The sequence below is a fragment of the Listeria costaricensis genome (genome assembly GCF_900183385.1).
GTDB lineage: Bacteria > Bacillota > Bacilli > Lactobacillales > Listeriaceae > Listeria > Listeria costaricensis.
The window spans coordinates 1-57,671 of the sequence record NZ_FXUT01000027.1; the positions used below are offsets into that span (position 1 = coordinate 1).

47 protein-coding genes, 1 tRNA gene, 1 pseudogene and 1 riboswitch (1 of these 50 running past the window's edge) are annotated in these 57,671 nt (G+C 41.7%); of the genes and pseudogenes, 34 read left to right on the plus strand and 15 right to left on the minus strand.

The genetic code is table 11. The features are described 5' to 3' along the window. Positions 1–56: 56 nt before the first annotated feature. From CS921_RS14455 to CS921_RS14480, 6 genes are all read right to left on the minus strand, one after another. On the minus strand, positions 57–5,489 hold the full coding sequence (locus tag CS921_RS14455) for a LapB repeat-containing protein (RefSeq protein ID WP_099225112.1): 5,433 nt from the start codon (positions 5,487–5,489) through the stop codon (positions 57–59). A 183-nt stretch (positions 5,490–5,672) separates the two neighbouring features. Beyond that, positions 5,673–6,635 carry a hypothetical protein gene (locus CS921_RS14460; RefSeq protein WP_099225114.1) on the minus strand — a complete coding sequence of 321 codons (963 nt, stop codon included), beginning with the start codon at positions 6,633–6,635 and terminating at the stop codon, positions 5,673–5,675. 14 nt (positions 6,636–6,649) lie between these two features. Beyond that, positions 6,650–7,624, minus strand: a complete 975-nt coding sequence (locus tag CS921_RS14465; protein ID WP_099225116.1) for a hypothetical protein — start codon at positions 7,622–7,624, stop codon at positions 6,650–6,652. Next, the gene (locus CS921_RS14470; protein WP_276108462.1) at positions 7,621–9,426 is read right to left on the minus strand and encodes an HSP90 family protein; all 1,806 of its coding nucleotides are present in this window, start codon (positions 9,424–9,426) and stop codon (positions 7,621–7,623) included. The genes CS921_RS14465 and CS921_RS14470 overlap by 4 nt, the downstream gene beginning before the upstream one ends. A gap of 26 nt (positions 9,427–9,452) precedes the next feature. Next, positions 9,453–10,271: an HAD family hydrolase gene (locus CS921_RS14475; RefSeq protein ID WP_099225118.1), complete on the minus strand. Its 819-nt coding sequence runs from the start codon at positions 10,269–10,271 to the stop codon at positions 9,453–9,455. A gap of 15 nt (positions 10,272–10,286) precedes the next feature. Beyond that, positions 10,287–10,865 carry a PadR family transcriptional regulator gene (locus CS921_RS14480; RefSeq protein WP_099225120.1) on the minus strand — a complete coding sequence of 193 codons (579 nt, stop codon included), beginning with the start codon at positions 10,863–10,865 and terminating at the stop codon, positions 10,287–10,289. A gap of 168 nt (positions 10,866–11,033) precedes the next feature. Here CS921_RS14480 and CS921_RS14485 point away from each other — a divergent pair, with 168 nt between their 5' ends. After that, positions 11,034–12,002: a Gfo/Idh/MocA family protein gene (locus CS921_RS14485; protein ID WP_099225122.1), complete on the plus strand. Its 969-nt coding sequence runs from the start codon at positions 11,034–11,036 to the stop codon at positions 12,000–12,002. A 113-nt stretch (positions 12,003–12,115) separates the two neighbouring features. On the opposite strand, the gene CS921_RS14490 is transcribed toward CS921_RS14485, so the two are convergent. Then, positions 12,116–13,216 carry an ABC transporter ATP-binding protein gene (locus CS921_RS14490; protein WP_099225124.1) on the minus strand — a complete coding sequence of 367 codons (1,101 nt, stop codon included), beginning with the start codon at positions 13,214–13,216 and terminating at the stop codon, positions 12,116–12,118. A gap of 393 nt (positions 13,217–13,609) precedes the next feature. On the opposite strand from CS921_RS14490, the gene nrdD reads away from it, so the two are divergent. Together nrdD and nrdG are read left to right on the plus strand one after the other, a co-directional pair. Then, complete coding sequence (gene nrdD / locus CS921_RS14495) at positions 13,610–15,760, plus strand: anaerobic ribonucleoside-triphosphate reductase (RefSeq protein WP_099225126.1); 2,151 nt, start codon at positions 13,610–13,612, stop codon at positions 15,758–15,760. Further along, a complete protein-coding gene (gene nrdG / locus CS921_RS14500; protein ID WP_099225128.1) occupies positions 15,753–16,304 on the plus strand; it encodes an anaerobic ribonucleoside-triphosphate reductase activating protein in 552 nt (183 codons plus the stop codon). The genes nrdD and nrdG overlap by 8 nt, the downstream gene beginning before the upstream one ends. Positions 16,305–16,568: 264 nt before the next feature. Here nrdG and CS921_RS14505 read toward each other — a convergent pair whose 3' ends face one another. The 5 genes from CS921_RS14505 to CS921_RS14525 all read right to left on the minus strand — a co-directional run bounded on the left by CS921_RS14505 (position 16,569) and on the right by CS921_RS14525 (position 20,642). Then, positions 16,569–17,348, minus strand: coding sequence for a carbon-nitrogen family hydrolase (locus CS921_RS14505; RefSeq protein WP_099225130.1), 780 nt, complete (start codon positions 17,346–17,348; stop codon positions 16,569–16,571). A gap of 22 nt (positions 17,349–17,370) precedes the next feature. Beyond that, entirely contained in the window at positions 17,371–18,033 is a 663-nt protein-coding gene (locus CS921_RS14510; protein WP_099225132.1) for a methionine ABC transporter permease, read from the minus strand. Beyond that, a complete protein-coding gene (locus tag CS921_RS14515; protein WP_099225134.1) occupies positions 18,030–19,046 on the minus strand; it encodes a methionine ABC transporter ATP-binding protein in 1,017 nt (338 codons plus the stop codon). The genes CS921_RS14510 and CS921_RS14515 overlap by 4 nt, the downstream gene beginning before the upstream one ends. Before the next feature lie 12 nt (positions 19,047–19,058). After that, complete coding sequence (locus CS921_RS14520; protein ID WP_099225136.1) at positions 19,059–19,877, minus strand: MetQ/NlpA family ABC transporter substrate-binding protein; 819 nt, start codon at positions 19,875–19,877, stop codon at positions 19,059–19,061. 94 nt (positions 19,878–19,971) lie between these two features. Continuing rightward, a riboswitch (SAM riboswitch) is annotated at positions 19,972–20,090 on the minus strand. An 87-nt stretch (positions 20,091–20,177) separates the two neighbouring features. Continuing rightward, positions 20,178–20,642, minus strand: coding sequence for a hypothetical protein (locus tag CS921_RS14525; RefSeq protein WP_099225138.1), 465 nt, complete (start codon positions 20,640–20,642; stop codon positions 20,178–20,180). A gap of 164 nt (positions 20,643–20,806) precedes the next feature. On the opposite strand from CS921_RS14525, the gene CS921_RS14530 reads away from it, so the two are divergent. The 25 genes and pseudogenes from CS921_RS14530 to CS921_RS14645 all read left to right on the plus strand — a co-directional run bounded on the left by CS921_RS14530 (position 20,807) and on the right by CS921_RS14645 (position 44,880). Next, entirely contained in the window at positions 20,807–21,991 is a 1,185-nt protein-coding gene (locus CS921_RS14530; protein ID WP_099225224.1) for a pyridoxal phosphate-dependent aminotransferase, read from the plus strand. A gap of 114 nt (positions 21,992–22,105) precedes the next feature. Continuing rightward, positions 22,106–22,178 (plus strand) — tRNA-Asp (locus CS921_RS14535). A 160-nt stretch (positions 22,179–22,338) separates the two neighbouring features. Further along, the gene (locus CS921_RS14540; RefSeq protein ID WP_099225140.1) at positions 22,339–23,313 is read left to right on the plus strand and encodes a LacI family DNA-binding transcriptional regulator; all 975 of its coding nucleotides are present in this window, start codon (positions 22,339–22,341) and stop codon (positions 23,311–23,313) included. A 97-nt stretch (positions 23,314–23,410) separates the two neighbouring features. Next, a complete protein-coding gene (locus tag CS921_RS14545) occupies positions 23,411–24,898 on the plus strand; it encodes a glycoside hydrolase family 32 protein (RefSeq protein ID WP_162921791.1) in 1,488 nt (495 codons plus the stop codon). Beyond that, positions 24,888–26,666, plus strand: coding sequence for a beta-glucoside-specific PTS transporter subunit IIABC (locus CS921_RS14550; RefSeq protein WP_099225145.1), 1,779 nt, complete (start codon positions 24,888–24,890; stop codon positions 26,664–26,666). Before CS921_RS14545 ends, CS921_RS14550 begins: the two co-directional genes overlap by 11 nt. Positions 26,667–26,684: 18 nt before the next feature. Continuing rightward, the gene (locus CS921_RS14555; RefSeq protein ID WP_099225147.1) at positions 26,685–27,524 is read left to right on the plus strand and encodes a Nif3-like dinuclear metal center hexameric protein; all 840 of its coding nucleotides are present in this window, start codon (positions 26,685–26,687) and stop codon (positions 27,522–27,524) included. A 552-nt stretch (positions 27,525–28,076) separates the two neighbouring features. Beyond that, positions 28,077–28,790 carry a response regulator YycF gene (gene yycF, locus CS921_RS14560; RefSeq protein ID WP_099225149.1) on the plus strand — a complete coding sequence of 238 codons (714 nt, stop codon included), beginning with the start codon at positions 28,077–28,079 and terminating at the stop codon, positions 28,788–28,790. Between the two features lie 9 nt (positions 28,791–28,799). Next, complete coding sequence (walK, locus tag CS921_RS14565) at positions 28,800–30,635, plus strand: cell wall metabolism sensor histidine kinase WalK (RefSeq protein ID WP_099225151.1); 1,836 nt, start codon at positions 28,800–28,802, stop codon at positions 30,633–30,635. Then, complete coding sequence (locus CS921_RS14570) at positions 30,632–31,945, plus strand: YycH family regulatory protein (protein WP_099225153.1); 1,314 nt, start codon at positions 30,632–30,634, stop codon at positions 31,943–31,945. The genes walK and CS921_RS14570 overlap by 4 nt, the downstream gene beginning before the upstream one ends. A 1-nt stretch (position 31,946) precedes the next feature. Then, the gene (locus CS921_RS14575; protein WP_099225155.1) at positions 31,947–32,759 is read left to right on the plus strand and encodes a two-component system regulatory protein YycI; all 813 of its coding nucleotides are present in this window, start codon (positions 31,947–31,949) and stop codon (positions 32,757–32,759) included. Between the two features lie 156 nt (positions 32,760–32,915). Then, on the plus strand, positions 32,916–33,746 hold the full coding sequence (locus CS921_RS14580; protein WP_099225158.1) for an MBL fold metallo-hydrolase: 831 nt from the start codon (positions 32,916–32,918) through the stop codon (positions 33,744–33,746). A 126-nt stretch (positions 33,747–33,872) separates the two neighbouring features. Next, positions 33,873–35,423, plus strand: coding sequence for a S1C family serine protease (locus tag CS921_RS14585; protein ID WP_099225160.1), 1,551 nt, complete (start codon positions 33,873–33,875; stop codon positions 35,421–35,423). A 115-nt stretch (positions 35,424–35,538) separates the two neighbouring features. Next, positions 35,539–36,051, plus strand: a complete 513-nt coding sequence (locus tag CS921_RS14590; RefSeq protein ID WP_099225162.1) for a type 1 glutamine amidotransferase domain-containing protein — start codon at positions 35,539–35,541, stop codon at positions 36,049–36,051. Positions 36,052–36,874: 823 nt separating this feature from the next. Beyond that, positions 36,875–37,354, plus strand: coding sequence for a 23S rRNA (pseudouridine(1915)-N(3))-methyltransferase RlmH (gene rlmH / locus CS921_RS14595; RefSeq protein ID WP_099225164.1), 480 nt, complete (start codon positions 36,875–36,877; stop codon positions 37,352–37,354). Between the two features lie 57 nt (positions 37,355–37,411). Beyond that, positions 37,412–38,371 carry a restriction endonuclease gene (locus CS921_RS14600; RefSeq protein WP_099225166.1) on the plus strand — a complete coding sequence of 320 codons (960 nt, stop codon included), beginning with the start codon at positions 37,412–37,414 and terminating at the stop codon, positions 38,369–38,371. Between the two features lie 74 nt (positions 38,372–38,445). Then, positions 38,446–38,739 carry a hypothetical protein gene (locus tag CS921_RS14605; RefSeq protein WP_099225168.1) on the plus strand — a complete coding sequence of 98 codons (294 nt, stop codon included), beginning with the start codon at positions 38,446–38,448 and terminating at the stop codon, positions 38,737–38,739. Positions 38,740–38,769: 30 nt separating this feature from the next. Beyond that, positions 38,770–39,213 (plus strand): hypothetical protein, encoded by a 444-nt coding sequence (locus CS921_RS14610; protein WP_099225170.1) that lies wholly within the window; start codon positions 38,770–38,772, stop codon positions 39,211–39,213. Next, positions 39,210–39,893, plus strand: a complete 684-nt coding sequence (locus tag CS921_RS14615; protein ID WP_162921792.1) for a hypothetical protein — start codon at positions 39,210–39,212, stop codon at positions 39,891–39,893. Before CS921_RS14610 ends, CS921_RS14615 begins: the two co-directional genes overlap by 4 nt. Before the next feature lie 37 nt (positions 39,894–39,930). Next, positions 39,931–40,071 carry a zinc-ribbon domain-containing protein gene (locus CS921_RS15895; RefSeq protein WP_099225174.1) on the plus strand — a complete coding sequence of 47 codons (141 nt, stop codon included), beginning with the start codon at positions 39,931–39,933 and terminating at the stop codon, positions 40,069–40,071. Then, positions 40,068–41,525 (plus strand): TcaA NTF2-like domain-containing protein, encoded by a 1,458-nt coding sequence (locus CS921_RS14625; protein WP_099225176.1) that lies wholly within the window; start codon positions 40,068–40,070, stop codon positions 41,523–41,525. The genes CS921_RS15895 and CS921_RS14625 overlap by 4 nt, the downstream gene beginning before the upstream one ends. Before the next feature lie 131 nt (positions 41,526–41,656). Beyond that, positions 41,657–42,007 (plus strand): annotated as a pseudogene (locus CS921_RS15900) (PAS domain S-box protein); the annotation flags it as partial. A 195-nt stretch (positions 42,008–42,202) separates the two neighbouring features. Further along, complete coding sequence (locus CS921_RS15905; RefSeq protein WP_420843761.1) at positions 42,203–42,544, plus strand: methyl-accepting chemotaxis protein; 342 nt, start codon at positions 42,203–42,205, stop codon at positions 42,542–42,544. Positions 42,545–42,765: 221 nt separating this feature from the next. Continuing rightward, positions 42,766–43,923: an MrcB family domain-containing protein gene (locus CS921_RS14635; protein ID WP_099225180.1), complete on the plus strand. Its 1,158-nt coding sequence runs from the start codon at positions 42,766–42,768 to the stop codon at positions 43,921–43,923. 229 nt (positions 43,924–44,152) lie between these two features. Continuing rightward, entirely contained in the window at positions 44,153–44,485 is a 333-nt protein-coding gene (locus tag CS921_RS14640) for a carboxymuconolactone decarboxylase family protein (protein WP_099225182.1), read from the plus strand. Further along, on the plus strand, positions 44,482–44,880 hold the full coding sequence (locus CS921_RS14645; protein WP_099225184.1) for a cupin domain-containing protein: 399 nt from the start codon (positions 44,482–44,484) through the stop codon (positions 44,878–44,880). Before CS921_RS14640 ends, CS921_RS14645 begins: the two co-directional genes overlap by 4 nt. A gap of 481 nt (positions 44,881–45,361) precedes the next feature. Here CS921_RS14645 and CS921_RS14650 read toward each other — a convergent pair whose 3' ends face one another. Further along, positions 45,362–46,909 (minus strand): polysaccharide pyruvyl transferase family protein, encoded by a 1,548-nt coding sequence (locus CS921_RS14650; protein ID WP_240422380.1) that lies wholly within the window; start codon positions 46,907–46,909, stop codon positions 45,362–45,364. A gap of 277 nt (positions 46,910–47,186) precedes the next feature. On the opposite strand from CS921_RS14650, the gene CS921_RS14655 reads away from it, so the two are divergent. From CS921_RS14655 to CS921_RS14670, 4 genes are all read left to right on the plus strand, one after another. Next, on the plus strand, positions 47,187–50,330 hold the full coding sequence (locus tag CS921_RS14655) for a CDP-glycerol glycerophosphotransferase family protein (RefSeq protein WP_240422381.1): 3,144 nt from the start codon (positions 47,187–47,189) through the stop codon (positions 50,328–50,330). 126 nt (positions 50,331–50,456) lie between these two features. Beyond that, complete coding sequence (locus tag CS921_RS14660) at positions 50,457–51,005, plus strand: DUF2975 domain-containing protein (RefSeq protein WP_162921793.1); 549 nt, start codon at positions 50,457–50,459, stop codon at positions 51,003–51,005. A gap of 11 nt (positions 51,006–51,016) precedes the next feature. Continuing rightward, a complete protein-coding gene (locus CS921_RS14665; protein WP_099225188.1) occupies positions 51,017–51,226 on the plus strand; it encodes a helix-turn-helix domain-containing protein in 210 nt (69 codons plus the stop codon). 178 nt (positions 51,227–51,404) lie between these two features. Then, positions 51,405–52,352, plus strand: coding sequence for a magnesium transporter CorA family protein (locus tag CS921_RS14670; protein ID WP_099225190.1), 948 nt, complete (start codon positions 51,405–51,407; stop codon positions 52,350–52,352). 96 nt (positions 52,353–52,448) lie between these two features. On the opposite strand, the gene CS921_RS14675 is transcribed toward CS921_RS14670, so the two are convergent. Both CS921_RS14675 and CS921_RS14680 read right to left on the minus strand, forming a co-directional pair. Beyond that, positions 52,449–53,255 (minus strand): Cof-type HAD-IIB family hydrolase, encoded by an 807-nt coding sequence (locus CS921_RS14675; protein ID WP_099225230.1) that lies wholly within the window; start codon positions 53,253–53,255, stop codon positions 52,449–52,451. Next, on the minus strand, positions 53,255–54,289 hold the full coding sequence (locus CS921_RS14680) for an AraC family transcriptional regulator (RefSeq protein ID WP_099225192.1): 1,035 nt from the start codon (positions 54,287–54,289) through the stop codon (positions 53,255–53,257). Before CS921_RS14680 ends, CS921_RS14675 begins: the two co-directional genes overlap by 1 nt. 223 nt (positions 54,290–54,512) lie before the next feature. Between CS921_RS14680 and CS921_RS14685 the strand changes: the two genes are divergently transcribed. Continuing rightward, positions 54,513–55,889, plus strand: coding sequence for a PTS transporter subunit EIIC (locus tag CS921_RS14685; RefSeq protein ID WP_099225194.1), 1,377 nt, complete (start codon positions 54,513–54,515; stop codon positions 55,887–55,889). Positions 55,890–56,001: 112 nt separating this feature from the next. Then, a protein-coding gene (locus tag CS921_RS14690; protein WP_240422382.1) for a glycosylhydrolase-like jelly roll fold domain-containing protein crosses the window boundary here: on the plus strand, positions 56,002–57,671 show its 5' portion. 841 nt of this gene lie beyond the right edge of the window; 1,670 of the gene's 2,511 nt are visible here — the first part of the coding sequence; the start codon lies at positions 56,002–56,004; its stop codon lies beyond the right edge, outside the window.

Genomic DNA, 57,671 nt, shown 5'->3' on the forward strand with positions numbered 1-57,671 from the left:
AAACAGCCCTTGTGAGAAGCTGAAAAAAATGCTTCTCACAAGGGCTGTTTTTTTGCTTATTTCTTTCTGCGATACAGATAAGCGGCTGCCAGTGTCAAGCTGGTTCCGCCTAGTAATGCGGCAAGATCATCACTTGAGTCGCCAGTTGCTGGTAGTTTCTGTGAAGCTGAAACTGTGCTGGCAGATGTCGAGGCTTGCTGGCTGCTTGTTGTATCCGGAGGGGTTGCTGCGCTAGGTGTTACAGTAGCACCGCTTGGCTTACTATCGCTGTTTGAATCGGTTGTTTCATCTGATCCATCTGATCCAGCGCTATCAGAGGCAGCCGTTTGATCCGGCGTATAGACAAAGGTAACAGATTGAGTTTCGGCTGTATAGGTGCCGGCTTTTTCTGTATCTCCCACAACGTCATAGCCATTGATTGCTTTGGCCTCGGCTAAATACTCACTTTCAACAGTGCCTTCAAGTGTTCTGCTGTCAGCAAGTGCCTTCCCTGATTCGTCCACGTAATGAACGATGACTTGACCAGTTGATGTTTCCGATTTAACAGAATAGGTGAAAACGATGGTTTGTGGTTCTTCAATGATTTTGCTATTAACGATGGCAGAACATTCATAGCCTTGGATTTCCTTGGCAGAAACCGTGTAAGTGTCACCGATTTCGCCAGAGATCGTATCATCTAAAGCAATCGGCAAGCCATCCGCGTTCACATATTTAATCGTGATTGGGCCAGGGGCTGCTTCTTCATAGGTCAGAGTAATAGTTTGAGCCGCTTCAGTAAAGACACCCTCAATAGAGGCGTTACAACAATACCCGCTGATATCCGCTGGCACAACACTGAAAGAGTCGTCTGTGTTGCCGCTAAGTGTTTTATCAGGAGCAATCGTGTTACCATTTTCATCGACATATTTCACGGTCACGTCCCCAGCAGTCGCATCGTCCACATAAACTGCCACTTCAACAGGTTCCGCCTCGAAACCATCTTCACTGACAGCCGTTAGAGAAACCGTATAGCGACCAATTTGATCCATGTCTACCTGTGCGTCAAAATCTGTCTGAATCGCGACGTCCTGATCAATACCCGCATGAACATCATATATGAAGCGCTTCTCATCCACATCGGCATGTTTCTTATAGTGAATCTCTTGATCTGCCGTAATGACTGGCGCTGGAACTTCAGCAACATGAATCGTCACGTCGATCGGTTGCGAGACATTTCCGTCTTCATTGACCGCATCAATTGTGACCGTGTAATCACCTGCCTGATCAAAGTCGACCACATCCGCAAAGTTACTGCTTGCCACCGCTGAACTTGGTTTTTCCAAGCCAGTCAAGTGAACATCTTCAAAAAATTGTTTTTCAGTTACAACTTGGTGCTTGCCATAAGTGATTTCGTTGTCAGCCGATAGTACAGCTGCAGGTTCTTTGCTGATATGCACAATGACCAGATAAGGGTCTGCCGAAATCTGATCCGCATTTGTTGCGTTCAGGGTCACCGCATAGTCACCGGCTGTTGTGAAATTGACGGCAACCTTGAAGTTAGAAGTGACGGCCGTGTCACCTTGTGATTGAGTAAGATGGGCATCAATATCTTCTAAAAATTGTTCTTCCGTGACGTGTTCATATTTGTTATAGGTAATTTCTGTGTCCGCTTGAATCACTGGTTTGGCTGCTTTGTTAATATGGACCGTTACCTGTTCAACGTTTGATTTTACACCATCTTCATTTGTCGCAACAATATCTACCTTATAGTCGCCGTTTTTTTCAAAATCCACCGCTTCACTAAAATCAGTTGATAAAGTGGCTTCCGAGTCTGTTTCCGCATGTACATCTTCTAGAAACTGCTGCTCGGAAATGCTGGCGAATTTGGCATAGGTGATTTCGTCATCAGCCGTAAGCACTGGGGCCGGTATTTTATTGATTACAACGGTCACTTTGATAGGTTCCGACTGTCCGCCGTCTTCATTGACCGCATTCACCGTTACTTCATAATTACCAGGTGTTTCAGGATCAACCACCTCTTGATAGTTACTGGAAATAACCGCCGTTGTTGGCGAAGCAGTCATTCGCGCATTGATATCTTCTAAGAACTGCTCTTCTGAAACGATTTGATACTTATTGTATTCTTGATGCGTATTGGCTAAAATCTGTGCCGTTTTTTCCTGATTGATTATAACTTTGACCGGGAAAGGAGTGGCGGCTACATCATCCACATTTCTCGCTTGCAAGGTGACAGTGTATTCGCCAGCCTTGTCTAAACTTACCACAAGATCAAAATTGGACTGGATAGTGGAACCATCATCCGTTGCCGCATCAATATCATCTAGAAAATCCGCTTCGGTCAGATCACTGAATTTATCATAGCTAATGGTTTCCTTAGCAGTAATAACCGGAGCTGGATCTGTATTTACTGTAACCGTTACTTTAACTGGTTGGGCTTTTTGATTAGTTTCATTGGTAGAATTCAATGTAACCACATAGTCGCCAGCTTTGGAAAAATTAACCACTTCTGCAAAGTCACTGGTAATCGCTGTTCCCTGATCTGTTTTTGCGTGAATAGCTGCCAAAAAGTCCGCTTCTGTTACAGACGCATTTTTTTCATAGCTGATCGCTGAATCTGCTGTAATAACTGGCGCTATTTTTACAACGTGGACAGTCACGGTTTTGGTATCAGAAGGAACGCCGTCTTTTTCAGATTGAAGTGTTACGGTATAATCATCAATCTGTGACAGATCTACAACTGTTTCAAAATCAGAAGTCACAGTTTGACCATCTGGAGACAGGGCATGAATATCTGTCAAAAATTGCGCTTCCGTTACGCTGGAATTGACTGTATAGGTGATTTCACTATCCGCTGAGATTTTAACTGATTGGATATATGGAACAGTGATAGTGCCGTTTAGTTTGTAATTATTTTCACTTTCTGAATAGCTATAGGTGCAATTCCCTTTGGTACTTGTCAATTTGGTCCAAGTGATCAGGTTTGTTGACGTATCATAAGGCGTACTGGAACTGCTCGGTTTTATCGTCTTTCCAGATTTGCCAACCGCTATATCTGGAACCGTTAGTGAATTTTGATAAACGAGCTGTTGTGCCATTGAATAGGTTTGGTTGACCATTTGTACCGAAGCACCTCGATCCAATAAACCAGCAATACCTGAAATATCATAAATCGAATTATATCTTAAGTCTGCCATCTCCAAAGCTAAGAGATTATTGAGTGGTGCCGGGTTTTGAATAGTATTGTGAGATGCATCAAGATTGCTTAGTTTTTTCATACCTGATAAGGCAGAAATATCTTTGATGGTATTATAAGAAATATCCAGTGTCTGCATGTTTGGCAGAGTAGCCAAACTGTCGATCGATTTGATACCCGTATGATCCATATCTAAATAGGTGAGATTCGTCAAAGTGGCTAAGCCGGAAACATCCTTAATACTAGAGTTGGAATGAATATCCAATGTTTTTAAAGTAGTTAAATCGCTTAAAGCACTCAGTCCATTTTGATCATTGCTGCTATTAATCGAATTATTGTTGAGATAAAGTATCTCTAAAGCTGGTAAATGATCCATCTGCCCCAAATTCTTGATGGCATTAGTGCTAAGATACAAATCATGCAGCTTAGGCAAGTCACCAATTTCTTCAATGCTCGTAAGTGAATTATTATTTAAACTTAAAGTTATCAATTCAGGCAAATTATCAAGTGTTCCAAAAGTAGAGAGCCGATTTGAGTCCGCTTTGAAGATTTTCAGTTTCGGCAGATCATGAACCACACTAATATTGGAAAGACTGTTTTGGTTCAAATAGACTTCTTCCAATTTTGGCATATTGTTGAATGTACCCATCTTTGAAATGGTGTTATTGGTAGCGCTCAGTACAATCAAACTTGGGAGATCATGGATAACACTGATACTTGAAAGGGAATTGTAGTCTAAATGTAGTTCCTTCAGTGAAACCAGTTCATCCAGCGAACCAATCGTTTTAATTTTATTATTCGATGCTTCCACATAAGTCAGACTTGGTAAATCACTGATTGTACTGATGTCCGTCAGGGAATTGCCCTTTAGATTCAACGTCTGCAGCATGGGCAGATAATCTAGTTCCCCAAGGTTTGTCAGTGTGTTGTTGGAAAGATCCAAATAGTTCAGCTTTGGCATATGGTTAATCTCACTGGCATCCGAAATCTTATTGTTGGCAAGTTTGATAATCTCTAAATTTGGCAGGTTATCTAGTGTACCAATGTAGGAAATCGCGCAGTCTTCTGCAACTAGTGAAAGTAAGCTTGGAAGGCTTTCAATTGCACTGATATCCGTCAATTCAGCATTTTTCGAAAGATCAATCTCAATCAGATTGTCCAAGTTGCTGAATGTACCAAGGTTCTTGATATTACAATTGTCAACAGCAAGCTTTGTTAAATTTTGACAATCGTGTATGCCGTTTAGGTCTTCCAATTTTTCGCAGTAAGAAAGCTTTAGCATTTCAAGACTGTCTAGACTACTGAGATCGCCAATTTCTGTTAGACTCCGGCAATAGGTGGCATCAATCGTTTCAAGACTTGTTGACTGATTGAGCCCCGTCAGATTTTTTACCGATGAATTGCCTTTCATAAAAACATTTTTTAAACTGGGACAATTGGATAATGGCGTTAAATCTTCAATTCCGTCATCCTGTATGTAAATCGTTTCCAGCTTAGGTGTATTGGAAAAATTCAATTCTTCTACAGAACTGACTTGAATATTTAATTCTTGCAAATTCTGTAAACCGGAAATCGGTGAAATATCTGTTAATTCTGTACACATAGAGCATTCTAGAATTTTCAGCATTGGCATGGTGCTTACCGCGCCAATATCCGTTAAATGCGAGTTGGTTGATAGATAAAGATTTTCAAGTTTATCAAGCCCCGCTAGTGGAGCAATTGTCGTTAAATTATTATCATTCAGGTTCAAATTAACGAGATTTTCAAGATATTCAAGTCCTTCTACATCTGTGATATCTGTGGAAGAGCTCCCCGTTTCTCCCGTTAAATCAAGAGAAGTAATGGCGGCAAGGTCAGCTGCTACGACTTCCTCGTCACCAGTAGCATCCACATTTCCTGTTACGATGCGTGCCATTTTAAGCGCTAAATTATTGTCAGGGAAAAGGGAATGGAAGGTACTGCCTTCCGGGATCGCTGTTGCTTGTAACTCAGTTTGCTTAAGGGGTGTTTGTGTGTCGCTGTCAGATGTGCTTGTTGTTTCTTCTTCTTCTGTACTAGCATCAGTTTCCTTCTGCTCAGATGGGACAGTCGCGGTATCTTCGGAAGTTTGTTCATTCGTTGCAGAGTCATCCGCCACTTCTGTTGAAGAATCACTAGGACTAGTCTGTTCTGTTGTTGTCTGGTTGTCTGTTTGGGTTTGCGGATTAGTTTGAATTTCTTCCGCAAGTGCCGAGAATGGTAGTGAGTAGTTCAATACAAGCATAATAATCAGCACAAAACTTATCTGTTTTTTCATTTGCTCCTCCTTGATGTTTCATCATGCTCATTACATTATACATGCTGGCTATTAGTTATATTTTTGCACTAAGACTTATTTAGCTGTTTAATGTGTATAATTTGTGTCTATTATCGGTGGATCCGTAATAAATAAAAAAAAGTTTGATTTACTATAGTAAATCAAACTTTTTCATACTAAAAATCAAGAATTCTTTAACTGCGCAGTATAATAATCATTTCCATTCCGACGGTCGAATTTTGCCGCCAATTCACGTGTTTTTTCTTTCAAATCCTCGTCTGTCACGATCGGATAGATGGCACTCAAGAGGTGGAGACCCACAAGACTGCCTTCCGTATTCAGTGCCATTTCACGATGGCTTTCAAAAATTTCCAAGGCCTGTTCGTGTCGATCTGTGCGAATCATATATTCAATCAGCTGTGCCAGCCCCTCAAGCAAGTCCAAGCTTTGTTGAACAAGCGGCAGGCCCTTGTCGAGACACACCTCAGCTTTTTCAATCTCGCCAAGTTCCAAATAAGTGAGCGCCATCAGCCCATAAGTCAAATGAGGAATCTCAGCGCAGCCCATATGGCCGTTTAAAATCGGTTTGGCCGCCTTTACAGCATTTTCATAATCGCCAACAAACCAATAATAATGGGCCACTTCATGTGCTTCACAAGCAACGCAGTCATTCATAAAGTCAGTCGGAGTCGTTTGCCATTTTTTGAAATACCGTAGTGTTTCTTCTCGGTCTCCCATATACATAGCCGTTAAAGTTTTCACCTTATAATAAGGGGCAAGAGAGTAGCCGCTCGCCAAATATTTGGCTTTCATATCTTCCTGCAGCGCCTGAATCTGGTCTTTTGAAACCTCTTCAAAAGAGGCAAGCGATTCTGAGATCCATTTATATTGCCAAAGCAGATTATATTCATCCACACTGCTTTCGTCTTCTTCATACTTTTTGATTACCCAGCTGAAAGCCTGCAATTGTTTGCGCGGGTATCCCTGAAAGCAAGCCGCTTCGATCATCAAATCGCGCGCCTCAACGCCAGTTTCGACATCATGACTGACATCAGCTCCGGCAATTGCCCGCTCTAATACAGGGAAAATTTCCTTGTTTTCCACGCCAATCTCATAGGCTGATTCTAAATCGTCCAAATAATTCATTTTAAAAGTCCTCCTTAGTTGTTGTGTTGTAATTTTGTAAGAAAATAGTGGTTTCCGTTTCGCTGATCAAACCGATTCACCAGATCTTTTGTCAAATTTTGCAGCTCCGGCTCGTCGTCTAAAAAAGGAGAGCAGGCGAGTAAAAAAAACAGCTGATCATAGGGCAATCCCACGGTCAAGACATTGTCGAGATTTTCCTTCATTATACTTTTCGCAAGCTCGATTCTTTCCGTTTTGACGAGATAATCGATTAGTTGTGCGACAGATTCAATATTTTTCGTGTGCTTCACAGCTTTATAGCCGAGTTCAAAATTTTTCCAGGCATTTTGATGATCGTCCAGCGCTTCATAAGCATTAGCCAAAATGGAATAAGTCGTATCAGGAACATCCCGACATGACATGCGGCGGTCAAAAATCACTTGTGCCGCCTGAATCGATTTTTCCGGATCCTTTTCGATGCGCAAGTAATATCCTGCCCGCAGATGCTGTTCACAGGCACGGCAATCCGTTAGAATATCATCCGCTGAGTGGTTCCACTGATCAAAAAAGTACGATGCCCGTTCTGGTTTGCCAAGCTCAATGCTCGCCCACATCTTTGTCACATAGTAGGGGCGCAGGGAAAAGTTTCCAGCAAGCAGTTTTTGCTTCATATCCTCATGCAGGGCCTCGATTTCTTCAAGTGAAATGGCGTCAAAATAAGTCACAGTACCCGCAATCCATTTGTACCGCCACAAAATATCCCTCGTTGAAAAGCCGTAAAGACTTTTACCCTCTTCGTAACGTTTCACCAGCCAACTGAAAGCAAGCAGAGCTTTTTCATAAAGCCCCACATCAGTCGCTTCATCAATCAGCTGAAAGCGGGCATTCGTCGAGATGATTTCATCCACACAAGCATCCGCCGACTGAATGATGTGTTCGAGTAATGGAATATTGTCCAACTGTTTTTTCGGCATCGTCAAAAGCAGTTCCCATTCTTCGATATAATTCATTCCGCCACGTTTCCAATCTGATCCAAAAGCTGCAAATAGTTTTGATTCATCAGCGTGCGTTCCTTTTGTTTAAGCGGATAGTGTCCAAGCAGGAGCGCCTGAATATAAAGCGATTCAACAATAATCAACATTTTTTCCGGCGACCGTTTTTGCGTGAACAGTTTTTGAATGACCGGATTTTGGAAATTTAAATAAAGCGTCGACTGCGGTGGTAGTTCCACATTTTGACGGATACTGTCGATAATACTTCCAAAAAGTGGATTACTTTCTTCCGCAGAGCGTTCCATTTCTCGGTAAAATTGAGTGGAGGAAGGGTTGATGAACAACATCGGCAAATCTTCTGGCTCAAATTTGCGCAGTGCAATTTCCACATCATATTGACGCATTTCCTGATTCAAATAGGTCAAAAGAGTAGCATGTTCCGCATCCGTCTCGCGGTCAAGCGACTCAAGATCGCCAGCAAAGCGATCCGGTTCCGCCATTTCAAGCTTGACGCCGGGAATCATATCCATCAGCATGGTCAAAAGTTTCGTATCAAACGTATAGCCCCCGTTGATCAGCTCAAAGCCGCGGTTTCTTGCCAAATCACGCACTTGACGAAAATCATCCACAGAATGGGTGAAATAAATCGTGCTGCTGCGTTCTGTAATATCTTTCAACTTTTCTTCACCATCAAGCGTCCGGAACGGCAGGAATGGATAAATGAAGCGTAAAAATTCTTCATCCTCCGTTGCCACAGATTTAAAGGCCACGTAGTGCGTAGCGATCAATTTGTCGAGCTTCTTAGGTTCCAGATTGACCAGTCCATTTTTAAGAGCGGCCCCAAGACTTGTTGCCGTCTGCTTAAGAATGTCATTTTTGTAGAAATCTTCCCGCGAAGCAACCGGCTGCAATTCATTGGTAAATAACAGCGTCCGCGTGAAAAAGGCCCATGTTGGCAGCAGATTGTCGTTCGTTGCCGTCACGAACATCCGGTTCAAATAAACGGTATGATGCTGTTTCGCCGTCATTTGGACCGCGTAGGGTAGGATATAGGCGATCCCGAACGTTTCACCCGTGTTGTTTTCAATATAAAAGTAGTCCGTAAAATCCTGATGGAGCAGCTCACGACCGAGTTGCAGAATTTCTTCGCTGGAACAGTTTTGCAGAGCGGCTTTATTCGCATAGATCTGCGTCTCCTCATTCAAAACCTGATCATCATCAAAAATAATCGGTACTTCCAGCATGGCGCCGTATTTAATCAGCGTCTCTTTCAAAATATCCGCTTCAAAACAGCTGCCGTCCAGAATTAAATCTGTTTTTGCGCGCAGAAACAGCTGCGTTCCAGGTTCGCGACCCGCCGTATCGAGCGTGCGAACCTGATAGGTGCCATCCGCTTTGCCGCGCCATTCGGTCGTTTCATGATTGCGGGCACTTGTTGTGATGAGGACAATCTCAGGACTGGCAATAAAGCAGGATAAAAGGCCAATTCCAAAGCGGCCGATAAAATCATTCTCATCAATATCGAAGCTCTTGCTGCCTTTGGACGAGTTGGCAATCGTTGCTAGAAACGCGTGGACTTCCGAGTTCGTCAGTCCGATCCCGTTGTCCTCAAAAATCAGTGTGGTATTTTCACCAGAACCAGTGAGACTGACATGGATATTTCCCTGATAGTCCGGCTCGATTTTCTTTCTGGCACGAACCGCATCTGTAGCATTTTGCAGCAGTTCGCGAATGTAAACATCTTTTGAATTATAAATATGATTGGACAGGATGTCGATCATCCCACCGAGATTGACTTGAAAACGATAATCTTGACTCAAGACAACTTCCTCCTTTATCTAGGTTGTTAAAAAATTTGACGTAAAAATTGGGCCACGCCGCCAGCTTCATTGTCAGCAGTGATGTGGTTGGCCGCCTGTTTGACATTGTCCGGTGCATTCGCCATCGCCACGCCAATGCCTGCGTATTCCAGCATGCCGATATCATTTTCTCCGTCACCGAAAGCAATGATATTTTCACGGGGGATTTCATAATGCTTGGCCAAAAGTTCAACCGCCTTGGCCTTATCGGAGCCAGCTGGGAGCACTTCGAGGTTATTGTGATGGCTCGACAAAATCCGCAAGCCATTCTCCTGTTCCAGCACATTTCTGACCTCAGCAAGCTTTTCCGGTGCATCTTCAGAGATCACGATCGCATTCAAAAAAGAAGGCGCATGCTCTTCAAAAGCCTGAACTTCATGAATCGGCACTAAAGAGAAGCGTTCATGGCCGGTAGAAAACCGTTTCGATTCAGCCAATTTGTGAAAGAAAGCAGGCGGATTCTTCGTGAAAAACAACTCGTTTGTGGAAAAGAAAAAGAGGGGCAGATCGTAATGATTCAGGATTTCATATGTCGCCCGCGCAGCATCTTTTTCCATATAGAACTGATGAAAAGCCTTGCCCTGAGCAGTCGCATAGGAGCCATTTGAAGCAATCACATCTGTTTCCGGACTGATCATTTGGGCGACTTCAAAAGCTCCCTGATACAAGCGCCCGGTGGAAACAGAAAAATGATGGCCGGCTTTTTGTAGCGCTAAAATCATTTCCAAGTTTTCATTTGGAATTGTGTGGTCGGCACGAATCAGTGTGCCGTCAATATCTGAGCAAATCAAGTATTTAGTTGTCACAGTGTTCCTCCTCATTTAATGGATAAAAAATTGTCGAATGCTGTTGCGGATATTTGTTTCAAGACCAACCGTTTCAATTTGAACACAAAGTTCATTCAGCCACTGCGCTTCCGTACTAAGATGGCGAATTGCATTTTCGATGATCCATGCACTGGCACTTCCAGTTGGATGTTCCTGATGATTGGTTTGCTGCTCCACGCTGCTCGCAAGCTCAGTCTCGATTCTGAACAGGCGTTCTTTCAGATAGAAAAGCAGTCGGTTCTTATCCGCATAATCCGCAAATAAAAGAGCCGGATAAATCGCTTTGTAAGATAAAACATCTTTTTTGAATACTTTATAAATTTCTTTTTCGACTTGCTTGCGCCCGGAATCGGTAATTTTATATACCGTTTTGGTCGGCGTTTTTTCGTTGGCAATGACTTCAGCTACCTCAATATCCCCTTTTTTCAGCAGTGTATCAAAAGCGTAATAAATTTTGGCATCACTAATCTGAAAAAGATATTCCCAGCTGTAGTGCTTTAAAAAACGTTTAATATCGTAAGGATGGACATTCGTTTGATCGAGTACACCCAGAATGACTAATTTTAAAGACATGAAACAGCCTCCTTCTTAACTATCTTTTCATTATAACATTAGTCAAATCTGTTAATCTATTGTAAATGTACGTTTTTATAGACTTATCAGCCAATTTGTTAATACTTTTTGACGGAATTCGTTATAATAAGGGTATAAAAAGCTTGCAAAAAGAGAGGACGGATAAGAATGAAGGAACTCACATGGGCGATTATTGGCCCGGGAACGATTGCGCATCAGTTTGCAGAAGCCATGCAGGCGCTCGGACGAAACGTTTATGCGGTGGGGGCACGCAACCGGACTAAAGGAGAGGCATTCGCCACGCAATATGGCATCGAACAGGTATATGACGACTTTGAAGCACTTTTCAAGGATGAAAAAATTGATGCAGTCTATATTTCAACGCCGCATTCCAACCACGATGAATACATGCTGGCAGCTCTCGAACACGGGAAGCATATTTTAGTAGAAAAGGCGATTACCTATAACACCGCTAATTTGGCAAAAGTGACAGAACTGGCGCATGAAAAAAAGCTGATTGTTGCAGAAGCCATGACCATTTTCCACATGCCGCTCTTTAAGAAACTTCGGGAAGTAGTTGATTCCGGGCGATTAGGGGAGTTAAAAATGATCCAAGTTTCCTTTGGCAGTTTAAAAGAGGCGAATCCAACCAATCGCTTCTTCAATATGGAACTGGCTGGCGGGGCGCTCCTAGATATCGGCACCTATGCACTATCATTCGCCCGCTTTTTTCTTAATGCACCGCCAGATCAAATTTTGACAACGGCGAAGAAATACGAAACGGGTGTGGACGAACAGTCTGGCATCTTGCTGAAAAATAAGCAGGGGGAAATAGCGACGGTTTCACTTACTTTTCGCGCTAAAATGCCTAAAAGAGGAATCGTTGCCTATGAAAATGGCTTTATAACCATAGATGATTTCCCAAGGGCAGAAAAAGCCGTCATCAGCTATCCAGATGGTCGAACGGAAATCTTGGAAACAGGTGAAACGGCGCGAGCACTGGAGTATGAGATTCAGGATTTTGAAAGCTATGTGGCGAAAGGGGAAAATCCGCTACATCCGCTGACGGTTGACGTGGTAGAAATCATGACAGAAGTGCGAAACAAGTGGGGAATTACCTATCCTTTTGAAAATTAAAAAAGAACTGGCGGCACACTTCATTTTGTTTTGAAATGTGCCGCCAGTTTTCTTTTTAGTTTAAAACCCGCCCTGAAAGTGAAATTCAGGACGGGCAAAAGTGGGAGGTACGCTTATTCAGTCAAAGCTTCTTCTGTTTCTGGATCAAAGAAGTGTGCTTTGGACATTTCGAAGGCTAGAGTCAGCACCTCGTTTGGTTCATGGTTGGAGCGGGAATCAACACGGGCAACAAATTCGTCTGTGCCGACTACGCTGTGAAGCATGAATTCTGCCCCAGTAAGCTCAGCCACGATTGTTTTAGCTTTGAAAGTATAGCCAGGATTTGCTTCGATTACGATTGGCTCATCATGGATATCTTCTGGACGGATACCAAATGTGATATCTTTTCCTTCATAGCCTTTTTCTTTCAAGATTTTCAGTTGACCTTCTGGAACGACGATACTGAAATCAGGTGACACAAATTGACCATTTTCCAAGCGACCTTTAAAGAAGTTCATTGCCGGGCTTCCAATAAAGCCTGCGACGAACATGTTCACTGGGTGATCGTATACTTCTTTCGGTGTACCAACTTGTTGAATGACCCCGTCTTTCATGATAACGATCCGAGTAGCCATTGTCATCGCTTCTGTTTGGTCATGGGTTACATAGATCATTGTCGTATTTAATTGCTGATGCAGTTTTGTAATTTCTGCACGCATTTGGACACGCAATTTAGCATCCAAGTTGGAAAGTGGTTCATCCATCAGGAAGACTTTCGCATCACGAACGATCGCACGACCAAGTGCCACACGTTGACGTTGACCACCGGACAAAGCGCTTGGTTTCCGTTTCAAGTATTCAGTCAAACCAAGAATGTTCGCTGCATGTTCCACACGTTTTTTGATATCTTCTTTCGGCATTTTACGAAGCTTCAAACCAAATGCCATGTTATCATAAACTGTCATATGTGGATAAAGCGCGTAGTTTTGGAAAACCATCGCGATGTCACGATCTTTTGGCGCCACGTTATTCATGACTTTGCCATCAATCGAAAGCTCTCCTTTAGAAATTTCTTCCAGACCTGCAATCATCCGAAGTGTTGTAGATTTACCGCAACCGGATGGACCGACAAATACGATAAATTCTTTGTCATCGATTTCCAAGTTGAAGTCCGTAACCGCAGTCACTTTATTATCATAGATTTTATAAATATGTTGCAAAGAAAGTTGTGCCAATTTCTTTCGCCTCTTTCGTTTAAATTGATAGCCTTATTGTAAATGAAATCGCTTTACAAAAACTATGGCACTTTGCACAAAGAAAAGCGATTTTCATTAGGCACCTTGTCGAAATGCACTAATTTACAATGATTAAAAATTACTTTCTATAAAGAAAAGTTGTGATTTTTGGGAATTAGCAAATCCTGCGTTTTTTGTAAAGTGACGAAAGACCTTAATTTGAAAAAAACTATCCGTTGATAATAGGCGCTTTTGTGAAATCGTTCATGTGAAGAAGAGAACTTTAGCCCTATTTTTAAGTGGATATTAGGATGGGACTGTAAAATAACCCTATATTGTGCTATTATAATTAAGCGAACACAACATATAGTTGTTTGAGAGGGGATAGAAAGAATGTATATGGAACAAACCGAAGAACAAGTAGTCATCAAAAGGGACGGAAGGAAAGCCAGCTTTGATTTAATCAAGATTCGCAATGCTGTTGAGGCTTCCATGGCAAGTATCCAATTAGAAGATGAAGACTTCTTAGATAATATCATTATTACGATTGTGAATGCCCTGCCAAACAAAACAGAGCTTACAATTGATGAAATTCAACATTGTGCGGAAAACGAGCTGATGAAGTCCATTTATCCCGATGTTGCGAGAAGCTACATAGAATACCGTCACGACCGCGACCGGATCCGGGATAACATGACGGATATGACGAAAAGTGTTCAAAAACTCCTCGAAAAAGACGAAACAGTTGTCAACGAGAATGCCAATAAAGATGCGACCGTTTTTAACACACAGCGTGACCTGACCGCTGGAGCCGTGGCAAAAAGCTATGCGCTCAAATATATGCTGCCGAAACACGTGGCCAATGCCCATTTGAAAGGCGACATCCACTTCCACGACTTGGATTACAGCCCGTACCATGCCATGACCAACTGCTGCTTGATCGACATCAAAGGCATGCTTGAAAATGGCTTTACGATTGGGAATGCCAACGTTGAAAGTCCGAAGTCCATCCAAACGGCGACAGCGCAAATCGCTCAAATCATTGCCAATGTGGCCAGCTCCCAATACGGCGGTTGTTCAGTTGATCGCATTGATGAAATTTTGTCGGCCTATGCGAGACGTAATTACGCTAAACATGAGCAAGAAGCGGCTGAATGGGTAACTCCTGAAAAACGCGAAGAATATGTCCAAACGAAAACGCGTAAGGATATTTATGATGCCATGCAAAGCTTGGAATATGAAATCAACACCCTCTATACAAGTAACGGTCAAACGCCATTTGTGACATTAGGGTTCGGGCTGGGCGAGGACTGGTTTGCCCGCGAAATCCAAAAAGCAATTCTAAATGTTCGACTTGGCGGTGTTGGGAAAGATAAGCATACAGCCATCTTCCCGAAACTCGTTTTCTCTATTAAAAAGGGAACCAATTTGGAAGCGACTGATCCCAACTATGACATTAAACAACTGGCGCTAAAATGCTCGGCAAAACGGATGTATCCGGATGTGCTGAATTATGACACGCTCGTTCGACTGACGGGGGACTTTAAAGTGCCAATGGGCTGTCGTTCATTCCTGCCAGCCTGGAAAGATGAGAATGGGAATTTTGTCAATGCCGGTCGGAACAATCTGGGCGTTGTCACATTGAACATTCCACGCGTGGCCATTCAAAGCGGCGGGAATATGGATAAATTCTGGGAAATTTTCCATGAACGTCTGCAAACAATCAAAGATGCCTTGTTGTTCCGTGTAAACCGCGTGCGTCAGGCGCGTCCTGAAAATGCACCAATCCTCTATAAATATGGAGCATTCGGCAAGCGTTTGAATGACGGAGACAACGTGGATCAACTTTTCAACAAAGAACGTTCGACTGTTTCCATCGGTTATATCGGCTTGTATGAAGCGGCGACTGTTTTTTACGGTGGTGAATGGGAAACAAATCCGGAAGCGAAGGACTTCACGCTTCAAATCGTCAAGGAACTGAAACGCTATGCAGACGAATGGAAGGCGGAATATGGCTACTGGTTCAGTGTATATTCGACGCCAAGTGAAAGCCTGACTGACCGCTTCAACCGTTTGGATAAAGATAAATTCGGCGTTATCAAAGACATTACGGATAAGGATTACTACCAAAACTCCTTCCACTTTGATGTCCGGAAGAAAATCACGCCATTTGAAAAAATTGATTTTGAAAAAGAATATCCTGAATACTGCTCGGGCGGGTTTATTCATTACTGTGAATATCCAAAACTCGACCATAATACAAAAGCGCTGGAAGCTGTATGGGACTACTCGTATGATCGTGTTGCGTATCTCGGAACGAATACACCGATCGACAAGTGCTATGACTGCGGCTTTGAAGGCGAATTTGCGCCAACAGAAGACGGCTTTAAGTGCCCAAGCTGTGGGAACACGGATCCAGAAAAAGCAGATGTTGTGAAACGGACTTGCGGCTATCTAGGAAATCCAATGAAACGCCCAATGGTACACGGTCGTCATGTGGAAATCTCGAATCGTGTCAAACACATGGAGCTCGGCAATGAATAATCCCGACCCAAAAGAATGGCGATCCGAGGAACTTTCTCGCGGTTATATCGCTGACTATAAAGCCTTTAATTTTGTCGATGGAGAGGGTGTCAGATGCAGCCTGTATGTGTCTGGTTGTCCTTTTCATTGCGAAGGCTGCTATAACAAGGTCGCGCAAAATTTTAAATATGGGCGTCCTTTCACAGATGAACTGCTGGATCAGATTGTGACAGATATTGGTCATGAGAGCGTGCAAGGGTTGACGCTGCTTGGTGGGGAGCCGTTTTTAAATACTGGCACTTGCCTAACGGTTGTCAGAAAACTGCGCGCGGTCTATGGTGAGACAAAGGATATTTGGTCATGGACGGGCTACACATGGGAAGAAATGATGCAGGAAACGGACGATAAACTGGAGCTATTGCAACAGATCGACGTATTGGTCGACGGCCGCTTTATGCAGGATTTATTCGATCCAAAACTGGCCTTTCGCGGTTCGAGCAATCAGCGAATCATTGATGTGAAAAAATCACTCGCTTGCGGGGAAGTTGTTTTATATATGGAATAAAGACAGGAAGCAGTGATAAAGCTGCTTCTTTTTTTGCGGATAGACACAATAAAACGACTCGAATTTGCTCGAGTCGTTTTATTAGGAACAAGGATATATATAAAACGGGGAGGAGTCCCGTGAAACAACTGAATCGGGGAAATTCAATTGTTTCGTTTGTGATTGATTTTATTATCGCAAGTTTAAATGAGAAACCTCCATAGAAATGATGAAAAATTCAAGAGAAAAGTGGAAAGAAAAGTATAAGTTCACCTTTAGAAAAGTTTAATACAATTCAGGACGCCGATCAGCAAAGAGCGGCATCGATTCGCGAACAGCTTTTACTTCCTTCAAGTCGATCATGGTGTAAAAATTCCCTTCCTGTTCACCGGCATGCAAAATGATTTCGCCGTGCGGATCAATCACCATGGAATGGCCGTTAAAATGATTAGCGGGGTCATTGCCAACGCGATTGACTGCTACAACAAAAGCCTGATTTTCAATAGCGCGGGCGACTAGCAGCTTTTCCCACTGATCGATCCGCGGTTCAGGCCATTCAGCCGAAACGAACAGCACCTCAGCCCCTAGCGCGCTGTGTTTGCGTAGCCATTCCGGGAAACGAATATCATAACAGATGAAACCAGCTGCCGGAACATCTTTGATACGAAATAAATTGGTGTCAGAGCCGGCTTCCAAATAAAGATGCTCATCCATCAGCTGAAACGGGTGAACTTTTTTATAAGAAGAAATCAGGTCTCCGTTTTCATCAAAGCCGTACATGACATTTGCAAAGGCATCCTCCAAATGCACGGCCACGGATCCACCGATAATATTTAAATGGTATTTTTTCGCATAATAACTCAGAAAGTTCTTCGTTTTTTCCCCATTGACATCTGCGAATTCCAGCAATTCATCCAAACAGTAGCCCGTATTCCACATTTCTGGAAAAACAACGATATCTGCTTGGTTCTCAGCCGCTTCGACAATCGCTTGTTCCATACGATCAAAATTCATTTTTGGATGCCGAAAAATCACATCCGTTTGGCATAAAGCAATTTTCCACATGATAAAAATCCCCCAGTTTCCGTCAATCTTTTTTCAGGCGTCTTGCTAAGTAATTACCCAAAGATTGCAGAAGTTGAACCATGATGATCAAAATAATAATCGTCGTGTACATGACGGCCGGTTCAAAACGCAAGAAGCCATATTGATAAGCAATGGTTCCGAGTCCACCCGCGCCGACCAGTCCAGCCATTGCTGTCGCGCCGATCAAGCCGATTGTCGCAATCGTTAGCCCCAGGACAATCCCCGACCGCGCTTCCCGCACAACTACAAAGAAAATAATTTTAAAGGTAGAAACCCCCATCGATTGATAGGCTTCAATCACGCCGCGGTCGACTTCTAGCAGCGCCGACTCCATCAGTCGAGCAATGTAAGGCGCCGTGAAAACAACGAGCGGCAGGATAACCCCTTTAACACCAATGGAAGTGCCGACAACCAGACGTGTAAAAGGAAGCAGTAGGAATAGGAGGATGATGAACGGTAGTGAGCGAAGAATGTTGATCACCCAGTTGGAAATCGTATAGACTAGCTTGTTTTCCGCCTGTCCGTCTTGCCGAGTCAGCACGAGAAGAATCCCCAGCGGCAAACCAATAATGATGGCAATGACAAGCGTGATACTTGTCATTTCAAGTGTTTCGAGGAAGCCCTGCCAGATGACCGGCCCCCATTCTGCGACAAATTCATTCATGCGTGCTGCACCTCCTCAACGACGACCCCTTCAGAACGCAGATAGGTGATCGCTTTTTCATATTCCGCCTCGTCTCCTTTTAAATGAACCAGCAGTTTGCCGAGCGTATCATTTTTCAAGTGATCGATTCCACCAGCTAAAATGCTTGGCAATACGTCGAACTTACGCGAAACGAGTGCCAGAGCCGGTTCATCCGAGCCCTCACCAATAAAATGCAGCGAAACGAGTTTTCCAGTTGCACGGTATTTTTCGAGCACGTCCCGAGGAATATCAAAGCTTGCCTCAGAGCCAACAAAGCGCTTCGTCGTAGGATGCTCAGGATGCGTGAAGACTTCTAAAACGGAGCCTTCTTCGACAATTTGCCCATTTTCCATCACAGCAACCCGGTCACAAATGCGTTGAATTACATCAAGCTCATGGGTGATCAGGAAGACCGTAATGCCCAGCTCATTGTTGATTTTCAAAAGTAGGTTCAAAATGGCTTCGGTCGTCTCTGGATCGAGTGCACTTGTCGCCTCATCGCTCAGTAAAATTTCCGGTTCATGCGCGAGGGCGCGGGCAATGGCAACACGCTGCTTCTGCCCACCGGAAAGCTGTGCCGGGAAGTTATCTTTTTTATCCGTCAAACCGACGATTTCCAGATATTTTTCAGCGCGCTCACGGATGACCTCTTTGGAAAGTCCTTCAAGGCGAAGTGGAATTGCAATATTGTCATAGACCGTCGCCGTTTTCAGCAAATTGTAGCCTTGGAAAATCATCCCGATTTTGCGGCGCGCTTCCCGAAGCTCTTTTACTGAAAGGGTGGCGAGATCCTGACCGGCAATCTTGACGGAGCCGCTTGTCGGGCGTTCCAGAAAGTTCACGCAGCGAACCAGCGTGCTTTTGCCGGCGCCGCTATAGCCGACAATCCCGAAAATCTCTCCTTTTTTGACCTGAAGGGAAACATTGTTGACCGCTTTGACTAGCTGGCCATTAACGTCAAAAGTTTTAGAAACCTGATGTAATTCAATCACTTAAAACAACTCCTAAAATGCAGGTACGACAGACCCGTTGAACTCGTCTTCGATATACTGCTTGATTTCGTCTGAATGGTAGTATTTTTCGAGCGTCTTCACAACTTCATCGTCTTTATTTTCAGAACGGACAACGAAGACATTTGGATAAGGATTATCTTTTACCGGTTCATGGTAAATCGAATCTTCATTAATTGACAAGCCGGCGCCCATTGCAAAGTTTGTGTTGATGGCTGCCGCCGCAAATTCATCCAGCTGAGCCGGAATCTGAGAAGCTTCCAGTTCGACCACTTCTAGATCAAGCGGATTTTCCGCAATGTCATTTTTGGTCGCTTTTTCTTCCACGCCATCTTTCAGTTTAATCACACCAGCATCTTCAAAAAGCTTCAAGCCGCGGTATTCGTTAGACGGATCATTCGGCACCGCAATTTTGTCGCCTTTTTTCAAATTTTTCAAGTCTTTGATTGAGTTGGAATAAACGCCCATTGGGAAAGCGACCGTTTTAAAGGCGATATCGAAATCATAGCCTTTGTCTTTTTCCTGCGACTCAAGGAAAGGAATCGTTTGGTAGTTATTGGCATCCAGATCGCCATCACTCAGTGCTGTGTTTGGCGTATTGTAGTCATCGAACGTTTTCACATTGATTGTCAGACCATCTTTTGCCGCCATTTTTTTCACTTGTTCGGCGATTTGTTGATGCGGTCCACCGGTCACACCGATTGTAATTTCTTTCGTGCTAAGTGTTTTTGATTCGCTATCACCACAAGCTGCAAGACCGAATACGAGCACGCCCGCAATCAGTGCAAAAATTCCTTTTGTTACTTTTTTCATGAAAAATTCCTCCCTTTTAAGTAGAAAAATTAGGCAATAAAAAAACTCCCCTATTCAGAATAGAGAAGTGGAATTAAAAGAACATGTCCGACTCCTCTTATCTGTCAAAATGGTCTCCCACTTTGCTGGAATTAGCACCTTCACCTCCAAAAAATTGGAAAGTTGGGTTGCCGGGCGTCGACGGGCCAGTCCCTCAGCCGCTCTTGATAAGAGAATGAAATTTTAAAAAACCTGTTACTTTTAAATATACCGATTTAACATGGGAATGTCAATGGACGTTTTGAAAATAGTCAATGAAAATCATGACAAATTCCAGTAAAGATCCGTCTTTTCTTTTAAAGTCTGAACCGCTTGTTCATTTTTCGCTAAAATGTGTTCTGCTTTTGCCTGACCGAGAATTTGATTATCACTTTGAATAAATGCCATATTTTCATCCACGAGAATACAATAAGAATGACCATTTTCTGCTTGAAGCTGAAGGCCATATTCATAACCGCCTGATGCAAGTGGCCAAATAATCAGCGAGGAGGAGTCGGTTTGATTGCTAACTGCCAGATTGCCCGTAAATGAACCAAAACCGGGCTTACTTGCGGAATACGTGTACGGGTCCTTATCTATGAATAAGTAGGAATCTGTCGGGATCTTCTTCATGTCTACCCCATAAGGCTGATACTTAAAATAGCTGTAACCCAGCCAACAAGCGGTGTACAAAAGTGCCAAATTCCCAATGGTTATAACAAAAACACCTCTTTTTCTCAATTTCATCGTTGTCCACTCCCTTTGAAGTAATCTTTTCAATGTTTATTACACAATGCTTTGAAAGCGCTTAAAAGGAGTGCCAGGAATATTCTTTAAAATGTGACTAGACAAACCCCGCAGAAAACCGTAATATGAAAAACAATGAAACTAATCGAAAGCGGGTGAATGATTTGAAGCTCTCCAGCAAACTTCAAAATCTTCCAGAACAGTTTTTCTCCAACCTTGTCCAAAAAGTCAATGCCCAAATTGCGGCAGGTGTGGATGTGATCAATCTTGGCCAAGGGAATCCTGATCAGCCGACACCGCCACATATTGTCGAAGCGCTTCAAACGGCAGCGGCAGAACCGGCTAATCATAAATATTCACTTTTCCGCGGCAAGCCGGAATTAAAGCAGGCCGTGGCTGATTTTTACCAGCGCGAATACGGCGTTGCGATTGATCCCGAAACAGAAGTGGCGATTCTCTTTGGCTCGAAAACCGGCCTTGTTGAGCTGCCGATGTGTGTGCTTGAAGAAGGGGAAACGATGCTTTTGCCAGACCCTGGCTATCCAGATTATCTTTCTGGCGTTGTGCTTTCGGGTGTTCATTTTGAAACGATGCCGTTACTTGAAGAAAATGCCTTTTTACCAGACTATCAGGCGCTTTCTGACGAGGTGTGTGAGGCCGCTAAACTGATGTACCTCAACTATCCGAATAATCCTACAGGGGCCGTTTCGACAGCTGCCTTTTTTGAAGAAACGGTCGACTTTGCCAAAGAAAATGAGATTGCCGTGCTGCATGATTTTGCTTACGGAGCGTTAGGATTTGACGGTAAGAAGCCGCGCAGTTTTCTGCAGACAGAAGGCGCCAAGGAAATCGGCATCGAACTTTACACGCTCAGCAAGACGTATAATATGGCCGGCTGGCGGGTGGGCTTTGCCGTTGGGAATGCCGAACTAGTCGAGGCGATCAATCTGATTCAGGATCACCTGTATGTCAGCCTGTTTCCTGCCGTTCAGGATGCAGCCATCGCAGCGATCAGCGGACCGCAGGATTGTGTGGCAGAACTGAATGCCCGCTATCAGAGCCGCCGGGACGCCTTTTTGACCGCATGTGAGGAAATCGGTTGGCCGTATGTGGCACCGGAAGGCTCATTTTTCGCTTGGATGAAAGTTCCAGAAGGCTTCACAAGTAGCGAATTTGCCGATCATTTGCTAAGCGAGGCGGGAGTGGCTGTCGCGGATGGCAGCGGCTTCGGGGCATGCGGTGAAGGGTACGTTCGAGTGGGCCTTCTAATCGACGAGCCGCGCTTACGGGAAGCCGTTCTCCGAGTGGGGCAGCTCGATCTTTTCAAAAAAACCATAAAAAACTATTGACTCGGTTCGCATGTTCATGTTTTAATAAGGGAGTGCCTTTTTTCAGGAAAACAACAGTGAGGGATATTCTCCCTGCTGTTTGATATAGATTCTTGTGAAGGGATACCCCTTTAAGGTTCCGTGGTGTAGGGGTTAACATGCCTGCCTGTCACGCAGGAGATCGCGGGTTCAAATCCCGTCGGAACCGCTTGAAATAGCCCTTGAAAGTTAACAGCTTTCAAGGGCTTTTGTTATGGAATTTAACTTGGATGGGAGGCTGCTCAAACAAGAACGGCTGTGGCAACTTTCCACTTTTTACAAAATCGTCTATAATATATAAAGAGAAAAATGGGCGGTGGAGGATAGAAATGATAAGCATAAATGAAATAGCTGCTATGGCGGGCGTTTCCAAAAGTACAGTTTCAAGGTATCTAAATGGGGGCTCCATTAGCCAAAAAACAGAAGCAAAAATCCGGAAAATTGTGGAAGAAACAGGCTATATTCCCAATCAGTTTGCGCGCAGTCTAAAGGCGAAGGAAACCAAGATGATTGGCGTGATCATTCCGCGTTTAGATTCGCAAGCAATGGCGGAAACGCTGCGGGGAATTGATAAAGTTTTGCGGCAAGCAGAGTATCAAATGGTGATTACAAATACAGAGCAGGAAATTGAACGGGAAATAGAAAGCCTTTATACACTCGCGAAGCAAAAAGTTGCGGGCATTATTTTAGCGGCCACCTTGATCACAGAAAAACATCTTAAGGCAATGGCTGAAATCGAGGTGCCAATCGTCGTCGTTGGTCAACACTGCGATTCACAGGTATCGGTTGTATATGACGATTATCAAGTGGGTCGTCTGCTAGGGGAATATATTTTTGAGCAGGGACACCGTAATGTGGCTTATGTAGGGGTTTCAGAAGCCGATCATGCAGTCGGTGTCGAACGGAAACGTGGAGTGACGGATCGTGCAGCGGATTTTTCTGATGTGGAGCTATCTCTTTTCACGACAGACTTTTCCTCAAATGAAGCCATTAAAGTTGGGCAGACCATTTTGAAAAAGCAACGACCAACAGCCATCATTGCTGCAACTGATAATATAGGGCTTGGAATATTAAAAGCTTGCTATTTGGAAGGAATTCGAGTGCCAGAAGATGTGTCGTTAATTAGTGTGGGCGGATATGGGATCACAGAGCTAGTCACCCCGTCACTTACGACCATCAAATTGAATTTTGATCTAGCAGGGAAGCTGGCGGCACAGGCAGTGACAGGTCAAATAGCAGAAAAACAGCAGTACGTGGTTCCTTTTCAATTATTGGAAAGAGAGAGTGTTGACAAAATAAAATAAAGAAGGTATGATGATTTTGGAACCGGTTCCTCCTTGGGATAGCGAGCCGGTTTCATTATTATTCATTTTTGGAACCGGTTCCGATGGAGGAGAAGATTTGAAAGAAAAACAAGAGAGTGCCGAAAAGGGGCTTATGGAAGAGATTGAAGAAACAAAAAAGCAGGTAGCCATGAGTCCGTGGCGGCAGCAGTATCACATTCAGCCAATAGCAGGCTTGCTGAACGACCCAAATGGACTAGCTTTCTTTGGGGGACAATATCATTTCTTTTATCAATGGTATCCGTTTGGCGTCACACACGGCAGCAAGTACTGGTACCATATTTGTTCAAAAGATATGGTTCATTGGCAGGAGCGGGGTGTTGCTCTTGCACCTGATCAAGACTTTGATTTACAAGGCGTTTATTCAGGAAGTGCGATAGAAAAGAACGGAGAGCTCTACTTGTTCTATTCGGGGAATAAACGTGATTATGAAACAGGTGAAAGAAGTCCTTCCATCTGTTTGGCAAAAATGTCCGCTGATGGCGTATTTGAAAAAAATCGTACACCCGTTATTGCGGGACCGCCCTGTGGTTATACAAGCCACTTTCGAGATCCCAAAGTTTGGCAGGCGGAGTTAGGTGATTATTGGATGGCAGTTGGTGCACAGACGATCGCCCAGCAGGGGACAGTTCTTTTATTTAAAAGCGAGAATCTGATGGATTGGTCTTTTGAAGGTGAACTAGAAACACCACTTGCGGATTTTGGCTATATGTGGGAATGTCCAGATTATTTTAAGCTCAAGAATTTGTCCTTCCTGATTTTTTCACCACAAGGGATCGAAGCCACGAAGGATGGCCAGTTTCAAAATGTTTATCAGTCCGGCTATCTGAAAGAGCTAGTGGAAACTGAAAAACCAGCATTTTCAATGGATGCGTTTACAGAACTTGATCGAGGGTTTGATTTTTATGCACCGCAGACATTTGAAGCGCCTGGAAAGAGGCGAGTGCTTGTCGGTTGGATGGGGCTTCCTGAGATCAGCTATCCTACTGATGCTTATGGTTGGGCGCATTGCCTGACCTTGCCAAGAGAACTGACTGTCGAGCAGGGCAGACTCTATCAGCGGCCCATTCAAGAGCTTGAGATGCTTCGGATGGGGGAATATAGCAAAAAGCAAAGTATCAAGGAACAAGAAATTTATCGTGAGGAAGAGGAAAGTAGTCAATTTGAAATCATCTATCGAATCGAACACAATGAGGCGAAAAAGCTTCACTTGAAGATTCGGGCTAATCAATCCTCGGCTACATACTTGCTATATGAAAAGGAAACACGGCGATTCACCGTAAACCGGGGACAGGCAGGCGTTCCTTTTGCAGAGCAATTCGGCGTGGAACGATCCGTCGTTTTAGATGAAGCGCTTTTTGAAGTGCGGATATTTTCAGACGAGTCCTCACTAGAAATCTTTTTGAATGATGGTCAAGAAGTTTTTACACTGCGCATTTTTCCACAGGGTGAAGCGAAAACCAATGAATGGTGGACAGAAGGCGGAACTGCACAGCTTAAGATTCAAAAATGGCAGATAAAAAGGAGCGAAGAGAATGAGTTATAAAGAGTTAGCTGAAAAAATTGTGCAACATGTAGGTGGCAAGGAAAACGTTGAAAAACTAAGCCATTGTGTAACAAGATTGCGATTTATTTTAAAGGACGAACAAAAAGCAGACCAGACTGCGCTTGAAAAATTAGATATTTTACAGGTAGTCCAAAGCGGCGGGCAGTATCAAGTCGTTATCGGGACGCATGTAGAGCAAGTATATAATGAAGTAATCAAATTGCTTGATCTTACAGAGACTGAAGGGTCCTCTCAACCAAAGAAAAAGCTAATGACGCGCGTTTTTGATATTATTGCAGGTAGTTTCACGCCGATTATTCCAGCAATATTAGGCTCCGGGATGTTGAAGGCGCTTATTCAAATTCTTGTGATGTTTGGTCTACTTTCAGCGGAAAGCGTCACATATGCGATTCTTTCGGCAGCCTCCAATGCAGTCTTTTATTTCTTGCCAATCATTCTAGGTGTCACTTTCGGGAAACAAATGAAAGTCAATCCTTATATTGCAGCAGTGATTGGTGCGGCTTTACTAGAGCCCAATTATACGAATTTGCTGGCAGAGCATACCACAACGAGTTTTCTAGGCTTGCCAGTTGTTTTAATGAATTATTCTTCAACCGTATTCCCAGTTATTTTGGCAGTTTGTCTTTACGTACTAGTAGATAAAGTTTTGAAGAAAATCATTCCTAAAAGTTTGCAAACGCTTTTTGTCCCCATGCTGTCCATTATGATTGTTGTTCCCGTAACATTAATGGCTTTTGGTCCGCTTGGTGTATACTTAGGTGAAGTCATTGCTGCTGGAATTTCTTTTGCCATGACGAAAAGCGCGCTGCTTACATGCCTGATTTTTGGCTTTATTGGGATTCCAACTGTTATGCTGGGACTACACTGGGCGATCATTCCTGTCATCATTTCAAATTTAGCAACAACCGGACAGGATTTTCTATTGCCAACTGTACAAGCAACGGCATTTGCAGCTGCTGGTGCTGCCTTAGCCGTATTTATTCGATCCAAGGATAAATCCATGAAAGACATTTCTTTCTCTAGTTTTTTGACGGCTATTTTAGCGGGGATTACAGAACCCGTTATTTATGGAATCTTCTTAAAATATCGAAAAACGCTCATCATTGCGATGATTTTTAGTGGCTTGAGTGGTGGTATTGTAGGAGCGCTGCACGTTGCGGCAACACAAATGGCCGGTGGTATTTTCACAATTCCAACATTCCAGCCAATACTCGGCTATGTAATTGGTATGAGTGTCGCTTTCTTTGGAACGATGGCTGCGATCTTAGTAGTGGGATTTGAAAGTAAGCGCGCTCAAAGTGAAAATGCTGAACAAGCAGTGATGGAAGCGCCTGTTAAAGGCCAATTTCTGCCACTTTCAGAAGTAAAAGATGAAGTATTCGCAACGGGCAAAATGGGCCAAGGCTTTGCGATTTCACCAATGGATGACCAAATTATCGCCCCTGTTTCCGGAAAAATTGTGAGCATTTTCCCAACAAAACATGCCCTCACCATAAAAGCAGATAATGGCGCTGAAATTCTACTTCATATAGGAATTGACACCGTCAAGCTGGATGGAAAGCCATTCCAATTAGCCGTTCAAGAAGGCGAGCAAGTTCGTAAAGGACAAAAACTCGGAAGTGCTGATTTTGAAGAAATTCAAAAAGCCGGCCTTGATTCAACGGTCATTGTGGTGGTCATGCACCCGGGAGAAAATCAGAACATGACGATTCAATATGAGGGCGGTCAAGAACTGTTAACTTTTTAAAGGAGGCAAGGAATCACAATGGTAAAAATAATAGATGCCATTCAGATGATCATTGAAAAGAGCCAGGCACAAGCTGTTGACGAGACGAAAACAATCGATCAAGTTATCATCGGTGATGTAAATCAGGAACTAACCGGCATTGTGACCACTTTTATGGCGACAATTGATGTCATCAAAGAGGCCGACCAGTTAGGTGCCAACTTTATTATCACGCATGAACCTACTTGGTTTAATGGAAGAGACCGGACGGCATGGCTTTTGGAAGATGCCGTTTATGAAGAAAAACTAGCGCTGATAAAGAGCAAAGGTATAACAATCTGGCGCTTTCATGACTACATGCATATGGGCGAAAAGGATTTAATTTACGCAGGATTTGAAGAGGCATTGGGCTGGAAAGGCAAAACTCTTACTAAAAATCCAGCCAGTACCAATATTTTAGACAGATCTGAGATTTGCTATGAAATTGAGGAAATGGCCTCCAGAGAATTGATTGAACAATTAAAGAATGCACTTGGAAATGAGCCCGTGCGATTTATCGGCGCAAAAGATGCCCGTTCAAAAAGAATAGGCGTCTTGCTTGGCGGAAGCAGCTTGGGGCTAGGGGACGAAACCAACCCGATGCAGCTGATTCAAGCGCGTGAACTTGATACAGTCATTTGCGGAGATATTACAGAATGGACCATCAGTGCCTACATTCGAGATGCCGTTCAGCTGGGACAAAATAAGTCGATGATCGTTCTAGGACATGAAAGAAGTGAAGAAATCGGCATGAAGGCATTAAACAAATGGCTAGAGGGGCTCTCATTAGGCACAGCTATTCATTTTGTAGATTCCAAAGAGCCCTTTGAATATTGTTGAAGGTAATGAATGATGATCTGTTTGTTTATTTTAAAACATGCCCCATCTAAATAGTACTGGAAATACTTAAAAAGTCCTTGAAGGCTATCGCTTTCAAGGATTTTCGTTTTGTAAAAATAGTCGCCTATCTCGCTATCATTTAAAGAATGGTGAAAGCTAAAAGGATAATCCTACAAGGAAAACACAATGATGAATTTTAGCGAAAAACCACGTTTCATGTATCCTATTGTTTAAATAAGGGGGGAATAAGGAAGGCTAGGGGCGCACGAAGCGGTTTTATCCTTCTTTTTTGCCGTCTCAACTCGTTTTATTACAGGTAATCATGTTTGATCGTGCTACATTTAACACTATAATGGTGCAGATACTTTTTTAGTTGTGTTATAATAGTTGTGACTATCGTATTGCGAAAGTATTATTTTGACCAAGTCACAAGACGCCGTCGGTCATGTTCAGGGAGAAGAGCAGCCGTACCGCAGTCTCGTGTGATAAATGATTTTCAAGATATTGCCGGCAGGACCGGAAAAATCCACTTATGGGAGGACTGTTTGAACAATGGCAGAGAAGAAAATATTAGTTGTTGATGATGAAAAGCCAATTGCAGATATTGTGAAGTTCAATTTAAATAAAGAAGGATTTGAAGTTTTTTGTGCCTATGATGGCGATGAAGCACTGGAACTTGTGGAGGAAGTACAGCCGGATCTGATCCTGCTTGATATTATGCTTCCAGGACGTGACGGGATTGAAGTTTGTCGCGAGGTTCGTAAAAAATATGACATGCCAATCATCATGGTAACAGCCAAGGATTCCGAAATCGATAAAGTCATTGGTTTGGAACTTGGCGCCGATGATTATGTGACAAAGCCATTCAGCAATCGCGAGCTAATCGCACGTGTGAAAGCCAATCTGCGTCGTCACAGTCAGATCAATGCGCAAACACCTGAAGAAGATGAAAACAGTGAACTGGAAATCGGTTCGTTGACAATCCATCCAGATGCGTATGTTGCTTCAAAACGTGGTGAAACAATCGAACTGACTCATCGCGAATTTGAATTACTGCATTATTTAGCGAAACATATGGGTCAAGTCATGACGCGGGAACACTTACTGCAGACTGTATGGGGCTATGATTACTTTGGCGATGTCCGCACGGTCGATGTGACGGTTCGCCGCTTACGTGAAAAAATCGAGGACAATCCGAGTCATCCGGCTTGGCTTGTGACTAGACGCGGGGTCGGCTACTATCTGCGCAACCCTGAACAGGAGTAGAAGAAAAATATGCATAAATTGAAGTTTTTCAAGTCAGTCCAATTTCGGCTGGTGATGATCTATCTATTGCTGATACTCGTGGCAATGCAGGTGATCGGCGCGTATTTTGTGCGAGAACTTGAAGGACAGCTGGAAAAAAACTTCCAGGATTCGATTACGAATAGCTTGACGCTGCTTGATTATAGCGTCAAAGAGGAAATGTTGAAGAATAGTGATAACAGCGCGCAGCTCCAAACGAATATCCGGGGGCTGCTCGTTGACTATGCACGCAACAATACGAATCTGATCGAGGTCCGAATTGTAGACGACAAAGGCAAGATCCTCGGAACGTCCAACATGGATAATCAAGGTGTTGTTGGACAAAAAGCAACAGACAGTTTAATAAAACGGACTCTTTCGCTTGGAACCACGGAGGACAATATCTACTTAGAAGATAATGACAATGGTGGCGGCAAGCGTGTTTGGGTCTATTCTACCCCCATTAAAAATAAAGATGACATTCTTGGGGCTATTTATCTTGTCGCCGATATCGAGACGGTTTATGAGCAAGTGGATGATGTGACGAATATCTTCCTCACAGGTACGTTGATTGCAATGCTCATTACAGCGATTCTCGGCATTTTGCTGTCAAGGACGATTACAAAACCGATTATCGATATGAAACGCCAAGCCTATGCGATGGCACGCGGCAACTATACGCGTAAAGTAAAGGTTTATGGACAGGATGAAATTGGTGAACTGGCTGAAAGCTTCAATTCGCTCACCAAGCGGGTTCAGGAAGCGCAAGCCATGACAGAAGGGGAACGGCGCAAATTGTCCTCTGTGTTGGCGTTTATGACAGATGGCGTTATCGCAACAGACCGGCGCGGCAAGGTCATTCTAATCAATACACCGGCTGAAAAAATGCTGCGTGTTCCGCATGAAAGTGCAAATGGTAAATCCATCATTGAAGTGCTCGACATTGCAGAACAGTTTGAATTTGATGACCTGATGGAGATGGAAGAACCGCTCACAATGGACCGCAGTACATTTGATGAACCGTATGTCTTGCGTGCGAATTTCTCTGTTATCCAGCGGGAAACTGGTTTTGTCAACGGCGTGATTGCCGTTCTGCATGATATCACGGATCAGGAGAAAGTCGATCAGGAGCGGCGGGATTTTGTTTCCAACGTTTCGCATGAACTGAGAACACCGCTGACCAGTATGCACAGCTATCTGGAGGCTTTGAGTGATGGAGCTTGGCAGGATGAGGACCTTGCACCGAAGTTCTTGGAAGTCACGCATAATGAAACAGAGCGGATGATTCGACTGGTTAATGACCTGCTTAAACTATCTCGTATGGATGGCGGTCGGGAGCAGCTCGATAAAAGTTTCGTGAATTTCACCGATTTCTTTAACCATATTATTGACCGCTTTGAGATGATGAAAAAAGATAGCATCACATTCAAGCGCTACATTCCGCGTGAGCCGGTCATCATTGAGATTGACGAGGATAAAATCATGCAGGTGCTGGATAATATCATTTCAAATGCCAATAAGTATTCCCCAGATGGCGGCCGAATTTCCTTCTATCTGAAGAAATTTGAAGACGAGATTGAGATTAGTATTAGTGACCAAGGTCTGGGCATTCCAGCAGAAGATCTGGACAAGGTATTTGAAAGATTTTTCCGTGTCGACAAAGCGCGTTCGAGAGAAATGGGCGGAACAGGGCTGGGCCTTGCCATTGCAGCCGAAGTGATCAAAGGGCATGGCGGCCGGATCTGGGCAGAAAGAAATCAGGACAAAGGGACGACGATCCGCTTCACCCTGCCATATAGCGACTTACCGGAGGATGATTGGGAATGAAGAAAAAATTCAACTGGCTCAGCTTAATCCTGATAGTCCTAGTGGTCATCAGCATTGTGCTCAGCTACTCCATTTGGAAGGGACAACCGAATTACGAATCTATTGATGTCAAAGAGGTTCAAAAAACGACCATTGATAAAACGATGACGACTTCACAGGTATTCCGGCCGATTGGCATTCAGGCCAACATTGATAACGCTCATTATGCCACAACGGAAGCCAAAGTTGTCGACAGTCTGGTGGCAAAAGGGCGCGATTTTAATTTTTCCGAAGTAGTCGCTTCCGGGAAAAAATCAGACAGTGAATATGATCAGATCATTCACCAAAATGGGACGGTAGAGCTGGTCTATCCAAACAATATTCCATTTGCGATTTTCTCACAGATTTTTGCAATTCAAGGTAAAGATTTGGATTCCGCCAGTTTTGACCGGATCGTGTTTGATATGAATAATACCACCACCAACCTCCATCCTGTTTATTTTGCCAATGATGATGAACAAATGATCTATCAAAGTACGTTGCAGCAGCAGAATATGGATGATGTGATCGAGGCGGTCAACAACGCCAAAAGCGATAATCAGCTGACCAAATTGAATGAAGTGGATAGTGGTAGTCATAAAATCTATCTTTCGGACAATCAGCCTGAAATCAACAGTGAAACATATATTATTGATTCCATTGACATTGGCCTGTTCACAAAAGCACTGTTTCCTGACTCGGAATCGGTGAAAAATGAAGATAATTCCTATACGGACGGTTCCAGCAAAATCGTTCTCGATACAGAAAACAAAGTTCTTGACTATATCAATCCAGCACAGGAAATTACAGATACGAATTCCTTTACGAAGCAAAAAGAGGCCAGCATGATTCAAGACAGCTTTAATTTTATCAACGAGCATGCCGGCTGGACTGGCGATTATTACTACACGGGATTCAATCAGCGGACGGGCATGACGACTTTCAGCTTGTTCATCAATAATTTGCAAGTCGTCAGCGATACGGGGATGTCGCGGTTTGATGTGACGGAGGGCAAGGAAGAGGTATACAAATACACGCGGCCATTTTTCAAATTGGATTATGCCATCCCTCGTGAAAGTGGCAAAGTGAAGCTGCCATCCTCGCAATCTGTCTACGATCAATTGAAAGCAGATACGGAAGTTGATATCAACAATGTAGAAAAAATCGTTCCCGGTTATGATATGCACTGGACGGATGACAAGGACCTGAACCGGGTCGTCGAGCTTGATCCAGTATGGTTGTATCAATATAAAGGTGCTTGGTATCAGGCAGATGTAAAGGAGGGCGAATAGAATGGATTGGAAAAAAACCGAGATCATTTTTATCATCGCCTTCTTAATACTCGACATCTTTTTGGCATTCATGTTTTTCAATAAGCAGCTGACGGATGATCCGGACAAGTTGGGAACGGATACTTTACAGGACCATCTTAAAACGGACAATATCAGCTACCCGCCAAGTGCGCTCTCGACTAAAAAATCCCAAGGGGCCATTTTTACTGCTGAACAAACGGCTTTTGTGCCGAAAGATTTGCCAAATGATGACAATCAATCCTTTTTGATTGAGGAAAACGGCAGCACGATTTATGCCACATTGAAAAAACCGGTCAAAGCGAACAAACAGGGGGACAGCAAGGAAATGGCGGCCTTCATGAAGTCCAATGTCTATAAGGGCGATTCGTATAAATTTTGGCGGTATGATAAAGACAGCAACCAGCTGATCTACAACCAGGTGATGAAAGATGAGCCGGTGCTGATGGACAAGGGCGGCCAGATTACTTTTCAAATGAATCAGCAGTACGAAATCGTTTCTTATCAGCAGACGATCTTAGGTAAGCAGGATGACTTGGAGGACAAGGCCGAGCTGATCTCCTCTATGGATGCGCTCGAAGCAATCTACCAACATGGGGATCTGAAAACCGACAGTGAAATTAAAAAGGTCGATTTTGGCTACTATACGACCGTGCAATTGTCGAGCGGCGACGTTTACTTCCCAGTCTGGTGCTTTGAAATCGAGCACAAAGGGGAAACCAATTATATTCTTGTGAATGCCAAAGATGAACAGGTCATTAATATGAATGAAAATCATCCCACAACCACTAAATAAATTTAAACCGATTTGCCTAATTTTTACTGGCAAGTCGGTATTTTTATTCAAATAGCGCTGATTTTTACACGATAGAAAGCATGCAATTTCTGGCGATAAGGGTTACAATAAAAGAATGGAAATTATCCTTTTGAGGAGAAGCAAGGGGGGCATACAATGTTTGCCAATAAGGTAATAACGGATAAGCTGACCGATCAAATTAGTTTCAGTATACTTGCAAGTGGCAGCTCAGGTAACGCGACGCTTGTTGAGACGGGCGATCAAAAAATTCTAATTGACTGCGGACTCAGTGGGAAGAAAATGGAAGGATTATTTTCACAAGTTGGTCGCAGTATTAGTGATGTGGATGCGATTTTGATTACACATGAACACTCGGATCATATCAAGGGACTAGGCGTTCTAGCGCGTAAATATAAACTGCCAATCTATGCCAATCGCAGAACTTGGCAGGCGATGGATTCAATGATTGGCGAAGTATCGAATGAGCAAAAATTTGAATTTGCCATGGAAACCGTCAAGGATTTTGGCAGTCTTCAAGTGGAATCATTCGGCGTTTCTCACGATGCAGCTGAGCCTATGTTTTACATATTCCATAACGGGAATAAAAAATTCGTGATGATCACCGATACAGGCTATGTCAGTGACCGAATGAAGGGGCATATTGCAGGCGCTGATGCCTATTTATTTGAAAGCAACCATGATGTGGAGATGCTGCGCATGGGACGCTATCCATGGAATGTCAAACGACGGATTCTAGGTGATGAGGGGCACGTTTCCAATGAGGATGCAGGTCTTGCCATGAGTGAAGTCATTACCGACCGAACGAAGCGGATTTATTTAGGACATTTAAGTAAAGATAATAATATGAAGGATCTTGCAAGAATGAGCGTCACCCAAACTTTGGCTGGGGAAGGCATTATTGTTGGCGAGCAGGTCGAATTATTTGATACAGATCCTGAAATGGCGACATCTATTTTTACGATTTAGATGGCTTAGCTTAAGAGGAAACGGAGAAAAAATGTTTTTCAAGGGGAATTTTTAAATTTTTTTCATGAATTTTTCATAATTCCCCTGTAAGATAAGGTTTATAAAGGCAATTCTATGTAGAAAGGGATGGAACAATTGGAGAACAACGAGTTTGAAAAGAAAAAGAATACAGACAGTGCAGATCAGCCCTATCAGCCGACGAATGATGCGGCACGGCCAGTTCCAAATATGAACGAAACACGTAGCGAGCGTGTCCCTCATTCACAGGAACCAGTTCAGGAGCCGATTGCAGAAGGCATTACGCCGGAAGGTCAAGCTTTTGCAGGCGCCACACAAGAACAGGCAGAAGCCAGCATGACGAATGCATTTTTTGAAAAAGCATCAGCATCAAGCGAAGGACAATCGGTTCAACCTGGCATGCGATCTAGCGGCGGCGGTGGGACGATTCCACCAGAAGGACCTCGAGTAACAACTGGAGGAAGTGGAAGCGGTGGACAACCCCCTCATAAGAACCATTCAAAACGCAATAATATGATCGGCTATTTTGTTATCGGATTAGTAGGCGTTCTTATTGGTGCGGTTGTTGTATTTTTCGCCGTGAGCGGTTTTGGAGATACAAGCAGCTCGTCAAGCTCAAGTAGTGACGTTCCTGTCAAGAAAGCTAAAGTTTCCTATGAAAACTCTACAGACATTACAAAAGCAGTAGATAAAGTACAAGATGCAGTGGTCAGCGTATTGAACTACCAACAAGGCACTTCTTTGACAGGCGAAAGTTCTGAACAGGAAGCTTCATCAGGTTCTGGTGTTGTTTATAAGAAAGAGGACGGAAAAGCCTACATTGTGACAAATAACCACGTTGTCGAAGGTGCAAATAAATTAGAAGTTACTTTCTCAAATGGTAAAAAATCCGAAGCGAAATTGCTAGGTACAGATGAATGGAATGACTTGGCAGTTCTACAAATCGATGATGAAAATGTGACGACTGTTGCTGAATTTGGTGACTCAGATTCGTTAACAGTTGGTGAAACAGCGATTGCAATTGGTAGCCCGCTAGGCACTGAATTTGCTGGAACCGTTACACAAGGGATTATTTCTGGCTTGAATCGTACTGTTCCGGTGGATGTGAATGGTGATGGCTCTGAAGACTGGGAAGCAGAAGTTATCCAAACAGATGCAGCGATCAACCCTGGTAACAGTGGTGGCGCATTGATCAATATGGAAGGTCAAGTAATTGGGATCAACTCAATGAAAATTTCTACAGAAGATGTTGAAGGAATCGGCTTTGCTATTCCAATCAACACAGTGGCACCAATCCTAGCTCAACTGGAAGCAAACGGTGAAGTGGTTCGTCCATCTCTAGGTGTGACACTGCGTGACGTTGATACAATTCCAGAAACACAGCAAAAGAATATTTTGAATCTCCCAGATGATGTTGATTATGGCGCTATGGTTGCTTCCGTTCAACAAGGCTCTGCAGCAGATAAAGCTGGCTTGAAACAATATGATGTCATTGTTGAAATGGACGGCAAGAAAGTCACTGATTCAATGGGACTTCGTAAGATTCTTTATAGCAGTGATTTGAAGATTGGCGATAAAGTAGAAGTGAAATATTACCGAGATGGTAAAGAACAATCGACAAATATTACACTAGAAGCAGCAGATACTTCAACACAATGATAAATATTTCAAAGCCTGTATTCTCTTTTTGAGGGAATGCAGGCTTTTTGTTTAGTCTTTTTTATATGTGGAAAACAGATAAAGAGGTTAATTTTACAAAGGAGAGATGATAGGAATGGGAAAAAGAATTGCTGCCGTATTGACGGATCTATTTGAGGATGTGGAATATACAGACCCAGCCGAAGCTTTCCAAAATGCAGGGCATGAAGTTGTAACAATCGAGAAGCAAGCGGGAAATCAGGTAACGGGTAAGCGTGGGGAAACAACTGTCAAAATCGAGAAAGGAATCGATGATGTAGAGGCAGCGGATTTTGATGCTTTGTTTATTCCAGGAGGATTTTCACCCGATCAATTGCGTGCAGATGAACGATTTGTCAAATTTGCAAAAGCGTTTATGGAGGCGAATAAACCGATTTTCGCCATTTGCCACGGGCCGCAGCTACTCATACAAACAGAGCAATTGAAAGGGCGGACAGTGACAGGCTTCACGTCGATTCGTCCAGATTTAGCCAATGCAGGAGCAAATGTCAAAGATGAAGAAGTTGTTGTGGATAAAAATATTGTCACAAGCCGGACACCAGATGACCTGCCAGCCTTTGATCGAGAAGCACTGCAGTTGTTAAAATAAGCCAGTAATAAAGTATAAACGCTAAGATTGGAAAATAACAGAAGCTAAAACCAAGCATTTTATGGCCATTTTTTAGATGGATGCCGCTTGATTTTAGCTTCTTTTTTTGGACTGTTTTTAATAGAATAAATTTCTTGTGGATAAGTGTGTGGATAATGATGTTTTCAGTTGACCATGATTTAGTGGGAGAACAAATTTTCGCCCACAGAATGTAGAAGTGATTGTGGATATGTGGATAAATTCTGTGGATAAGCTGTGTGTAAACCATGGATAAGTTGTGGAGATGTAAAAATTCAGTTAATTTTGATTGAGTTTCAGTATAATTTGAGTCAAAAATGCTTCTTGGTAAAAACGATAGGGAGAAAGATGTAATTATGGCGAAAAAGTGAAGGAATAAGCTGTATTTATCCACAAATTAATAAAAATGGTATGCTGAAGGAATAAAAATGTAAAATCGAAACATGTTGAGCGGCTAAGGGTTAGCTGGACTATTGATAGATTTAAACAGGTAAAATCATCCTGTGGATAATATGTGGATAGTCTGTTGATAGTGAAGTTTGTGAAAAATAGATATAGTAGGGAACGTATTTTCGGGTACAAAATATAGAAAGGAGTTGTGGGTATGTGGATAAAGTCTGTGGATAAACTGTGTGTAAATCGTATATAAGCTGTGGAAAACTACAAAAATAGATTAATGTGGCAAATAGGGAAAAAAGTAGGATAGGAGTAGAAAATAGGCAGGAATACCATTTTTTATGGAAGAAAATCTCACGAAAACGACGAAATATAGTATGATAGAGAAGGAAAGTGAGGCGAATCGAGCGTGAATATCCAAATTATTGCAGTAGGAAAACTAAAGGAAAAATATTTAGTGCAGGGAATTAATGAATATTTGAAGCGTCTCGGCGCATACGCAAAAGTGACCGTGATAGAGGTTCCTGATGAGAAAGCGCCTGAAGTGTTGAGCGAGGCAGAAATGTTGCAGGTCAAACAAAAAGAGGGCGAGCGGATTTTAAGCAAAATCTCAGCGGATACGCATGTGATGGCACTGGCGATTAATGGCAAGCAACAGTCGAGTGAAGCCTTTGCAGGTGGGCTAGATAAATTGATGACATATGGAAAGAGCAAGGTTGCATTTGTAATTGGCGGCTCACTGGGGTTGAGCGAGGATGTTTTGAAACGTGCAGATGAAGAAATTTCTTTTGGAAAAATGACCCTGCCCCATCAGTTAATGCGACTGGTGCTGGTAGAACAAATTTATCGAGCGTTCCGGATTATGCGAGGGGAGCCGTATCATAAGTAAGCGCTGAAGCCTTTAACGAATATAAGTTTCGACTAGCATGATGAAAGGTGAGATAGAATGAATAAGAATTGGCAAAAACTAAAGCAGTCAGCCAATGGTATCCCCACCAATGAAGCTTTAATTCCATATATACTTGAGATTTTAAAAGATGGGAAAGAAATGAAAAATCGAGCGATTAGAGAAGATGTGATTACATTTCTTCAAATCCCAGATAGGATCTTAGAAATTAAATATCCAAATTATCCGGAAAGCGAAGGCGTATTGTTAAATAGATTTAGTTTTGCGCTTAGCAGTTTATATAAAGCTAGTGCAATTGAGCGTCCCAAACGAGGCATCTACAAAATTACAGAAACAGGTAAGTTATTGTTGCAGCAATATGGTGAGGCGTTAACAAACAGAATTTTAGAAGAACAACCTGCATATAAGCAATATATGGAAGAACTGGCTATTAGAAATGAACGGACGGGAAAAGCGGGAGCACTTCTGGAAGATACGCAAGAAGATTTACAGCTTAAAGTTGAGAATGTGATTAATCAGCGAAAAAATGAGGTGGCTATCGAACTTTTGGAGAAAGTACGTCAAGTAGAACCGACTTTTTTTGAAAAATTAGTCGTTAAGTTACTCATAGCCATGGGGTATAGCGGGGAAAATGGTGAGGCAAAAGTAACGACTCAGACCAAAGATGGTGGGATAGATGGAATTATCAATCAAGATCCATTAGGAACAAGCACGGTTTATATTCAAGCTAAACGCTACAAGGAAGAAAATGTAGTAGGTCGCCCAAGTATTCAGGCTTTTTATGGCGCTTTAGCTAGTGTTAATGCGGATCGCGGAGTGTTTATTACGACATCGAGTTTTTCTAAAGGTGCACTAGAATTTGCGAAGAATCAAGGCATTGTTTTAATAGATGGAATTAAGCTGACAGATTTGATGCTACAGTATGAAGTGGGCGTGGAAGTGGCGAAAATATATAAACTATTTCGTATAGATCATGATTATTTTGAGAATGATATATGATGAGTGTACTATAAATTATACTTTCACAGTTGCTTTTTCTGATACTATAAAAACTTTTCAAAGGAGACAACAAGATGAATCAATATCAACTACAGAATGACTGGGTGCTTTGCTCAGAACAGGAAGTGCGTGTTTATCAGGATGGACATGGTGGGGCGGCGATTCTTCCTCTATTAAAGGAGTTCGGGGATGCAACGCCAATTTTGCTGCAGGTGAATGCGCTTGAGGCAGAAGTAGAGACGATTCCTTTTTCAGTTGAGAAAATAGTGATTTCACTGAATCGAAAAATTGAGATTATTTGGCAGCAAACGGACGAAGGTTTTCAAATGGAGGCAACGATACCAGTTTGCAGCGAAACGGAAGAATAGAAAAATCATTAAATAGTAAAGAGGCTGCCCATGCGTTATGTAAGAAGTTTTTTATTTTCAGAAAAATTAATGCAGAATCCTAACATTTACCCATATAATCAATTACGTTCCAAGACGGGTGAAGTGTTGATTTTTGATGATATCACGATTCTTTATGGTGAAAATGGGGCGGGAAAATCCACCATACTTAATTTATTAGCTTCAAAATTGGCGATTCCAGGGGCCGAATACAGTCAAACAGTAAGTCAATACGACTATTTTGCCAAGTATTTAGCGGAATTGCTCAATGAGTGCATGCGATTTCATGGTTCACAATTTGTGATTGCTACGCATTCGCCGTTTTTATTGGGAAATTTGGCAGGGACGATTTATCAATTAGACTTGCCGGGAGTTAAAGCAAAGGAGTGGCAAGAACTTCCGAATATGAAAGTTTATCAGCAATTTTTCGAGAATAGAAAAGCAGATTTTGATTGAAAAAAGGAGAGAGCATCATGAAATCAGACAACGAGGTACTGAAGGAGAAAAAGCAGCACACGAAAAAAATCGTACTTTTTGGAGGGGCCTTACTCATTATAATCGTTGCCGGGCTTTGTTATCTATATGATATGAATTGGTGGTTTTTTAATGATCATGAAGTGGCGGGGCTTCCTACTGGGAAAATAGCACCGATTGAAGTGGAAAATGATGAAATTACTTCTTTACTTATAGCCAATAGTGGTGGCATAAAATTCAACGCCCAGCAAAAAGAAGCAACGATTTATCTTGATTATTATGAGTATGACCATTTTAAGAAGCAGGATACGGTAACAGGCTGGATTTCTGATGGAAGTCAGGGGATTAGCAGTGAAGTTTATTGGATTACTTTGGACGGGGAAGATGGGATGATGCCGGAAACCCTGCGTATGCAAAGTGGAATCAATGGGGATAGCGCAAGAATTTCCTATGATTTCGCCAATGTTGGTTGGAAAAAAACGGAAGACTTGGCTGTTACATTTGGGCTTGATATAGAAGAAAATATTAAGAAAGGTAAGAAATATTATTTGCAAATTTGGACAGCTAATGGCAGATGTTATAGTGATCCGAGCGAGGCGCTGAAAAAAGAGGCTCTGCAGGCCAGCCCAGAGACGATGGCAATGTATATTGTGTTTGAGTGAAGCAACGATAGACTAACATAAAAAGGGAGATTTTGAGATGAAGTATTGTGAAAACTGTGGAAAATCACTGAAAGAGGGACAAAAGTATTGCGAAAATTGCGGGACAGCCACTGAAAGTAATAGAGAGACATTTAACCGAATAAAACGAGCAGAAAATTTAAATAAGCGAAAAAAATGATTTTTGTTGCCGTTGTGGCGCTGCTTATAATTATTGGAGCTAGCTTTTTTACATATAAGCATTTTGTTTCGAGTGAGTATGTGGCCAAGGAATTTACGGAGGCACTTGTTTCTGAAGATGTCGATCAAATGATGAAATATATGTCTTCAACAACTAGTTTAGAAATAAATGAAGAAAATGTACGTTATTTGAATAAATACTATCATGAACATCAAGATGAGAGGGATATCCTTGTCAATCAGCTTTTAACACAGGCACAAAATGGCACAACAGGTGACCAAATAATAAGCATCCAAGAGGAAAATAACTTCCTAGGCATAAATACTGCAAAGATTCATGTGACACCAGTGTATCTTACTATCAAAAATTTAGATAAGGAAAGTCAAAAAACATTAAAACTTGATGGTCAAAAAATTAGCAAGACAACAGATATTGGTCCATTGATGCCGGGAACTCATAAGTTGGAAGGTCAAACAGAAACAGGATTTGGAGAGAAAATATTAATTGACCGCCAACTTGAATTAATGCCAGCATCAATTTCTGAAAATAAAATGGTTGTCAACATGGATTTTAATGATCAGTTAGCTGATAATAAAGAGATGCAGGAAAATTGGATGCGTACAGTAACTGATTTTAATGAAGGCGGCTTAAAATATTTTATTACTGGAGATGTGCAGGGGCTGGATGTATTGACTTCAAATGCCGTTTCAGAAGCTGATCAGGTGATGATTGGTGAACAGTATGAAGACTTTCCAGAGGGTTATTCAATTATTGCTAAAAATAAAGAAATTTTGTTTGATCAAACTAGTTTTGCCTACGAAGAAAAGGAGGTTCCGACTGTCTCTTTTAGAGAGAATTTGTATTTTGAAGAGGCGGTATGGGAAACTGATTCCAGTGAGCAAACGGTTGCTTTGGACTTAACATATACACTTATTTATGATGAATCTCAGAAGCGATGGCGGATTGATGATATTCAAAAAGAGTCGCAAGCGCAAACAATTTCCGAACTGGACAATCCAATTAAAAGGGCGAATCAAATGGACAAAACGCCTCAAAAACCGGTAGAACAAAAGATTAATACGACAGAAATTTTAGAGCAAACAGATGTTGAAAATTTAGCAGAAGGATTTGCTAATAGCCTAGCAGTGGATGTGAGTTATGGTACATTTACGGAGAGGAATTATTTGGCTCCAGGTAGTTCAGCCTACACGCAACAAGAAGCCTATATTGAAAGCCTTCAAGATACAGAAATTTATTTAGAAGTAGAATCTGTTGAAGTAAGTGATTATGAACAAGTGGGGGACACCCTGACATATACAACGCAAGAGAAATTTATTCAAGAAAAAAGTGATAGCAAAAAAGTGCTTGATCAGAGTTACCATTACACAGCTAAGTTAATAACGGATAGTAGTTCAGGAAGTACATCATGGATGATTGTAGAGATTAGCAAATAAGGTTGAAATAAATGACAGAACTCAAGATGGCCTATTAAGATGATGGCTGATTAGAGTTCTGTTTTTTTATATTAAATCGCATATTTTTTAATAAAATGTGATATAATTAAAAAATAAAAGGAGGGCTAGCAATGAAAGAGTATGCACAACCGTTTTTTGAGGCAATTCAAGCGAATATCCCGATTATTCAATTTGATTTAAATCGAAAGGTCACCTTTGTGAATGAGCTGTTCGCGGATATGATGCAGTATCAACAAGAAGAACTGATTGGGCAAGCGCATGCGGAACTTTGTTTTCCGGAATTTGTTGCCAGTACGGATTATGAAAGATTCTGGCGGACTTTGATTAGTGGTGAGTTTGTTCAGGATAAAATGAAGCGAAAAGCGAAAGATGGCTCGGAAGTCTGGCTTCAAGCTATTTATCTGCCAATCAAAGAAGCGGGGCAGGTTGTAGCAATTGGGAAAATTGCGTTTGACATTACAAAACGAATCCACCATACGCAGGTCTACAGTCAGGACTTTTCGGATGTCGCAGAAACACTTTTAGAGCAAGCGGCGACAAATAAAACAATTGCCGGTGCATTAGCGGAGGAGTTTTCAAGTATCACGTCCAGCTATCATTTGAGCAAGGGGCAGTTGGATGTTCTGCGCAACGACTCGGCGGACATTCAGGATGTTGTGACGATTATCAATAAAATTTCCAGTCAAACTAATCTGCTTGCGCTAAATGCAGCTATCGAAGCGGCGCGGGCGGGTGATGCGGGCAAAGGCTTTGCGGTTGTGGCAGAAGAGGTACGCAAGCTCTCCAATCAGGTGGAAGAAGCGATCAAAAAAGTGGAGACGAGTGTGAAAGAAATTACCCAGAATATCTCTACAATGGCTAGTGATATGACGAAAATTGAAAAAAATATCGAGGCGGGTCAGCAACAGCTTGATATTAGTGTGAAAAATTCAGCTTTGCTGGAGGAAACGTCTACTAATTTGACAAATCGTGCGAAGTCTTTTGAGAAAATTGTTTGAAAAAAGCTGACAAGCAAGGGAATATTTGATTTTTTATAACTATGATTAAGCTTGTAAAAGCTAAACTTTGAAAGAAAGTGGCTTAAGAACAAAGTGATTTATCTAAATGACTGTTCTAAGTGCTTTCTTTTTTAGTATAAATTTGAAAATTATCAGTTCTATTATGGGAAATGGTATACTCAAAAAGAGTGCAATAAAAATTATAATGAGGGATAAAACGTATGAATCTACTAGAAATATTTCAACAAGTAAAAAGTAATTATTATCTTGAAAGAAAAAAGGGGGATGCTAACTTTAAAAATAATTATCTATTAAATCTAGTTAATCATGAAGCACTGAATGCTATACCCCAAAATATTATAGGAAATCAATATATAGTGAAAGCTTCAGTGGGACAGGGAAGGTGGGCGATAATTCCATGGGTAGCAGTTTTTAATAAAGAAATAAGTACATCTGCTCAGTCTGGTTGTTACATTGTTTTTTTATTTACTAGTGATGGTAAAGGAGTGTATCTAAGCTTAAATCAAGGTTGGACATACTATGAAAAAAATTTTAAAAAGACAGATAGACAAAATAATTGTAGAGAAGTAGTTCGATTTTGGAGGAGAGTTTTAACTACGATTTCAAGAAATTTTAGTTTAGAAGAAATGGATTTGATTCGTACAAATGAAAAAAGAACAAAGCTAGCAGAAGGCTACCAAAATGGGAATATTTGTAGTAAATACTATGAAATAGAAAAGCTGAATGACAATAATAAACTATTAGAAGATCTAAATGAAATGATGGCTGTGTATAGTGAAATATCAAGCTATTTAATAAAGAATAAATATGAAAATTACGAAGCATTAATTGAAAATATTTTATTAGGAAAACAGTTTCAATTTGGAAATAAGAGTAATCAATATGAAAAAATTCGTGATATGCAGGCAGAGTACCTACCAACAAAAGGAATAAAGAGAGATTATATCAAAGAATTAGAACAAAATATATACATTGGTGATATAGGTGAGCAATTTGTATTTAATTTAGAAAGGAAGAAGGTTCTTAAAGATCCATATCTAGCTAAATACGTTGATGAGGTGGTGCATATTTCAAAAGAAAAAGGAGATGGTTTAGGGTATGATATTGTATCAATAATACGAACAGCAGAAAGTGGCTATAAAAAAATTTATATCGAGGTCAAATCTACTAAAGGAGAGGCTGGTGAACAATTTTTTATTACAAAAAACGAAATAGAAGTGGCTTCAAAACTAGCGGATGCGTATTATATTTATCGAGTATATAAAGTTTTAGCTGGGGAACCAATGTATAAGGTTATTCAAGCTCCTTTTGAAGGAAAAATAAATCTTAGTGTGTGTACATATTCCGCAGAGTTATAAATGAATTAAGGGATTTAAGTTGTAAATCGATAATAAGGGCAAAAAATGAAAAGTAATATATAAATGGGATGTAGACGGTTATCAAAATAGTTAACACTAGAAAAGATTCTAGCTTACTAGATTGGTAGCTGTCTATTTATATATTGATTTTTATTTTATGTGAAAAATAGTTGACTTGGAGTTTGCTCAAAGTTGTATAGTGAGGGAGAAATAGAAAGGCGGGATAAAAATGGCGAAAAAAGTAACAGCAGGACGCGATCAATTAGGAAAGTTTGCGCCTAAATTTGCAGAACTAAATGATGATATTTTGTTTGGTGAGGTATGGAGTCGAGAGGATGCATTTTCAGCTCGTGACAGAAGCTTGATTACGATTACAGCCTTGATTTCAAGTGGAGCATTTGAACAACTGCCATTTCACATGAATAAAGCGAAGGAAAATGGGTTAACGCAGACAGAAGTAGCGGAGGCGATCACTCAGCTGGCTTTTTATATTGGTTGGCCGAAAGCATGGAGTGCATTTTCTATTGCACAACAAGTTTTTGAAGGAGATGGAGTAAAATGAGTCAATATGAAGACTTGCAGGCAGGACCAATTTTTCCGCGGGGTGATAAAGTTGGGGAGAATTTTCTTGGGGATGCCTATTTGGAGATGCTTTATGTTGATGAAAAACCGCTTAATGGTGCGATCGGAAATGTTACTTTTGCACCGGGAGCACGCAACAACTGGCATGTACACGACGTGGGGCAAATTTTACTTGTAACGGGTGGTGAAGGTTGGTATCAGGAATGGGAGCAACCAGCGCGGCATTTGCAAAAGGGGGACGTTGTGACGATTCCGGCTGACGTGAAGCATTGGCATGGGGCGACGAAGGAAGCGTGGTTTGTTCATCTGGCTATTTCGCCAGGTGGCACGACTTGGCTGGAAGAAGTGGCGGAAGCGGATTACCTAGCACTGTGAGTGGAAGCAAGAGGTTGTTGGAAGCGTGTTCCAGTCTCTTTTTAGTATAATTAAATACCTGTTTCAATAAATCTTTTTGATCTAGAAGTGTATGGGTTATTAGAAAGGATACTAAGTTTTTGATTGATAGTGGTAGTTGGTGCTTGAATCATAAGGCAGGCTTTTAAAATAAGCATCTAGCTTATCGAAATGGCGGAGCAAATGACTGTCTGATACAGGTTTTAACAGATAGTTGAACTTTTGCAACGGGATTGCCTGCGGATATTTGCATATGTTAGTAAGAAATTTCACCAAAAAATAAGCAATTATAAAGTAAATGCATTTTAAGTAATGAATGAAACTACCTCTCCCATGTAGAAAATCAAAATCAAAATTAAAAAGAAGCTAAGATCAAGTGAAATCCATCTTGGGAAAAGACTCGGATACTTGATGTTAGCTCTTTTAATTTAGCTTTTTGAACACTTCCATGTCTCAGTACGGTTTACTTTTTTAGAGCAGCAATCTTATCTGCTATAGTTAGCGCGGTTTTTACTGATTTTCGATTAAGTGTTTGCTGAAGATAATCAATTTCTTGGGAATTCTTAGCTAACTGATTAGTTTGCTCGGCTATTATCTTTTCGAGTTGAGAAATTTGAGTGTCTTTGTTTTTGATTGCTTCTTGAGTGGTGGCTAAATTATTTTTTGTGCTTTTGTGTTTTTTATTAAGTATGGATAAATCATTGCGTAACTTTTTAAGAGTGGATTCACGAGTATGAATATTGAATTGTAACTGTCGATCTGCACGTGATTTATAAATCGTACTCCCAATTTGGATACGCTCTAACATCCCCTCTGGTGATAAAGTTGTGAGAGACTCGACCGGTGGCTCCTCTGAAACATTTTGTATTTTTTTATCAAAAGGTATTTCTGTTAGGTGGCGATCTTGTTCATAAATATGTTCTAATCCGATATAAGTAAGAAAATCAATAAAATTATCAAAGTTTTTCCCTTGTTTCTTTTCTACTGTACTGAGATCAACGGCACTCAATAAATCCTCTAAATGAGAATACTGGTTAATTTGCTCTAAAGTAGTATGGGCGAGTCCGTGCCAATTGGTTAATTCGCGCATTCGAGCATCTTGAACTATTGAGATACTGGGAGTTCCAACAACAGTTGCTGCAACATTTCCATGTAATCGAGAGCCAACACTAATTTCAATTTTCTTCATATAATCAAACCACGTACGAGCACTTAAAAAATATTTAGCTTTTCCAGATCGATAAAAATGATGATGAAGTGTATGGGGATATATCTCGGATTCAGTAGCAATAGATGGTCCGCCACTATATGTTAAAAATAATTCATTATGAAGTTGAGGGATAAAATAGTGATTGGGATATTCAGTGCTAACTTGTTCTAAAAACTGTAAAGTTTGATGAGACGTTGATGGGGAAGCATTCAAAGAGATATATGCTTCTTTTGTTAATTTTGGCTGACGTAGCATTAAATTTCTACCAAAAGTATATAACGATGGGCAACCGATTACGCGATAGTCAACCCCCTCTTTAAAACCTAATTGTTTCAGATAATCAGCAGTGATTTCTCCACGCAAACCAACTTGTGGAGATTTTTCTAAAACAGCTTTAATAAAGTCTTTAACATCATCATCAAAAGCGAAGCCATTTGATAGATTTGGTTCATATGAAGCTCGTAGTCCGACACCTATTATGTGAACAGGAATTTTAAGTTGCTTGATTAATTGAGTGTATCCTCTTAATGTCGAGCGGAAGTCATCTCGGAAGGCATCAGCTAGCGGCATAATATATGCATCGTAAGTTTCGTTAATTTCTTCTGCACGGAATTGAGAAGCATTATAAAGGTAACCATCAGGAGTGAAGTTTATTTCCTCATTTATCATAAGTGCTCTCATTACACTATATTGATAAAGTAGATTACCATTATTGGAACCCGTTCGATCTTTTTCAAGCATTTCTTCAGCAGTGAAAATCTCGAATGGAGTCATTGCGCCTCTAACTAAGAACTTTTTCACATCATTTCCTACCTTTCATTTATATAGAAAATTATTAGGTCAAACAATACATCTGATGTGTAGTTAACTGCATAAAGTATAACATGTTTTACACTGCAACTTATAAAAAGTTGAATTTACGATAAATATAATTTTATGGTGAAGATATAAATTAAAAATAATGTTGATCAATAATACGTTTTCTAAGTCATGAAATAATTGTCTACTAATATTGCCTTTATGTTATAATACCCTTATATAATTATTTTTAGTAATTTGTACCAGAGGAGTGTGTAGTTTGACTAATCCTATCAGTCTAAAAGAGGCATCTATTGGATTAAAAAAAGATTTGTTGAAACCAATTGTTAAAACAGAAGGTAGAAACAAAAAAATATGGTTATTTAACAGTGGCTTGGTATTTGAGGGGAATCCAAAGTGGCTTTTTATTTATGTAAATCAGCATCGTCCAGATATAGAAGCTTATTGGTTTTGTGATAGCATTGAGCTTGTTAAGAAAGTTCGTAAATTAGGGTTTAAAGCAGAGACATTCACTTCAGCTGCTGGGGAACGATTAAAAAAACAAGCGGGTGTTTTTGTAGTTAATCAGGTAAAAGAGCATTTACCGGTTGGATTTAATAATGAAGTTATTCTTTTAAACTTGTGGCATGGAGTAGGATGTAAGACCATTGAACGTAAAGTAAACTTTGGTGAATTGAAAGAACGTATTTTTAAAAAGTATATTACGTACAATCCAGTTTATAAAAATAATCAATTATTCTTAGTTACTTCTCAGCTTATGGAAAAGCATTTTAAGGAACAAGTAGGCATTGACGATGATAAAATTTTGCGTGGGGGATACCCAGCAACCATCTATCGAGATAAGTTTTCTACTTACGATCATGATGTTTTAAAGAAAAAAGGCTTGCCAAGCAATACTAAAATAGCACTCTATGCGCCAACTTATCGAGATGCATCGCTTCAAAACTTCTTTGGGAATGCAGTGCCAGATATTGAAAAATTGATAAAAAAACTGAAAGAAAATAATATGTTATTAATTTTTAAAATGCATAATCTAATGAAGGATGACTATCGTTATCAAACTTTAAAAGAAAAGTATCAAAATGACCCCAATCTTCTTTTCTGGGATAACCAGCATGATATATATGAAATTTTTGATAAGATTGATTTAGCGATAGTTGACTATTCCAGTATTTTTTATGATTTGTTAGCTTCTGGAGTTAAAAACTTTATACGTTATATTTTTGATTATGAAAATAAAAATAACGTGAGAGATTTTGTTTTTGACTATAAAGAAATGACATTCGGAAAAATTTGTAATAGTTTTGAAGCGTTGTTGGCTACTCTTGATAATTATGAAGATACTGATGATGTAGAAGAACGAGATCGCATCTATCAACTCTTTTGGGAATATAATACTGGTGAATCAGCTTTGGAGGAGATTGTTGATCAAACACTGGCTTTTACACCTACCACCAAACAATATCCTATTTTATATAGTTTTGATATTTTTGATACATTAGTTAAAAGAAAAACATTAAGTCCTGTTGGAATCTTTATTTATGTTCAGGAAAAAATGCGAACAAGTGGTTTGAATTTCTCTATGTTTTTTCAAGATAATTATAACTTTGTTCGTCGGCAGGCAGAATCAGCTGTACGAGATTATTATCGGAAATCAGTGGGGTTCAGGGAAAGTAATCAACTTGAAATTCAACTAGACGATATTTTTATAAAGTTGCAGGAAGTTCATGATTTAACAGACGAGCAGGTTGCGTTTCTTAAACAAACAGAGATTCAGGCAGAAATTGATAATATTGAAGCTATGGAAGAACCAGTGAAGTATGTTTTTGAATTAGTAGAACAAGGCGAAGATGTTGTTTTAGTAAGTGACATGTATTTGCCAGAAGAAGTTATAAAAGAAATGCTAAAGAAAGCAGATCCTCGTTTAGCCGAGTTGCCGCTTTATTTATCAAGTAAATTAGGCGATCAGAAATCCACACGCAAGCTGTATTTACGCGTCTTTGAAGATCTTAATTATAATTATCAAGCATGGATCCATCACGGAGATAATAAACATGCAGATTTTAATATGCCGAGAGCCTTGGGAATTAATGCTGTTTATCAGCCAAAATTAGAATTTAATGGTTACGAAAATGCTTTAGTGAATCGGCTGAAAACCTATGATTCCTACCAACTTGCCAATTTATTTGCACGTTTCCGTGAAAAAAATTCTTCTTCTGTTGATTATTATGCTTATGCATTTGTAAGTGCATATTTTGTTCCGTATGTAAGTTGGGCAATCAAACATGCTTTAGCACGAGGAACGGATACACTTTATTTTATTTCTCGAGATGGACATTATTTAAAGCTAATTGCAGATGCCATCATTGAAACGAAAAATTATCCTATTAAAACTAAGTATATCTATGGTTCTCGCAAAGCTTGGCGAATCCCTTCTTTTGTTCACGAAATCGATAAAGAGTTTTATTCTGCATTTGGTAATTTTGAAGGTATGACAAACTTTAAAAGTGTTTTAACAGCATTGTCAATGGATGAGGCTACATTTGATCAAGTATTTCCAGAACTGGCATACTTAAAAGGTTTTGAAACAATTGATGACATAACGAAAAAACGGATTATTAATACTGCACAGTATTCCGAAGTATATAAAAAGTATTTACTAACTTATGCAGAGAATGAGCGTAAAATTATTAAGCGCTATTTACTTCAAGAAATTGATTTCAATGAGAAATTTGCTTTTGTAGAATACTGGGGACGTGGCTATACACAGGATTGCCTAGCTCGTTTATTAGAGGATGCAAAAGGTGAAGCTGTAGATACGATTTTTTATTATTCGCGTAGTATTTATCCGACAATTGATCATTCGATTAGATATAACTTTAATTCTAATATGAGTTCATTGATTTTTACAGAATCAATTTTTGCAAATGTTCCTTATCAAACTGTACGAGGTTATTATGAAGAAAATGGTGTGATCAAGCCAACCATTAAATCAAAGCCTAACAATTCGGAACTACATGCAGCGCTAGAACTTTATTTAGCTGGGCTTGCGAAAGACTTATATTCATTAGATTTAACTGATGAGAATAGTTTGGAAAAATCGCTCTATGATTTTTCATTGGTGTATTTCAAAACAGTGCCAAATGATCCATACATTTTGACCAATTTTGCTAGTTTGAAAGATTCGGTATCTTTAAATCAAAAGGAAATCGAGTATGCACCGGCGTTAACTTTACGTGATTATTGGCCACGTATTTTAGGGAAACCTTTAAAAGTAAAAACTCGAAATTTTGACATGTCGATTGCTAGGTCTTCTAAATCAGTCCGTGTCGCACACAAAGTAAATAATGTTATTTTACAACGTGTGAAAAGACAGATCAAAAGAGTACTTCGTCGAGCGTAATAGTAAACAGCCTGATTTTTTATTCAGGCTGTTTTTGCTTGTTATAAAATTAACGTTTATCATTAATTTTTTATTGATTAGAATTAAATGTCATGTTACGATAAAAGAAAAGCGGGAGGGATAGGAATGAACATCCAAAGATTACAAAAGTTAAGTGCCTTTCTGAATGTTTGTTTTAAGGCGATCAGTCTGATTGTTGCTGTCACACCAATTTGGCTATTATGGATGATGTTTTTTGCGAGTGATTTTAGTTTTAATGTGGATAGGTCAGACGCATTATTCAGTGTGTCGACTAGTTTTAAAGCGGTGGTAGATGACGGGAAGAGTTATCAGACGGAGCAGAATTGGACGATATTTATTGCAGTAACGATCGCGCTGCTTCTTATGGCGGTTGCTCTATGGCTCGCAAGTTTGATTTTTCGAGATATGAAAAATGGAAAAACGCCTTTTCAAAAATTAACAGTCAAACGGTTAAAACGGATCGGAACCTTGGCGCTCAGCTATGCCATTATTCCACAAGTCTTTTATGCGGTCGTTTATTCGTTGCTGATTCCGGGATTTGAAATTACACTCAGCATAGGGACAGCCTTTATCCTTGCGCTACTCCTTTTCTGCATGGCGGAAATTTTTAATTATGGGGTAAGTTTGCAACAACAGTCAGATGAAACGCTATAGGAGGGAAAGAGATGGCGATTATTTTGCGCCTTGATCGTGTTATGGCAGATCGAAAAATGTCACTGAAAGAGCTGTCGGAAGAAGTGGGAGTCGCCAATGTCAATCTTTCAAAAATAAAAACAGGTAAAGTCAGTGCGATCCGCTTTTCAACATTAAATGAGATTTGTCGTGTGCTCGATTGTCAGCCAGGGGATATTTTAGAATATGCGGCAGATGAGTAGACGCGGTAGTTATAGGTTTCAGTAGACTCCTTTTCCAGTAGTTGGAGAGGGAGTTTTTGTATGCTCATTTTCGGCAGGCTGCCTGTAGAAAAATCCTCGTGCCCGGCGGTTCGGAAAATGTTTACTAGTGAAGGGGAGCGGTTAGAGAAATATTATAAAGCTTGGAAAGGAGATTCAGATGTTTTCATATTATTATGTTGAGAAAAATCAACGGATAACGGAAACGAACAAGAAAAACTTTAATTGGCTGCATATGGATGGGCATAATGTCGATAAGATCGACCAAGTCATTCAACAATTTGATTTGCCGGAAGATATTTTTGTTGGGAATGATTCTCCAGAAGAGGTTTCGCAAATCAAACACTTAGATGGGGAGGTTTTAATTGATCCCATCTCGATAGTACTGATTGATTTGATCGATTCGGATGAAAAGATTGAAAAAAGGCTAGTTCCCATCTCTTTTGTTTTGTCGGAAAAGGTATTGATCACTTGTACCAATGGAACCGAGCACAAGCCGGAATATTTTGAGCGTTTATTTAAAGAATACGGGGAAAAATTTGATACTTTTGAAAAAATTATTGCATATGCCATTTTCAATATATACGGTCATTTTATAAAGGAATTAGGCAAAATAAAGGACGAAATCGACGAGCTGGAACAGGCAGCAAGAAAAACGACCAAAAGTGAAGCGCTATTCCGTCAAACTGAGTTGGAAAGAGAGCTTGTGTATGTCGACCATACTTTGCAAGATCAGAAGCACATGCTAGATGGTCTGTGGGAGAAAGAAGAATTCATGGAAAAGGTGGCTAGTGATGATTTGATTTACGATATTCAATTGCGACAGCGGCAAGCGGAAAAAATGATGGCGATTTATAGGGATCTATTAGAAAGCATAGGGTCACTATTCAGCAGCATGATGAGCAATAAATTGAACCATTTGATGAAATATTTGGACTCGGCCAGCTTAATTATTGCTGTTCCCGCCATGATTGCCGGGATATGGGGAATGAATACCGGAGTGCCAGGGGAAGGCTCTGATGCCGGATTCTTTATGGTGGTCGCGGTCGCTCTCTTTTTAGCGGCAGTTATTGCCATCCATTTAATCAGGAAGGACTATACAAAATAACGAGAGCTTTCATTTACGCTAAAATAGACCGATAGTTCCTAGTGGATATCGGTCTATTTGGCGTGCTTGCAATTCAAGCTGTCTTCATTTTTGGTTTTACAAGTGGCCGTTCAAATACTGTTCAATGATCGTCAAAACGCCGGATTCTTTGTTGGAAGGGGCGACGTGGCTGGCTGCAGCAAGGACTTCTGGGCTGCTCTCCTGCATGGCATAACTGTGCGGGGTTAGCTGCAGCATTTCCAAATCATTATTCGCGTCGCCAAATGCCAACAATTGGGCCGGTTCGATTTGCCATTCGGTTAGGAGGCGCTGGATCGCGCTGCCTTTTGTGACTCCCGGGATGATGATGTCAATGCTGCCGTGACCGCTTGATACGGCGTGGATCTCACCACGGAAGCGGTCGTTTAGCTGCTCGACGATTTGGGTCGTTTGTGAGAGAGCGACATCGAGGGCCAATTTGATGAAGGTGTCGTTCGGCAGTTTGTCAAAGCTGTCTACTTCCCGCAACTCGAAATAATATTTTTCGGCGAATTTTTTAAAATCTGCCCCCACATTTTTCAACAGGTAGGCGCTTTTGACACCGCAAAGAATCACCTTTAAGTCGCGATATTCATGTGTCAGCGTCGTGAGAATTTTTTGTACGAGCGGCTCGTCGAAATGATGGACCGTCAAGAGTTCGCCATTATGAAACGTGACGGCACCATTTTCAGCCACGTAAAAAAGCTGGTCATCTTTACCGGGGAAGAAAGATTTGAGCTGGTAGTATTGATTGCCGCTTGCAACGATGAATTTGATATTCCGCTTTTCTAGTTCCGCATAAATTTTCTCGAAACGTTCGCGGTCATAAGTACTGTCAGCATCTAAAAAAGTCCCGTCCATATCCACTGAAATTGCCTGTATCATCATTTATCTACTCCTTTTTCGCGATATTCTCGCGGGGAAATCCCATATTTTTGTCGAAATAACCGATAGAAAAAGCTGTGGTTCTGATAGCCAATCTGACTGGCGATCCGGTCGATAGCCTCGTCTGTATGGTTGAGCAAAAAGCAGGCCTTGTCGAGCCGCTGCTCCTGAATAATCGTCTTGAATGTCCGACCCGTCTTTTCTTTGATCAGCCTGCTAAGGTAGTTAGGATGAAAATTAAAAAATGCGGCCGTCTTTTCAAGCGTGCAGGTTTCATAATGCGTTTCAATATATTGCAGAATATCGCCAATGTATGTTTGATTGCTGGCTTTGGACAACTCGGCCCGATCCTTCTGATAGGCGCGCAGCAATTCGGAAAAAATAATCACCATGTAGGCGTCAATCACATCATTGGCGCATAGATTTGGCTCATAGTATTCACATAGCAGCCGCTCGATCGAATTTTCCAAAAGTTGACTGTCGCCGCAATGGAAGATGATGTGGCGGTCATGGCGCTGTCTTTCGGAAATTGCATCAACTAAAAAATTGGAAATGAGACTGTTGCTGGATAGACGGCTCAGCATGGTGGTTGAAAAATAGCTTTTCTGCATCAAAAAATTGATAATGATGTCCGCTTCTGTCGTTTTGCCGATTGTATGTGGGACTTCTGTATCCAGCAGGCAAAAGTCGCCCTCGCGGAGTTGGACGGTTTTTCCATTTACGATCGCATCGACTTTTCCACGGTATACATAATTCATTTCAATGTAAGAATGAATGTGTATGGGGATAACAGAGTAACGAGAATGCTTGGTAATCTCAAACTGCGGATTATCAAAATAGCCCATCCCGCGATTGCGCTGGCGATTCTTGATTTGCTGCTCAAAAAAGTCAAACACAAGTACCTGCTCCCCATTTTCGAGTGTTATCCGGTCAAAATAATCGTAAATCTGCATGTTTTCTTCAGGGGATTCTTTGTGCTTGAGCTCACTGGGCGTCATAAGGGCGAGATATTCCTGCAACTTAGCAATGTCCATCTTGGTCCTCCTAATTGATTAAGTTTGGTTAGTGCTTATGGAGAATTAAGACCTATCTTGTTGAGTGCTTCTGATTTAAAATATGATTGACAGCGATTTCATGTTGGTTTATACCTGTTTATGTTGGCTTTCGATCAGGAAAAGCTGTCTATTGCGCAATATTTTACTGTTATTATAGCATAGTTGATTCTATTAAGTTTAGACCTAACAAGGAGGAAAAACGATGGATTATCAAAAACTGGCTCAGGAAGTGATCCGTGAAGTCGGGGGCAAAGAAAATATTCATTCACTCACCCACTGCGTGACAAGATTGCGTTTTGTATTAAATGAGGTAGATAAAGCCGATACGGAGGCGGTCAAGAAAATTAACGGCGTATTAGGCGTAACCGTTTCTGGCGGGCAGTATCAGGTCATTATTGGAACGGAGGTCAAAAAGGCGTATCAAGAGGTTGAGCAATTGTTAGGATTAGCGGGCGAGGATGAGGCGCCGGCCGACTCTGAAAGCATGCCTGAGAAAAAAGGAAGTATTTTTAATCGGTTTTTCAAAGCAATTGCTGGGATGATTCTACCACTGCTTGGTCCGCTTACAGCTGCCGGGATTACCAAAGGATTGCTGGCTGCATGTACCTCGTTTGGGATTTTGCAGACAACGGATGGAACCTATCAAATTTTATATGCATTTGCAGACGGTTTTTTCTACTTCCTGCCAATCATTCTAGGGATCTCTGCGGCGCGCTACTTCAAATCGAACCCATATGTCGCAGCGGCAATTGGGACTGCGCTGGTCTATCCGGGAATCGTTCAGGCATTTACAGACGGGACTTCGCTTTCGTTCCTGCATATTCCTGTTGTACTGTCTAATTATACCAGCTCGATTTTTCCGATTATGCTGGCTACCTTCTTTGCGGCGAAATTGGAACATTTTATTGAACCGCGATTACCAGAATCAATCACAAAATTTATTACACCGCTATTCGTATTGCTTATCACAGTGCCGCTTACGTTCCTTGTCATCGGGCCGATCATGATGGGCTTGAGTGACATCCTTGCAGCAGGTGTGATGGGACTTTACAATCTAAGTCCGATTATAGCGGGGATCATTTTAGGCGCTTTTTGGCAGGTGATCGTGATTACAGGGCTTCATTATGCCTTTATTCCGATATTGATGAACAATATTACTACAATGGGACATGACCCGATCAATGCGATTTTGAATGTGACGATTTTTGCGCTTTCCGGTGCTGCGATTGGCTTTGCACTTCGGGCGAAAAAGAAAGAAAACAAGGCGCTGGGCTTTTCAACTGGAGTGACTGGGCTGCTAGGGATAACAGAACCGATTATCTACGGGGTTGCTTTACCATACAGACGGCCGTTCATCTGCGCATTTATTGGTGGCGGAATTGGCGGGGGAATTACAGCCGCAATGGGCGCTTCGATGTATTCGTTTGGTGCGAATGGGATTTTTGCGGCACCCATGTTTATTAATCCAGCGGGGATCGATTCAAGTTTCACAGCGTATTTGATTTCTTCGACTGTGGCATTTGGGGTTTCGCTGATTCTGACATACTTTTTCGGTATTAAGAAAGGGCAAGAGGCTTGAAAGGATGAATTAAATGAAAAAAATAGAGAGAGTATTGAAAAATCAGCATGAAAATCATCTTTTTCCATTTCTGTGGATGCATGGGGAAAAGGAGGAGGTCATTCGGAGGCATATGCAAAAAATTCGGGAGACGGGGATTCGAGCGGTTTGTTTAGAGCCGCGCCCCCATCCTGATTTTGCGGGACCTGGCTGGTTTCGTGACGTGCGAATTGTTTTGGACGAAGCTGAAAAATTGGGCATGCGTGTGTGGTTGTTTGACGATGCTCACTTTCCGACGGGATATGCAAATGGCGCGATTGTGCGTGAATATCCGCATTTACGGAAGAAATTTTTGAAAATCGGGCAGGTCGACTATTGCGGGCCACAGCGGGAAGGAAAGCTTCTGGTTGGCTGGCAGACGAACGGTGATCGGGAAAAAATCATGCAGGTCGGGCAAACGTCGGGACAAGCGGCGGCTTTTAAGGCGTCCCTGAAAGATGAGATCATTGGTGTTGTGGCTGCTCGCACGGTAGATTTCCACACGGTGGATCCGGACACATTGATTGATTTGACGGATCGGCTTGAAGATGGAGTGGTGAGCTGGGACATTCCGGCTGGCAACTGGCGGGTTTTCACACTGATTGAGACTTACAGCGGTGGGGAGCGGTCGACAGAGGGCTACTTGAATCCGCTCGACGAAGAGGCGACCCAGGTGTTGATCGAGACGGTTTATGAGCCGCATTTTCGGGAGCTGGGCGCTGAATTTGGCAAGTCGATCGCTGGCTTTTTCTCAGATGAACCGCGGTTTGGCAACACGAAGGGACCGGATGCCTCGATTGGGCGCATGGAGATGCCACTACCTTGGCGAAGCGACTTGCCGGAACTGCTGACAGAGGCTGGTGTGGAAAATATTCGACTACTTTTGCCGCTACTTGTAGCAGATGGTGGAGAGGTGGCGCATCAGATCCGTTACCGGTACATGGATTTGATTACGCGGCTGTATGCCAAAAACTTCACGGGAAAATTAGGCGACTGGTGTGCGGCACATGGCGTCGAATATGTCGGTCATTTGATTGAGGATAACAATGCGCATGCTAGACTTGGCTATGGGGCTGGGCATTTCGCGAGAGGGATTTCCGGGCAGACGATGGCAGGGATCGATGTCGTTCTTCAACAATTGATACCCGGTATGGACGGCGGTTATTTCAGGACGTTCACGCAAACTGGCTGGGACGGCGAATTTTTCCATTATGGTCTGGCTAAAATGGGCGCTTCAATCGGCCAGCTTGACCCGAAGAAAAAAGGGCGGACATTATGCGAGCTGTTCGGCGCGTTTGGCTACTCTGAGGGGCTGAAATATATGAAATGGCTGGCGGATCATATGCTGGTTCGAGGCATCAATCAATTTGTGCCGCATGCTTTTGATATGGCACCATTCCCGGATCCAGACTGCCCACCGCATTTTTATGCACACGGTCATGATCCGGAGTTTCGCCATATGGGGCAGCTGATGAACTATATGAATCGGACTGCGGAGCTTTTATCGGACGGGCGGCACATCGCCACAGCGGCCATTTTATACCATGCAGAGGCTGAATGGTCGGGGGACTACATGCTGTTTCAAAAACCGGCTAAAATTTTAACGCAGCATCAAATCGATTTTGACGTGGTGCCGATTGACCTGTTGTTGAATGCGACTGAAGCAGAAGGCAAACTGGTCATTCATGATGAAACCTTTGACGTTTTGTTGATTCCTTATGCAGAGGCGCTCCCAGCGAAACTGTTGGAAAAACTGCAACATCT

What these genes read in the sequence shown, in the direction of transcription:
- CS921_RS14455 (WP_099225112.1), bottom strand. Translation starts at nt 5,489, where the DNA reads ATGAAAAAACAGATAAGTTTTGTGCTGATTATTATGCTTGTATTGAAC.
- CS921_RS14460 (WP_099225114.1), bottom strand. Translation starts at nt 6,635, where the DNA reads ATGAATTATTTGGACGATTTAGAATCAGCCTATGAGATTGGCGTGGAA.
- CS921_RS14465 (WP_099225116.1), bottom strand. Translation starts at nt 7,624, where the DNA reads ATGAATTATATCGAAGAATGGGAACTGCTTTTGACGATGCCGAAAAAA.
- CS921_RS14480 (WP_099225120.1), bottom strand. Translation starts at nt 10,865, where the DNA reads ATGTCTTTAAAATTAGTCATTCTGGGTGTACTCGATCAAACGAATGTC.
- CS921_RS14485 (WP_099225122.1), top strand. Translation starts at nt 11,034, where the DNA reads ATGAAGGAACTCACATGGGCGATTATTGGCCCGGGAACGATTGCGCAT.
- nrdD (WP_099225126.1), top strand. Translation starts at nt 13,610, where the DNA reads ATGTATATGGAACAAACCGAAGAACAAGTAGTCATCAAAAGGGACGGA.
- nrdG (WP_099225128.1), top strand. Translation starts at nt 15,753, where the DNA reads ATGAATAATCCCGACCCAAAAGAATGGCGATCCGAGGAACTTTCTCGC.
- CS921_RS14505 (WP_099225130.1), bottom strand. Translation starts at nt 17,348, where the DNA reads ATGTGGAAAATTGCTTTATGCCAAACGGATGTGATTTTTCGGCATCCA.
- CS921_RS14510 (WP_099225132.1), bottom strand. Translation starts at nt 18,033, where the DNA reads ATGAATGAATTTGTCGCAGAATGGGGGCCGGTCATCTGGCAGGGCTTC.
- CS921_RS14520 (WP_099225136.1), bottom strand. Translation starts at nt 19,877, where the DNA reads ATGAAAAAAGTAACAAAAGGAATTTTTGCACTGATTGCGGGCGTGCTC.
- CS921_RS14525 (WP_099225138.1), bottom strand. Translation starts at nt 20,642, where the DNA reads ATGAAATTGAGAAAAAGAGGTGTTTTTGTTATAACCATTGGGAATTTG.
- CS921_RS14540 (WP_099225140.1), top strand. Translation starts at nt 22,339, where the DNA reads ATGATAAGCATAAATGAAATAGCTGCTATGGCGGGCGTTTCCAAAAGT.
- CS921_RS14550 (WP_099225145.1), top strand. Translation starts at nt 24,888, where the DNA reads ATGAGTTATAAAGAGTTAGCTGAAAAAATTGTGCAACATGTAGGTGGC.
- CS921_RS14555 (WP_099225147.1), top strand. Translation starts at nt 26,685, where the DNA reads ATGGTAAAAATAATAGATGCCATTCAGATGATCATTGAAAAGAGCCAG.
- yycF (WP_099225149.1), top strand. Translation starts at nt 28,077, where the DNA reads ATGGCAGAGAAGAAAATATTAGTTGTTGATGATGAAAAGCCAATTGCA.
- walK (WP_099225151.1), top strand. Translation starts at nt 28,800, where the DNA reads ATGCATAAATTGAAGTTTTTCAAGTCAGTCCAATTTCGGCTGGTGATG.
- CS921_RS14570 (WP_099225153.1), top strand. Translation starts at nt 30,632, where the DNA reads ATGAAGAAAAAATTCAACTGGCTCAGCTTAATCCTGATAGTCCTAGTG.
- CS921_RS14575 (WP_099225155.1), top strand. Translation starts at nt 31,947, where the DNA reads ATGGATTGGAAAAAAACCGAGATCATTTTTATCATCGCCTTCTTAATA.
- CS921_RS14580 (WP_099225158.1), top strand. Translation starts at nt 32,916, where the DNA reads ATGTTTGCCAATAAGGTAATAACGGATAAGCTGACCGATCAAATTAGT.
- CS921_RS14585 (WP_099225160.1), top strand. Translation starts at nt 33,873, where the DNA reads ATGGAACAATTGGAGAACAACGAGTTTGAAAAGAAAAAGAATACAGAC.
- CS921_RS14590 (WP_099225162.1), top strand. Translation starts at nt 35,539, where the DNA reads ATGGGAAAAAGAATTGCTGCCGTATTGACGGATCTATTTGAGGATGTG.
- CS921_RS14600 (WP_099225166.1), top strand. Translation starts at nt 37,412, where the DNA reads ATGAATAAGAATTGGCAAAAACTAAAGCAGTCAGCCAATGGTATCCCC.
- CS921_RS14605 (WP_099225168.1), top strand. Translation starts at nt 38,446, where the DNA reads ATGAATCAATATCAACTACAGAATGACTGGGTGCTTTGCTCAGAACAG.
- CS921_RS14610 (WP_099225170.1), top strand. Translation starts at nt 38,770, where the DNA reads ATGCGTTATGTAAGAAGTTTTTTATTTTCAGAAAAATTAATGCAGAAT.
- CS921_RS15895 (WP_099225174.1), top strand. Translation starts at nt 39,931, where the DNA reads ATGAAGTATTGTGAAAACTGTGGAAAATCACTGAAAGAGGGACAAAAG.
- CS921_RS14625 (WP_099225176.1), top strand. Translation starts at nt 40,068, where the DNA reads ATGATTTTTGTTGCCGTTGTGGCGCTGCTTATAATTATTGGAGCTAGC.
- CS921_RS14635 (WP_099225180.1), top strand. Translation starts at nt 42,766, where the DNA reads ATGAATCTACTAGAAATATTTCAACAAGTAAAAAGTAATTATTATCTT.
- CS921_RS14640 (WP_099225182.1), top strand. Translation starts at nt 44,153, where the DNA reads ATGGCGAAAAAAGTAACAGCAGGACGCGATCAATTAGGAAAGTTTGCG.
- CS921_RS14645 (WP_099225184.1), top strand. Translation starts at nt 44,482, where the DNA reads ATGAGTCAATATGAAGACTTGCAGGCAGGACCAATTTTTCCGCGGGGT.
- CS921_RS14660 (WP_162921793.1), top strand. Translation starts at nt 50,457, where the DNA reads ATGAACATCCAAAGATTACAAAAGTTAAGTGCCTTTCTGAATGTTTGT.
- CS921_RS14665 (WP_099225188.1), top strand. Translation starts at nt 51,017, where the DNA reads ATGGCGATTATTTTGCGCCTTGATCGTGTTATGGCAGATCGAAAAATG.
- CS921_RS14670 (WP_099225190.1), top strand. Translation starts at nt 51,405, where the DNA reads ATGTTTTCATATTATTATGTTGAGAAAAATCAACGGATAACGGAAACG.
- CS921_RS14675 (WP_099225230.1), bottom strand. Translation starts at nt 53,255, where the DNA reads ATGATACAGGCAATTTCAGTGGATATGGACGGGACTTTTTTAGATGCT.
- CS921_RS14680 (WP_099225192.1), bottom strand. Translation starts at nt 54,289, where the DNA reads ATGGACATTGCTAAGTTGCAGGAATATCTCGCCCTTATGACGCCCAGT.
- CS921_RS14685 (WP_099225194.1), top strand. Translation starts at nt 54,513, where the DNA reads ATGGATTATCAAAAACTGGCTCAGGAAGTGATCCGTGAAGTCGGGGGC.